The 57,671-nt window shown below is 51.1% G+C and carries 43 protein-coding genes and 1 tRNA gene (1 of these 44 running past the window's edge); 22 read left to right on the plus strand and 22 right to left on the minus strand.

The genetic code is table 11. From position 1 onward, the window contains the following. Nucleotides 1–46: 46 nt before the first annotated feature. Nucleotides 47–952, minus strand: a complete 906-nt coding sequence (locus Q0P86_RS03950) for a lysylphosphatidylglycerol synthase transmembrane domain-containing protein (RefSeq protein ID WP_295037619.1) — start codon at nucleotides 950–952, stop codon at nucleotides 47–49. A gap of 109 nt (nucleotides 953–1,061) precedes the next feature. On the opposite strand from Q0P86_RS03950, the gene Q0P86_RS03955 reads away from it, so the two are divergent. The 4 genes from Q0P86_RS03955 (at nucleotide 1,062) to Q0P86_RS03970 (ending at nucleotide 6,291) form a co-directional block, all read left to right on the plus strand. After that, the gene (locus Q0P86_RS03955) at nucleotides 1,062–2,987 is read left to right on the plus strand and encodes a LamG-like jellyroll fold domain-containing protein (protein ID WP_295037621.1); all 1,926 of its coding nucleotides are present in this window, start codon (nucleotides 1,062–1,064) and stop codon (nucleotides 2,985–2,987) included. Between the two features lie 71 nt (nucleotides 2,988–3,058). Continuing rightward, on the plus strand, nucleotides 3,059–4,036 hold the full coding sequence (locus tag Q0P86_RS03960; protein ID WP_295037623.1) for a glycosyltransferase family 2 protein: 978 nt from the start codon (nucleotides 3,059–3,061) through the stop codon (nucleotides 4,034–4,036). Nucleotides 4,037–4,091: 55 nt separating this feature from the next. Next, nucleotides 4,092–5,429 (plus strand): tRNA uridine-5-carboxymethylaminomethyl(34) synthesis GTPase MnmE, encoded by a 1,338-nt coding sequence (gene mnmE / locus Q0P86_RS03965; RefSeq protein ID WP_295037625.1) that lies wholly within the window; start codon nucleotides 4,092–4,094, stop codon nucleotides 5,427–5,429. A gap of 16 nt (nucleotides 5,430–5,445) precedes the next feature. Beyond that, on the plus strand, nucleotides 5,446–6,291 hold the full coding sequence (locus tag Q0P86_RS03970) for a GRP family sugar transporter (RefSeq protein ID WP_291023614.1): 846 nt from the start codon (nucleotides 5,446–5,448) through the stop codon (nucleotides 6,289–6,291). Nucleotides 6,292–6,357: 66 nt separating this feature from the next. Here Q0P86_RS03970 and Q0P86_RS03975 read toward each other — a convergent pair whose 3' ends face one another. Together Q0P86_RS03975 and Q0P86_RS03980 are read right to left on the minus strand one after the other, a co-directional pair. Continuing rightward, on the minus strand, nucleotides 6,358–6,999 hold the full coding sequence (locus tag Q0P86_RS03975) for a PolC-type DNA polymerase III (protein WP_254793841.1): 642 nt from the start codon (nucleotides 6,997–6,999) through the stop codon (nucleotides 6,358–6,360). A 58-nt stretch (nucleotides 7,000–7,057) separates the two neighbouring features. Beyond that, a complete protein-coding gene (locus Q0P86_RS03980; RefSeq protein WP_290994179.1) occupies nucleotides 7,058–7,573 on the minus strand; it encodes a DUF374 domain-containing protein in 516 nt (171 codons plus the stop codon). Between the two features lie 82 nt (nucleotides 7,574–7,655). Here Q0P86_RS03980 and Q0P86_RS03985 point away from each other — a divergent pair. From Q0P86_RS03985 to Q0P86_RS03995, 3 genes are all read left to right on the plus strand, one after another. Next, nucleotides 7,656–7,728: transfer RNA gene (locus Q0P86_RS03985), tRNA-Cys, on the plus strand. Nucleotides 7,729–7,781: 53 nt separating this feature from the next. Next, nucleotides 7,782–11,645, plus strand: a complete 3,864-nt coding sequence (gene dnaE / locus Q0P86_RS03990; RefSeq protein WP_290994182.1) for a DNA polymerase III subunit alpha — start codon at nucleotides 7,782–7,784, stop codon at nucleotides 11,643–11,645. A gap of 5 nt (nucleotides 11,646–11,650) precedes the next feature. Beyond that, on the plus strand, nucleotides 11,651–12,859 hold the full coding sequence (locus Q0P86_RS03995; protein WP_294113814.1) for a hypothetical protein: 1,209 nt from the start codon (nucleotides 11,651–11,653) through the stop codon (nucleotides 12,857–12,859). Here Q0P86_RS03995 and mutL read toward each other — a convergent pair. After that, the gene (mutL, locus tag Q0P86_RS04000) at nucleotides 12,812–14,752 is read right to left on the minus strand and encodes a DNA mismatch repair endonuclease MutL (RefSeq protein WP_294113812.1); all 1,941 of its coding nucleotides are present in this window, start codon (nucleotides 14,750–14,752) and stop codon (nucleotides 12,812–12,814) included. The genes Q0P86_RS03995 and mutL overlap by 48 nt on opposite strands. Before the next feature lie 110 nt (nucleotides 14,753–14,862). On the opposite strand from mutL, the gene Q0P86_RS04005 reads away from it, so the two are divergent. Together Q0P86_RS04005 and Q0P86_RS04010 are read left to right on the plus strand one after the other, a co-directional pair. Next, nucleotides 14,863–16,161, plus strand: coding sequence for a hypothetical protein (locus Q0P86_RS04005; protein ID WP_294983570.1), 1,299 nt, complete (start codon nucleotides 14,863–14,865; stop codon nucleotides 16,159–16,161). A 277-nt stretch (nucleotides 16,162–16,438) separates the two neighbouring features. Next, entirely contained in the window at nucleotides 16,439–16,819 is a 381-nt protein-coding gene (locus Q0P86_RS04010) for a hypothetical protein (RefSeq protein ID WP_294113810.1), read from the plus strand. Between the two features lie 21 nt (nucleotides 16,820–16,840). On the opposite strand, the gene thrC is transcribed toward Q0P86_RS04010, so the two are convergent. Then, nucleotides 16,841–18,181, minus strand: a complete 1,341-nt coding sequence (gene thrC, locus Q0P86_RS04015; RefSeq protein WP_294113808.1) for a threonine synthase — start codon at nucleotides 18,179–18,181, stop codon at nucleotides 16,841–16,843. A gap of 105 nt (nucleotides 18,182–18,286) precedes the next feature. Between thrC and Q0P86_RS04020 the strand changes: the two genes are divergently transcribed. The 4 genes from Q0P86_RS04020 to Q0P86_RS04035 are packed head-to-tail and all read left to right on the plus strand — an operon-like array spanning nucleotide 18,287 to nucleotide 23,768. Further along, nucleotides 18,287–19,696, plus strand: a complete 1,410-nt coding sequence (locus tag Q0P86_RS04020) for a hypothetical protein (protein WP_290994193.1) — start codon at nucleotides 18,287–18,289, stop codon at nucleotides 19,694–19,696. After that, on the plus strand, nucleotides 19,696–20,931 hold the full coding sequence (locus Q0P86_RS04025; RefSeq protein ID WP_294113807.1) for a hypothetical protein: 1,236 nt from the start codon (nucleotides 19,696–19,698) through the stop codon (nucleotides 20,929–20,931). The genes Q0P86_RS04020 and Q0P86_RS04025 overlap by 1 nt, the downstream gene beginning before the upstream one ends. Before the next feature lie 23 nt (nucleotides 20,932–20,954). Next, nucleotides 20,955–22,160: a DUF4912 domain-containing protein gene (locus Q0P86_RS04030; protein WP_294113805.1), complete on the plus strand. Its 1,206-nt coding sequence runs from the start codon at nucleotides 20,955–20,957 to the stop codon at nucleotides 22,158–22,160. 9 nt (nucleotides 22,161–22,169) lie between these two features. Then, nucleotides 22,170–23,768, plus strand: a complete 1,599-nt coding sequence (locus Q0P86_RS04035) for a 1,4-alpha-glucan branching protein domain-containing protein (RefSeq protein WP_294113840.1) — start codon at nucleotides 22,170–22,172, stop codon at nucleotides 23,766–23,768. Nucleotides 23,769–23,812: 44 nt separating this feature from the next. Here the strand turns inward: Q0P86_RS04035 and Q0P86_RS04040 are convergent, their stop codons facing one another. From Q0P86_RS04040 to Q0P86_RS04050, 3 genes are read right to left on the minus strand one after another with little or no spacing between them, the layout of a single operon-like run. Then, entirely contained in the window at nucleotides 23,813–25,471 is a 1,659-nt protein-coding gene (locus Q0P86_RS04040) for a hypothetical protein (protein WP_294113802.1), read from the minus strand. Further along, nucleotides 25,468–27,357 carry a UbiD family decarboxylase gene (locus Q0P86_RS04045; RefSeq protein WP_295037633.1) on the minus strand — a complete coding sequence of 630 codons (1,890 nt, stop codon included), beginning with the start codon at nucleotides 27,355–27,357 and terminating at the stop codon, nucleotides 25,468–25,470. Before Q0P86_RS04045 ends, Q0P86_RS04040 begins: the two co-directional genes overlap by 4 nt. Nucleotides 27,358–27,365: 8 nt before the next feature. Next, a complete protein-coding gene (locus tag Q0P86_RS04050) occupies nucleotides 27,366–27,860 on the minus strand; it encodes a hypothetical protein (protein ID WP_139257751.1) in 495 nt (164 codons plus the stop codon). 162 nt (nucleotides 27,861–28,022) lie between these two features. Between Q0P86_RS04050 and Q0P86_RS04055 the strand changes: the two genes are divergently transcribed. Genes Q0P86_RS04055 through Q0P86_RS04075 form a run of 5 tightly spaced genes read left to right on the plus strand, consistent with a single transcriptional unit; the run spans nucleotide 28,023 to nucleotide 34,448 of the window. Then, nucleotides 28,023–28,997, plus strand: coding sequence for a hypothetical protein (locus Q0P86_RS04055; protein WP_295037635.1), 975 nt, complete (start codon nucleotides 28,023–28,025; stop codon nucleotides 28,995–28,997). Then, the gene (locus tag Q0P86_RS04060) at nucleotides 28,998–29,912 is read left to right on the plus strand and encodes a hypothetical protein (RefSeq protein ID WP_294112325.1); all 915 of its coding nucleotides are present in this window, start codon (nucleotides 28,998–29,000) and stop codon (nucleotides 29,910–29,912) included. Nucleotides 29,913–29,916: 4 nt separating this feature from the next. Next, nucleotides 29,917–31,398 (plus strand): oligosaccharide flippase family protein, encoded by a 1,482-nt coding sequence (locus tag Q0P86_RS04065; RefSeq protein ID WP_295037637.1) that lies wholly within the window; start codon nucleotides 29,917–29,919, stop codon nucleotides 31,396–31,398. Beyond that, nucleotides 31,395–32,429, plus strand: coding sequence for a hypothetical protein (locus Q0P86_RS04070; protein ID WP_294112323.1), 1,035 nt, complete (start codon nucleotides 31,395–31,397; stop codon nucleotides 32,427–32,429). The genes Q0P86_RS04065 and Q0P86_RS04070 overlap by 4 nt, the downstream gene beginning before the upstream one ends. Nucleotides 32,430–32,450: 21 nt before the next feature. Next, nucleotides 32,451–34,448: a sulfatase-like hydrolase/transferase gene (locus Q0P86_RS04075; protein WP_294112322.1), complete on the plus strand. Its 1,998-nt coding sequence runs from the start codon at nucleotides 32,451–32,453 to the stop codon at nucleotides 34,446–34,448. A gap of 30 nt (nucleotides 34,449–34,478) precedes the next feature. Here Q0P86_RS04075 and Q0P86_RS04080 read toward each other — a convergent pair whose 3' ends face one another. Beyond that, nucleotides 34,479–35,363: a hypothetical protein gene (locus tag Q0P86_RS04080; RefSeq protein ID WP_295037640.1), complete on the minus strand. Its 885-nt coding sequence runs from the start codon at nucleotides 35,361–35,363 to the stop codon at nucleotides 34,479–34,481. Nucleotides 35,364–35,367: 4 nt separating this feature from the next. Then, complete coding sequence (locus tag Q0P86_RS04085) at nucleotides 35,368–37,953, minus strand: MMPL family transporter (protein ID WP_295037642.1); 2,586 nt, start codon at nucleotides 37,951–37,953, stop codon at nucleotides 35,368–35,370. A 64-nt stretch (nucleotides 37,954–38,017) separates the two neighbouring features. Here Q0P86_RS04085 and Q0P86_RS04090 point away from each other — a divergent pair, with 64 nt between their 5' ends. Next, entirely contained in the window at nucleotides 38,018–39,088 is a 1,071-nt protein-coding gene (locus tag Q0P86_RS04090; protein ID WP_291024197.1) for a glycosyltransferase family 4 protein, read from the plus strand. A gap of 12 nt (nucleotides 39,089–39,100) precedes the next feature. Here Q0P86_RS04090 and Q0P86_RS04095 read toward each other — a convergent pair whose 3' ends face one another. From Q0P86_RS04095 to Q0P86_RS04110, 4 genes are all read right to left on the minus strand, one after another. Further along, nucleotides 39,101–41,125 (minus strand): LTA synthase family protein, encoded by a 2,025-nt coding sequence (locus Q0P86_RS04095; RefSeq protein ID WP_295037644.1) that lies wholly within the window; start codon nucleotides 41,123–41,125, stop codon nucleotides 39,101–39,103. A gap of 66 nt (nucleotides 41,126–41,191) precedes the next feature. Beyond that, a complete protein-coding gene (locus Q0P86_RS04100; protein WP_290994224.1) occupies nucleotides 41,192–41,509 on the minus strand; it encodes a Dabb family protein in 318 nt (105 codons plus the stop codon). After that, complete coding sequence (locus Q0P86_RS04105; RefSeq protein WP_295037646.1) at nucleotides 41,506–42,708, minus strand: glycosyltransferase; 1,203 nt, start codon at nucleotides 42,706–42,708, stop codon at nucleotides 41,506–41,508. Before Q0P86_RS04105 ends, Q0P86_RS04100 begins: the two co-directional genes overlap by 4 nt. 2 nt (nucleotides 42,709–42,710) lie before the next feature. Next, nucleotides 42,711–44,621 (minus strand): CHC2 zinc finger domain-containing protein, encoded by a 1,911-nt coding sequence (locus Q0P86_RS04110; RefSeq protein ID WP_295037648.1) that lies wholly within the window; start codon nucleotides 44,619–44,621, stop codon nucleotides 42,711–42,713. 53 nt (nucleotides 44,622–44,674) lie between these two features. Here Q0P86_RS04110 and ruvC point away from each other — a divergent pair, with 53 nt between their 5' ends. Genes ruvC through mpaA form a run of 3 tightly spaced genes read left to right on the plus strand, consistent with a single transcriptional unit; the run spans nucleotide 44,675 to nucleotide 46,630 of the window. Continuing rightward, the gene (gene ruvC, locus Q0P86_RS04115) at nucleotides 44,675–45,271 is read left to right on the plus strand and encodes a crossover junction endodeoxyribonuclease RuvC (protein WP_295037649.1); all 597 of its coding nucleotides are present in this window, start codon (nucleotides 44,675–44,677) and stop codon (nucleotides 45,269–45,271) included. Further along, nucleotides 45,268–45,942 carry a M15 family metallopeptidase gene (locus Q0P86_RS04120; protein ID WP_295037651.1) on the plus strand — a complete coding sequence of 225 codons (675 nt, stop codon included), beginning with the start codon at nucleotides 45,268–45,270 and terminating at the stop codon, nucleotides 45,940–45,942. Before ruvC ends, Q0P86_RS04120 begins: the two co-directional genes overlap by 4 nt. Nucleotide 45,943: 1 nt before the next feature. Continuing rightward, nucleotides 45,944–46,630 (plus strand): murein tripeptide amidase MpaA, encoded by a 687-nt coding sequence (gene mpaA / locus Q0P86_RS04125; RefSeq protein ID WP_295037653.1) that lies wholly within the window; start codon nucleotides 45,944–45,946, stop codon nucleotides 46,628–46,630. Here the strand turns inward: mpaA and Q0P86_RS04130 are convergent. From Q0P86_RS04130 to Q0P86_RS04165, 8 genes are all read right to left on the minus strand, one after another. Further along, nucleotides 46,593–47,402 (minus strand): CDP-alcohol phosphatidyltransferase family protein, encoded by an 810-nt coding sequence (locus tag Q0P86_RS04130; protein WP_291024179.1) that lies wholly within the window; start codon nucleotides 47,400–47,402, stop codon nucleotides 46,593–46,595. The genes mpaA and Q0P86_RS04130 overlap by 38 nt on opposite strands. Before the next feature lie 117 nt (nucleotides 47,403–47,519). Beyond that, on the minus strand, nucleotides 47,520–49,280 hold the full coding sequence (locus Q0P86_RS04135) for an ABC transporter substrate-binding protein (RefSeq protein WP_290994239.1): 1,761 nt from the start codon (nucleotides 49,278–49,280) through the stop codon (nucleotides 47,520–47,522). Between the two features lie 134 nt (nucleotides 49,281–49,414). Beyond that, nucleotides 49,415–51,940 carry a hypothetical protein gene (locus tag Q0P86_RS04140; protein WP_294112311.1) on the minus strand — a complete coding sequence of 842 codons (2,526 nt, stop codon included), beginning with the start codon at nucleotides 51,938–51,940 and terminating at the stop codon, nucleotides 49,415–49,417. Between the two features lie 105 nt (nucleotides 51,941–52,045). Continuing rightward, complete coding sequence (locus Q0P86_RS04145) at nucleotides 52,046–52,756, minus strand: response regulator transcription factor (RefSeq protein WP_294112310.1); 711 nt, start codon at nucleotides 52,754–52,756, stop codon at nucleotides 52,046–52,048. Nucleotides 52,757–52,759: 3 nt separating this feature from the next. Continuing rightward, entirely contained in the window at nucleotides 52,760–54,823 is a 2,064-nt protein-coding gene (locus Q0P86_RS04150; RefSeq protein ID WP_294112309.1) for a HAMP domain-containing sensor histidine kinase, read from the minus strand. 15 nt (nucleotides 54,824–54,838) lie between these two features. Continuing rightward, a complete protein-coding gene (locus Q0P86_RS04155; protein ID WP_294112308.1) occupies nucleotides 54,839–56,023 on the minus strand; it encodes a LysM peptidoglycan-binding domain-containing protein in 1,185 nt (394 codons plus the stop codon). Between the two features lie 33 nt (nucleotides 56,024–56,056). Beyond that, nucleotides 56,057–57,394 (minus strand): hypothetical protein, encoded by a 1,338-nt coding sequence (locus tag Q0P86_RS04160; RefSeq protein WP_295037658.1) that lies wholly within the window; start codon nucleotides 57,392–57,394, stop codon nucleotides 56,057–56,059. A gap of 52 nt (nucleotides 57,395–57,446) precedes the next feature. Then, nucleotides 57,447–57,671: the end of an AAA family ATPase gene (locus Q0P86_RS04165; protein ID WP_290994250.1), read on the minus strand. Its footprint extends 1,539 nt past the window's final position; only the last 225 of its 1,764 coding nucleotides appear in the window; the start codon falls outside the window, past its right edge — the gene reads right to left on this strand; its stop codon occupies nucleotides 57,447–57,449.

The following is a 57,671-nucleotide window of genomic DNA, read 5'->3' on the forward strand; positions in this document are numbered from 1 at the left end:
ATCCGCATACGACATACAAAACCCTGCACTTTCAGTGCAGGGTAGTTTATTTTTTGAGCGCGGCGGCGAGAACGACCGCCCCTTGTGCTGCCTGGAACAGGAGCGGCAGGTAGCTGAGCAGGGTAGAGGCGAGGACTATATCGGCGGGAATTCCGAGGAGCCCCGTATACAGGCTCACTTGCACGTTTTCGCGGATTCCGATTCCGTTGATGGAGATGGGGAGCATGGTGAAGGTAACCATGATGGTCGTGAACACCGTAATGACCGCAATGTTCACTTCAACTCCGACAGCCCTGAAGTAGGCGTAGTGGATGATAATGGTTACCAGTTGCAACCAGATCGAGTCTAACCCCGATAGCCAGAACGCCTTGGGATGGCTCCTGTATAGGGTGAATGCCTGTTGCAGTTTTAGCAGAAAAGGAACCTTGTCCGCGAGTTTGTGCGGAATTTTTATCTTGTCCGAAAAGAGGCCCCCGATAATGATGATTACCGCGAGTACAGCGGCCAAACTAACGGTAATGGTGTATGCTTTAGGAATTTGGTATTGAACAAGTACGAAGGGGAGCGCTATGAAGAAACTCAGGAACATGGCGATAAGGCCCATGACGCGTGAAATCGCAATGGCGGCGACGGAATTGGCCGTGTTGCCGAAACGCTTGCCGAAAGCGATTGTCTTGACGGCATCTCCGCCGAAACCACTGGGAAGCAGGTTGTTGAAAAAGTAGCCAAGCGCGATATAGGCGTAAAAAGTGTGTAATTTGATTTTTTTCCCTTCGTCCAGCAGGAGCCCGCGCCAACGGTTCGCCTGGATTGCCATCAGGATGACGGTCAGGGAAAAAATGAACAGGAGCCAGGGGAGGGTTGATTCCTGCCAGTTTGAAATTGCGTCAAAAAAGGGGATTTTGTTAAAAATATAGGCGATGCCACCGACTGTAACGAATACTTTGATCACATTTATAATGAATTTCGCCATTTTTTTCCGAGTGGGCTCTTGCATAGCTACAATATAAAATATTATATTATTACAAACTAAGGTTTGTGTGATGGAAAAAGGAGAATTGATGAAAAATTTTGAGGGTTTTGCCTTGGCTGCCGCACTTGGTGTGCTGGCTGGGTGCTCGACGAGTCCGTCCGACTCTTCGTCGTGGGGTACGGTGAGCGAAGAACTGTCCACCGTGAATAATATTGCTCGTGTGAATGTCGTGGACGCGCACTCGCATCTTGCACGGTACCGGCATTTTGTGGTGGATTCTTGGCAACTTTCCGACTCAACTTCGGATACGGCATCTGTTGTTGTGGATTCACTGACGAATTACGGCTTTGCCGTTGAAGCAGATGTGCAGGTCGAAGACGATTCTGCATACACGATTGCCTCTGCCGGAGTCGATGGAGACTCCGCCGCTTGGGTTCTGCAGGTCGAAGAAGGTGCCGTTGTCTATTCATGGCGCAATACTGCAGATGAGAATTGGCTCAAGTTCAAGACCGAAAAGGCGCTGGACTTGAAAAAACTCAACACGGTCCGCGTGGAACGTGCCGGCGTTGTTGTCGCGATTATCGTGAACGGAAAGATTATCGATGCTTTCAAGGATGATGGCAAGAGCGCCGTAATCAAGGGCCTGTTCACGATTGGCTTTGACGCAAGGAATCCCGGCAAGTGCCATTGCAACAATGGACGCGTGGAACAGATTGGCGTCGAAACGGTTGACGAAATCGAAGATTCTCCGATTGACTCTGTCCAGGTAATTGATACGTTGGATATTCCGCTGGATACTTCTGCGGCTTTGAACGATTCCGAGGTGACGGAATGGATTGCCGAATGGAATTTCAACGATGCTGAAAATGTGGGACTCGATGTGACGGGGCACGGACATAACGCCACAGCTGGAGAAGGTTCGGTGAGCGCTGTTGATGGCATTGCCAGTTTTGACGGAAAGTCCGGCATGGTGGTTTCTCTGGATACGGATATCCGTATCAATGAATTTGTGGTCGAAGCCCGCGTGAAACCGACCCAGTTCGCTACGATGCAGAATATTATTGTGGCCGAGCCTCCTGGACGTGGGGTGGACGGCTGGCAGCTCCGTATCGACGAAGGGGTTCTTACAGTTCATCTTCGTGATGCCGACAGTAGCTATGTAGACTGGAGCATTTATCCGGGCAAGGAAATGATTCTCGGTGAATGGAACGAAATCCGCCTGGAACGCAATGCCGACAGTGTCAAGCTGTTCCAGAATGGCGAACTTACAGTTGCCGTGGCCTACCAGGGTGATCTGACCCAGATGTGTTACGACTGGGGTATCGGTTACGATGCGATGCAGCAAAGTTTCCATGATCGCTATTTCATTGGTGAAATGGATTATATCCGCTTCGGCGTGTTCAAGGGCTTTACCGAAGGCACCCTGGTTCCCAAGAATGAATGGCTGCTTGCTGCTTGGGAATTCAACGAGCCGGAGTTCGTGGGACTTGACCGTATGGCGAACAATTCCTCGAAGTACGTCGTCGGAAATGCGGTTGTTGCCGATACGACGCTTGTGCTCGATGGACAATCCGGTATGCCTGTGAATCTGTCGAGAGCGTTCCAGCGCAATACGTTTGCGATTGAAACTCGCGTGAAACCGGCCGCTTTCGCGGAAATGCAGAATATCATTGTGGCCGAGCCGCCTGGACGTTACGGTGACGGTTGGATTGTCCGCCTTGACGACGGTGTCTTGACGGTGCATTTCCGTGACGAAGAAACCGATGGCACGGAATGGAATGTGCTCAAGGGCAAGGAACTTGCTCTTGACGAATGGACCGAAATCCGTGTTGAACGTACCGCTGATTCCGTGATTGTTTTCCAGAACGGTGAACGTTCGGTGTGGGCCGCTGCGAAGGGCGATGTGTCCCAGCTGGGCTACAATATCGGTATCGGCTACGACGCCATGAAGCAGGCGAAGGGCAACCGCTACTTTAACGGTGAAATTGATTACATCCGTTACTACGGCTTGTAATATACCGGTAGCGAAAGCTTTAATCTATATTTGAAGGGACCTGTTTCGGTCCCTTTTTCTTTTGGGTGAATATGCAGATAGATGTCGGTATCATAAATTACAACGGTGGCTTGGAACTTTCGGAATGTGTAGGGAGCTTGCTTGCGCAGAGCGTTCCTGTTCGCGTAATTGTCTTTGATAATGCTTCGACCGACGATTCAATCCTGCGGTTACGGAAAAAAAATTTTGACTGCAAAATTATCGAAAGTCCGAAAAATCTCGGTTATGCGGGTGCCTGCAATGGACTTCTCGAAAATATGGATTCCGAGATCCAGGTGCTTTGCAACATGGACTTGGAATTTGACCCGACCTGGGCCGAAAACTTGTTGCGCTGTTTTGAACGGCATCCGGAGGCGGGGTCGGTGGCAAGCCTCGTGATGGAAAAAAGCGGAGTCGTGAATGCGGTGGGCGTGCGGTTCGGAGCGGATCTGTTTGCCAAAAACGAGGCGAGCGGGCTGGATATTTCCGCAGCGGATGTTCGCGAAAAGGAAGTCTTTGGCTGCTATGGGGCCGTGATGAGTTTCCGTAAGTCGGCTGCCGCTGCTGCGGGCAAGATGGATGCGAGTTTCTTCTTGTTCTTCGAAGAAACGGAGTGGTATTTCCGTCATAACTTGGCGGGCTTCAAGACGGTGTTCTGCCCTGATGCGAAGGTTTACCATGAACGTTCGATGACGACGGTGCGCTATTCGCCTCGCAAGCTGTTTTATTCGGAGAGAAACCGCTTGCGGACTGCCTTCCGTTTGCTCCCGTTGGCCGATGTCCTGAAACTTCCGTTTCAGGGTGTCGTGCGTTACCTGAATATGGCGAAGGGCGGGGTTCCGGGACAGTCGGGGGATGGAAAGAAACTTTCGAAGGCTTCGATCTGTGTCGCCCTGGCGAAGGCTTGGCTGCAGGCGTTGGCAATGCTTCCAGATGAACTGGTGATTCGCAAGAAGTATCGCAAGAAGTTTGGGAATGTCGGAGCCAAGGTTCGCGAGATTCTTGAGTCTTATCCGATTGAAAATAGGTGATGCAAAATAGGAAATGCTTTTGGCCGCAAATTCGGCTTTTGCTATCTTTAATGCTATGGATTCTTTGACGATTGTTGCGACGATGACGCCTGCGGGCGTCAGTGCCGTTGCCGCGCTCCGCGTGAGCGGCACCCACGTCCGTGACGTGGTTCGGCGCCTGTTCGGTTTGCGTGCAGCAGAAAAACTGGTGCCTCGAATGGCGAATCTAGGAACCGCTCGCGATCCGCAGACGGGCAAGGTGCTTGACAGCCTCTTGTACATCTATTTCGAGGCGCCGAATTCCTACACCGGCGAAGATGTCCTGGAACTTTACCCGCACGGAAATCCGCTGATTGTCCGCGATTTGCTGCAGGCGATTCGTGGCATCGAGGGGGTTCGTCTGGCTGAACCCGGTGAATACACCCGCCGAGCCTTCTTGAATGGCAAGATGGACTTGACCCAGGCTGAATCGTTGGCCGATGTCATTCACAGTGCGAACCGAGCCGAGCTGGAAAATGCCCACCGCCTGCTTTCGGGAGCCCTTTCCAAGAAAATTGCGACGCTAACGGCGCAGGTCAAGGATATCTCGGCTCGACTGGAACTCGATGTGGATTTTGCTGAAGAAGAAGCGGATCCCGATTTTAGCGGCTGGAAACAGAAGTTTGAAAATATCCGTGTTTCAATCAAGGGAATTCTAAACAGCTTTCGTGGTAAGGCGAATCTGAGCAGGCTCCCGCTCGCGGTACTTTATGGAGCCCCGAATGCGGGCAAGTCGAGCCTGGTGAACGCGCTCCTCGGCGAAGACCGTGTACTCGTGAGCAATGTTCCGGGTACGACGCGCGACTTTGTCGAAGTCCGTCTGTTTTTGGATGGCGGTGAAATCCGCCTGATCGATACCGCAGGCATTGCGGACAAGGCGACTGACGAACTTGATGCGCTCAGTATGAAAAAGTCTCGCGAGATTCTCGACGAAGCCGATATGAAAATTTTGGTGGTGGATGGAACGGTCGAAAGCCGAAAGACGGAAGACGAAACGATCAATCCTGACTTTACGGTCTATTCCAAGAGCGATTTGAAATCGAACGCCAATGCAGAAAGCGAAGGAACTCTTCGCATTTCTTCCATGACCGGCGAGGGCCTTGACGACCTCAAGAATGCCATGAATGCCGTCTTGTTCAAGAAATCTGAAACCGCAGAAGATCTCTGGATTACGAGCGAACGAGAAAAGTCTTGCCTCGAAGAAGCCCTTGCGGGTGTTGACCGCGTACTTGGCCTGCTAGAGAAAAACCCTGCAGTGGAACTGCTCGCTTTTGAAATGCAGCTGGTGCGCAAGGCGCTTCAGAGTATCACGGGCGAAATTTCGTCCGAAGACATTTTACAATCTATTTTCGCGGGGTTCTGCATTGGAAAGTAGTTACATTGGCGCGTTGATGTCCATCTTTATTTTCGGCACTTACATGACCCCCCTCAAAAAGTGGCCGAAGTTTTCGAGCTGGGCATTCCTTTCGATGATGACTTGGGGCGTACTTATCAGTGCGCTCGTGGTTGCCTTTGTCACGGGAACGTTTAACTTGAGCCCGGTCGGTTTTTTCTGTGGCTTGTGGTGGGTCATTGGCGGAACGTTCTGTTTCTGGGCGGTCAAGGCCGAGGCGGACCTGGCGGGTGCCGGCGTGCGCTCCATGGGAATGAGCATCTTGGCCTCGTTCCTTTCTGGTGTTCTGCTGTTTCACGAAAAGTCTTCGTTTGCGCTTTCGATCCCGGCGATTATCTGCTTTATGGTCGGACTCTCCCGGCTTTCGCCTTCGCATGGTGGGTCGATTTTCAAGAACTGGCGCTCGTTCCTGGGCGGTTTCGCCTTTGGTACTTACTTGATTCCTTTTAAGTTGGCGACGGCCGCGGGACTAGAATTGACCGATGTCGAATTCATGTGTCCGTTCTCGATAGGGATTTTTTTCGGAAGTCAGCTCTTAATTGGCATGCTCCAGATTCGTCGTCATAAATTCTATTGGTATCCGCTAGCTCCGAGTGTCGTGAGTGTTATCGCCGGATTCTTGTGGATGGCAGGAATGCACGGTTGCTTCTGGGCAATCGACCCGGAAGGGGCGCTCGGTTATGCCGTCGGTTACCCGCTCACGCAGCTGAACTTGCTGGTGAACCTCGGCTGGGGAGTGCTTGTTTTCGGTGAGTACAAAACCGCGAAAGAACGTGTCAAGTTACTCCTCGCGACTTTTATTATTCTCGCGGGGGCAGTGCTGCTGACCCTTTCAAAAGGTTAATTAGGTTGTAAAAAAGGAAAGAGAACTTTTAGGTTCTCTTTCTTTGTATGCATTTTTGTAAGATGCTTATTTGTTGATGAACTGCGGAATGCCCTTGTACTTTTCCATGTTCTTCATGATGTTGACCATTTCCCAGTCCTTTTCCTTGAAACGACGGCGCAACAGGGCGACAAACACTTCCATGAGCATCAGGCAGTCGTAAACAGCGCGGTGCATCTTGTCCGCTTCGATCTTCATGGCGATTTCGTCGCGGCGCTTGAACATATTGGCAAGGATGCCGAGCTTGTGTGAACTTGCTTCGGGGAGAATGGCCTTGGAAATCGCAAGGCTGTCGATGACAGGATTGCCGGGGACGACCTGGGGGTTGTTCTTGTAGGCAACACGAAGGAAACTGGCGTCGAAGTTGGCGTTGTGGGCGATGAGAATGGTGCTCTGTCCGCAGAATTCGGTGAACTTCTTGATGGCGTCACCAACGACAGGTGCGTCCTGGACATCGCTGTCGTAAATATGGTTCACGGCAGATGCTTCGGCAGGAATCATCATGTTCGGCTTTACGAACGTTTCGAGTTCGCCGAGCAGCTTAGGGACGACCTTGCCGGTTTTGTCTGTTTCCACGGTGAATTTGACTGCGCCGATTTCAATGATCTCGTCTTTCTGGTTGTTGAGGCCTGTCGTTTCAAGGTCGAAGGCGACGAACTTAGGTGGCATTAGAATCACTTTAATAAACCTCTTGAAAAAATGAATTCACCATGGTAGTGTTAATAAATCAGTTACAAAGATACTTAATTTCGATGTCAATAGATGTCAGCGGAAGAGGCAAAATGAAATTATCCCATGTTTTTAGGGTTAAATGGGCCCCGTATCGTGCTGAAACCATCCAAAGGGGGCGGTTGCTTTTTTGGGATAGCCACTGTGACCCGGGCTTGATTTTGAGCGCAGGGCCCCGTGGACCGTCGAGCGCCATCCCTGCAAAATGTCCTTGTTGGAGGGCATCAAGGGTGTACCTAATGTTGCTTGCCCCGTGGCTGCTGGAACCGCGAGTGACGACGTAACCCATACTCTGGGCAAGGGTGGCGAATATCTCACCGTCTCCGGATTCCGAAATAAAAGCGTGCACCCCCCAGTTTTTGAATGCGGCTGTGGCGGCAAGTAGGTCTCGGTGCCATATTCCGAGAATTCCCGGTGAAAAGGAATCGGGGGTCTTGAGCTTGATGCGCAAGCTTTTTATCCAAAGACTAGCCAAAAAAAGCGCCAGTCTGACCTTGAAAGGCTGTTTGGTCATGCTGTAAAGATAAAAAAATGCAAAAAAACTTTGGTTTACCCTTGAAAAGGGTGAATTTTTTACCTATATTGCGGTTCACTTTGGCGACGTACCCAAGTTGGTAAGGGGCGGCTCTGCAAAAGCCTTATTCATCAGTTCGAGTCTGATCGTTGCCTCTCAAAAGACCTTTTCTCACCCCGAGAAAAGGTCTTTTTTCTAAATTGCGGTTATGGCTTTTGTTCATCTTCAAGTTCATTCTGAATTTTCTGTTTTACAGTCTTCCGCCCGTCTCGATGATATTTTGGCCGCGGCCGCCGACGAAAACGCTCCTGCAGTGGCGCTGACTGACCATGCGGCTATGTTCGGCGTTCTTGAAATCCAGACCCGCGGAAAAGACTTGAACAAGGTCCGCAAAGAAAAGGGCCTTCCGCCGGTAAAGACGATTTACGGCTGCCATATTTATGTGGATACCTCGAGCGCGAACCAGAAGGATCCGATTACATTTGAACGCCTTACGCTTTTGGTCGAAAATGAAAAGGGGTATTATAACTTGCTCCGTATCGTGAGTTTCCGTTACGAAGACGGTGACCGCTGGGCAGAAATTCCGTCGGTGCCGCTTTCGGTTATCGAAGAACATAAAGAAGGCATTATCGCCATTGCGGGCGATTTTTTTAGCAAGTATGGTCAGAATGTCGCTGCTGGGCGCAACAGCGTTGCCCGTGAATACATGGAATCCCTCGACAAGATTTTTGACCATGACCATCTGTACATTTCGGTGTGCAACAATGGCGTTCAAGGGCAAAAGTTGTTGAACGACTACAATGTCAAGCTGGCTGGCGAGTTGGGTCGCGAAATTGTTGCCGTAGGCGATGTCCATTACATTAAGCCCGAAGATGCCGAAGCGCACAAGATTTTGCGTTGCATTGCCTTGAAAGAGACGCTCAATGGTTTCGATGACAAACATTTCCCAGATAACGGTAAATTCTATTTCCGTAGCGAAGCCGAAATGGTGGAAATGTTCGGACATATTCCGGGGGCCATCGAAAATACGGTGAAGATTGCAGAACGATGCAATTACACGGTCAAGACCGGTATCGGCGATGAATTCTGGCCCCGCTTCAAGATTCCTGAAGATTTCTTGTCCTCCGATGAATACCAGAACATCAAGGCGATTATGAAGGCGGAATACGACGCGGAATATCCGGTCGTACGTGAACGCGAAGTCAAGGGTGTCATCAAGGACAAAAAGAAAAAGGTGACGGCAACTTATTGTGCTGACAAGGGAATTGCCGAAGACGCCCTGACCGACGAAGACAAGGCCGAAATTGAACGCCTGTCGCAGCCGGAATTCTTTGACGAAGACGATCAAAAAGCTTGGGACAAGAGCGTTCGCCGATGGTGCAAGCCGGGTGGCGATGCCGATATCTACATCACGCATCTTTGTAATCAGCGCCTTAAGTGGCGTTTCCCGAAAGAGGACTTTAAGTTCCCTGCCCACGAAACCGATGTGGGCAAGCGTATGTACAAGGAACTGAACTGTATCCGCAACATGAACGTGGCGGGCTACCTCTTGATTGTGTGGGACTTTATCAATTGGTCCCGTGAACACGGAATTCCCGTGGGTCCGGGCCGTGGTTCTGCCGCAGGTTCCTTGGTCACTTACATTATCGGTATTACCGACATCGACCCGCTCACCTTCGATCTCCTTTTTGAACGATTCCTGAACCCCGAACGTGTGTCCATGCCGGATATCGATACCGACTTTGCGGACCGCGACCGCGGCCGCGTGATTCAGTACGTGACGGACAAGTACGGCAAGGAATGCGTGGGCCAGATTATTACCTACGGCATGCTCAAATCGAAGGCGGTGATTACCGATGTAGCGCGCGTCTTGGGACTTCCGCCTGCTGAAGCAAAGCAGATTACCAAGCTGTTCCCGCAGCGCACCTTGAACTTTAGCCTGAAGCAAGCTTGGACGGGAAAAGACAAGAAGGGCAACAACCTGGAAGACGGTTACAGCCCGGAACCCTTGCAGGCGATGATTGGCAGCCGCGCCAGTTACCAGAACTTGTGGGATATCGCTAAAAAGCTCGAAGATTTGCCGCGCCAGACCGGTGTGCATGCTTGCGGCGTGGTGATTACGCCGACTCCGATTTATAACCTTGCTCCTTTGTACCGAGCCGCCTCCGAAGATACTCCGGTGGTGATGTACGATAAGCACTACGCCGAAGACATCGGACTTTTGAAGATGGACTTCCTTGGCCTTATCAACTTGTCCATCATTCAGGACACGGTGAACATGGTCAAGAAGAATCGCTCGATTGAACTTGACATGGGACATATTCCGCTCGATGACAAGGAAACGTTCGACTTGCTCGGCAAGGGGATGACCACGACGGTGTTCCAGTTCGAATCTCCGGGTATGCAGAAGTACCTGCGCGAACTGAAGCCCACCCGAATCTTTGACTTGATCGCTATGAACGCCCTGTATCGTCCGGGGCCGATCGACCAGATTCCGCACTTTATTGCCCGTAAGAACGGTCAGGAAGAAATTGACTGTTACCACCCTGACTTGGAACAGGTGCTGGGTGAAACTTACGGCGTGATTGTGTACCAGGAACAGGTGATGAAGCTGGCCCAGATTTTGGGCGGCTACTCGCTGGGTGGCGCTGACAATATCCGCCGTATCATGGCCAAGAAAATGCCCGAAAAGATGGCAAAGCTCGAACCGGAGTTTTTCCAGAAATGTCTGGACAATGGCTATGACAAGGCGATGATTCAGAAGGTTTGGGATGCGGTGCTCCCGTTCTGCGGATACGCGTTCAACAAGAGTCATGCGGCAGCTTACGCTTATGTGGCTTACCAGACGGCATACCTGAAGGCGCATTACGGCCCCGAATACATGGCTGCTTCGATGACCTCGAAGATGGGCAAGACCGAAGATATTGTGACGATTATCTTGGAATGCAAGCGCCTTGATATTGATGTGGTGTCGCCGAATATTAACGCCTCGATGGGCGAGTTTGTGGCCACTCCCGACAAGAAGATTCTTTTCGGTCTCGCGGGCATTCGCAACGTGGGCATTGGCGTTGTCGAAGATATTGTGGCGGAACGCGAACGGCGTGGAAAGTTCAAGGATATCTTTGATTTCTGCAAGCGAGTAACGGAATACCAGGGCGAACAGAAGGAAAAACGTCCGCCTATGAACAAACGCCTGATTGAAAGCTTGATTATGGCGGGAGCCCTGGACGAATTGCCGGGAAGCCGCGCCGTGCTGATGGCGACGGTAGACCGTGCCATGGAAGTGGCGTCCCGATTCCAGGAAGATAAGGATCGTGGACAGATGTCGCTCTTTGATATGGGCGGTAGTGCACCTTCGATGGATAGCTCCGCCGAAGTGCTTGAGGAAGCCGAAGAATGGACCGCGATGGAAATGCTCAACAAGGAACGCGATGTCTTGGGCATGTTCCTTTCTGGGCATCCGCTCGATGAATTCCGCCCGGAACTGCAAGGCTTTACGACATGTTCCTTGGAAGAAGAGGAATTGTCTCGCCATGTGGGTGGTACAGTCATTGTCGGTGGTGTGGTGACCAAGCTTCGTTCTATCGAGACCAAGCGCGGTGATACCATTGGTGCGGGTGCCATTCAAGATTTTCACGGTGACTTGGAAATGTTCTTCAAGAAGGACTTGTGGGAAAAGTTCCGCGATACGGTGGCACTCGATGACCGCGTGCTTGTCAAGGGTAGCCTGGAACAGCAACGCATGGGCGATGGAGTCCAGATTGTTGTCGAAGAAGTGATTCAGCTGGATCGTGTACGTTCGGATATGGTCTCCCATATCCACATGGTCCTTTATTCGTCGATGGTTGATGACAATTTCACCGACAAGTTGATGACCGCTATGGAAAAGTACGAACCTTTTGAAGGCGAACGCGGTTGTGAATTGGTTTGCCATGTTGAAACAGACTCGGGAAATGTGCACGTGTTGGCCTTGAAAAATAAGAAGGTCGTTTATACTCCGGAATTGCTGCAGTTCCTGCGTAAGGAATTGGGGGTTGCGAAGGTCTGGGTTTCAAACCGTGCCAAACGGTAAAGGTGATGGCTTTTTTGCCGTACATTTTGGTTTGTGCAGGTGAAGATTCGGGGGATGTTATTGGCGAACCCTTAGTCAAGGCACTCTGTTCTCAAAATATTGTTGTTAAGGGAGCTGGTGGTCATCGAATGCAGTCGGTGGGAATGGTTCCTCTGGTTGATTTCGAGGTGTTGCCGGTTTCTGGCTTTGGCGATGTGGTGCCCAAGTATTTTAAGTTGCGCCAGTGCTTTAATGTGCTCAAGTCATCGCTAGAATCTCCGGAATGCCTCGGACTTATCGCAATCGATTATCCAGGCTTTAACATGAAACTGGTAGCGCAGGCGGGGAAGTTCCGCAAGCCCGCCTTGTATGTGGCGCCTCCGCAAGTGTGGGCCTGGAAACGCAAACGTGCGAAGGTTCTTGCGCAAAATCCGTATGTCAAGCTAGCGGTGTTTTTTGACTTTGAAGAACAGGTGTATCGCGAAGCCGGCTGCAATGTGGTTCGTGTGAAACATCCGTTTGCAAATTCGGAACTCGGAATTCGGAATTCGGAGTTGCATTTAGAGAGACATAAGACGTCGCATGGAATTGCCGAGATCGAAGCTGTTCTTAGTCAATGTTGTTTGCTGTTGCCCGGGAGTCGCAAGGCGCAGGCGCTCCGCAATTTACCTTTGATGCTAAAAGCAGTTCAGATGACTCGAAAGTCGCTAGAAATTTCTCGTATGGAAATCACTTTGTTGGCGGCTCGTTGGGAACTGGTTGAAGTATTTGAAAATGCCTTGCGTCAGTTTGGAGACGATGACCTTATACGAAAAATTCATGTGGTGGAGTCGCCTCAAGAGGCAGATGCTCGTCGTGCCATTTATCAAGATGCATCATTGGCGTTGACTGCACCGGGAACGGCGACTTTGGAATTGGCCTTGTCAGGTTGTCCGATGATAGTTTGCGTCAAGCCGGATGCATTGACCTATGGCTTTGCCCGCGTTTTTGTCAAGACGAAGTATTTCGCGTTGCCGAACATTATCTTGAACAAGTTGGTTTATCCTGAAAAGATTTGTGCTCCAGGCAAAGAACAATGTACTGTCGCAGGCATCGCTCAAGAAATTGCCTCTGAGTGCATTTCTAAGCAGAATCCAGATACGGACGTCCTGTATTCTAAACTTTCAGCAGGGATGTCGCTAGGTCAGCTAGCGGCGGAATTTTTTCGCCAGTTCGTCGAGCGTGAAGCGGAGTAGTGTCGGATGCCCGTAGGGCGACTTAAGCGGTTCCTCGGTGAGCATTAGCTGACTCACGAGGGCTGCCATCTCCTCGGACTTGAGTTTATCTCCGGCTTGGTAGGCGTTGGTGTTTGCCCAAGCTTTGGCTATGGTGTCTTGGACTTTTACCATATCGCCATCGCCCTTGCCTTCGTCTCCAATGCTGTCCAAAAAGTCCTTGACGGCCTTGATGGCGCGCGAAAGCGGAAGTGCGCTTGGAATCGCGCGGATCTGGTAGGTCTCGCCGCCAAAATGTTCAATGTAGAATCCCAGATGCTTGAATTGGTCCTCGACACTCTTGAGTGCTTCCACCTCTATTTTAGAAAGCTCCAGGAGTTCCGGGAACAGAAGTTCTTGGCTGTCAAGGGCGGCTCCGTTTTTGAGAATGTCTAGCGCTTGTTCGTAGAGTACCCGCGAATGAGCGGCGTGTTGGTCAATAACCAACAGTCCGTTGGAATCTTCGCCGGCGATATAGGTGTTTGCTATCTGGAAAAATGTCGGTGGATTCCAGGCCGGTTCAGGCACCGTGGGTTTCAGGGCTTCGTTTCCTTCAATCGAAATGACTTTGCCTGCTTCAGGAGTGCTGAACATATCCTGGGCGAGGTCTTCAAATGCATTTGTCTTGCGAGGCTTTTCGAAGCTGAAATTGCCGGGACTGTTCGACATTTCGGGAATGTCGCCGGATGATTCTTTAGTTGCAAATCCAGGTACGAAATTTGTTGGATTTGTGGGACGAATCGGTTCCGAGAATCCGTAGGGAGCTTTAGGCTCGTGTAAATCATCTGCAAAGGGTGCCGGCGAAAAAGAGGTGTTGCGAGTCCCGGTGGTTGTGTCGCGGCCCCCCGCGATTTCATCGCTCAAGTCAATGAGTGGTGAATTCGCTTCAATGTCCTTGGTGAATGTATCTCGGATGGCATGGGTGACGACGAGAAACACTAAATTCTGATTGGCGAAACGAACCTCGCGCTTGGCGGGGTGCACATTCACGTCGAATTCCATATCGGGCATGTCCAGGAACAGAACCGAGACGGGCTTGCACTGGGCTCCGTAAGGTTCGTAAGCCTGTTGGACAGCCTTGGTCACCATCTTGCTTTCGATGGGACGGTTGCGGATGAATAGAAACTGATGATTGCGTTTGCCGTTGGTTTCGGTGGAGGGGGAGATGTATCCCCATACATGAACGCCCGCTTCGGTGTAGTCGACGGGCAAGAGTGCCTTTGCTATTTTAGAACCGATGGCTTCGGCAATACGGTTGCGCAGTTCCCCCGGTACTCCCGTAAATACGGTCTTGTCGCCAACCTTGTAATCGAAACGGATTTCGGGGTGCGCAATGGCGGTGCGTAGGATAACGTCGAAAATTCTCGTTCCTTCGGCCGTTTCGCTACTTAGAAAGTTTCGGCGAACGGGGGTGTTGTAAAAAAGTTCTTCAACTAAAAAGGTGGTGCCGCGGCTAGCTTGTACGTCTTGTTTTTCGATAACGTTTCCGCCTTCTAGAAGAATGCGTCCGGAATCGCCGTCGTCAGTGGCGCTCGTTATCGTTAATTTGGATACAGCGGCAATCGAGGCGACAGCTTCACCTCTAAAACCATTGGTGTGCAGGTGAAACAGGTCCTCTGCATTAGATAGTTTGGATGTCGTGTGCCGCAAATAACACAGGTCCAAATCGGCGGAATTCATTCCTTTTCCGTTGTCCGTAACCTGGATTTTTTTCTTGCCTCCCTGTTCTATGGAAACTTGTATACGGGTGGCTCCAGCGTCAATTGCGTTTTCGATCAGCTCCTTTACTGCAGAGGCTGGGCGCTCTATGACCTCTCCTGCGGCGATTTTATTGATGATTTCATCGGATAAAATGTGTATTTCGGCTGATTTCATGACCTAAATATAGCCTTTTAGGGTAAGATTACGTATTTTTTTTACTAAATTAATTAAACAAATGGGTGAGTGGTTGTTAGGAATAACCATTCAATAGTGTGAGGTAAAACGTGCTTTCAAACCTATTCTTACAGCTGACTCATATCGAGTTACTCATTAGGTATCCCGTCAAGGATATTTTGACTCTCATCAAACGCGATCCGCGTTTTACGGTCAAGGTTCTTAATGACATCTATTTCGAAGATTTGTCTGTAGATGAAGGCATTCACCGATTGATTATGAACAATGTGGTGAACTGGCTCTATGAAAGGGGCGAGAACCCGGATACCTTTGTTCAAAATATTATAGACCGCTGTGCGTCGTTCGAGGCAGTCCCTGCTCGTAGCGTGTTGCGCTCCTACCTGCCCTATGTATCGCAGTTCTATGCGACCGGAGATGTCCGTCAGCTCTGCCTTGACATTATTCCGAAGCGCTATCCCTTGCTTACGAACTCGAAGTTCCTCCGCCGTGATCTGGTAGATGGTAACCGTAAGGAATACTTCACCTATCGTTTTGATTCTCCGGGTCTTTTGATCACGAACCCCATGCGCTGGTTCAACGGCCTGGTGCAGTTGGGTCCCATTTTCCTGAATACCCCTCGCTACGAATTGATCGAATACAAGGCCAGCCAGACCTCTTTTGCCGAAGCTCTCGAAAACCGTGCAACGGCTGAAGTACGCGATGATGGTTGTGTCTATGTGAATGGCCGTCAGGTCGGTAAGTATATGACCTTCGGCGATTGCCTTGACGAATATGGCCTTGACTGGGAGTTCGACGCCGAACGCAAGATGGCCTGCATCCGTGCCACCGAAGATGTGGTCGACGAAAAGGTGGGTGCCGTGCTGATTCATAAGGGTTGCTATTACGGCGCACCGGCTAGCGTGGTCTACTTTGATTATAAGGCAAACGTTGTCGCTCCGGAGCCGTTCAACAAGCTCATGAGCGCCGTCGTGAAGCAGGAATTCGATTCCTGGGAACCGATCCAGAAGGCTCAGGAACAGCTCCTCGAAGCGATGAACGACTCCGTGACGGTCATCTACTACAAGAGTGATGATTCTATTTCAGTGAACAGTAAGCACCTGATGCGTAACGTGCCAGCACGAATCCTGCGCAACCTGCTTCGCGAGTACAGCGCTACGGGCCGTGAAGAATTTGAAAACCGCGAATTCAAGCGCGATTCTTCCATTTGCATGGATCCGCTTCGTCCGAACTTCGAAAGCCGCTTGAACCGCGTCATTGCTCATATCAACGGCTCTGACGACCCGGAACATCCGTCCGAAGGCGTGAAGAAGTATTTCGAAATCGAACGTCACCGTCGTGGTGGATTCCGTTTTGTTCCGAAGTGCAAGATCATCTTCCACGAAGAGTAAATGTTAGTTTACTTGCGAAACGAATGTAATTGTTGCGGATCAAGAAAATAAGCAATTTGGTAGTTCTCAGTTCGAAATAAAAGGATATATTTGGAATTGTGAAACGGTAGAAGGGTAAATCCTGAAACGACACTATCATTGCTCCCCTCCTGGTAGGTTCAAGGTTCCACATGCCGATTCATATTTTCTCCTTCTTAGGAAAGGCTCCTCGTTAGAGGGGCCTTTCTTTGCTTTGTGACTTGACGTCACAAAGCAAAGCCGGTTCAGCGGCTCGGAAATGGCAATGCAAGCATTGCCGCTTCTCTCGCCTTGGGAACCGGTCTTTTTCCAAAAGACTCAAGGCCGCAAAAATAAAGCTAACTCTTCGGCTCGGCAATGTCGGCAAACTTGTTTGCCGCCGCTGCGCTCGCCTTTTTCTACGCCTGTTCTGGGGCTCGGTCATGTACAAGCCTTTGGCTTGTCCGCGACTCTTGCCTTACGAATTAGTCTTTTTCAAGAATCTAAAAAGGGACGGCTTGCGAACAAGTCTTTTTATAACGGCTCGGAAATGGCAATGCAAGCATTGCCGATTCACTCGCCTTGCGAGTTAGTTTTTTTTCCAATCAACGGACGGTTTGGCTGCATGCAAAAAAGGCTCCGCAGCGCGGAGCTTTTCTGAAATGAATTTAATGCAGTCGCATTAGCGACGTCTTTCAGCCATCTCTTTCTTCAAGATGTCCATGACGGCGCCGAGGTCTGCGGTCGCCTTGAACACGGGGTTCGCGAACTTGGAGCAGATGTTTTCGAGCTTCTTTTCGTGGTAGCCGACCTTGAATTCGGTGAACTTGAGGCCGTGTGCCGTGCTGATCACAACCACGTTCTCTTCCTTGTCAATCTTACCTGCGGCGACGAGCTTTTCGAGGGCGCCGAGGGCGACACCCGTGTGCGGGCAGCAGTAGAGACCGATGCGGTCGCCGCGGTGGGCGGCGTTCGCCAGTTCTTCTTCGGTAACGCTCACGACCATGCCGTTTGTCTTCTGGATGGCGCGCACGGCCTTCGGGTAGCTGACCGGGTTGCCGATCTGGATGGCAGAGGCGAGCGTCTTCTTCGCCTGCATGGGGACCAGCTTGTCGAAGCCGCGTTCGTAAGCCTGGTAGAACGGGTTCGCGTTCTCGGCTTGGGCGACAATGATGCGCGGGATGCGGTCGATGAGGCCCATGGCCTTGCAGTCTTCGAAACCCTTCGCAAGTGCGCTCACGTTGCCGAGGTTTCCGCCCGGGATAATCACGGTATCGGGCACCTTCCAGCCCATTTCCTGGCAGATTTCCGGAGAAATCGTCTTCTGGCCTTCTACGCGGAGGCTGTTCATGGAGTTCGCGAGGTAGATGCGGTTGTCGGCGGTGACCTGCTGCACAATCTTCATGCAACCGTCAAAGTCGGTATCGAGGGCCAAGACGATGCTGCCGTTAGAAATCGGCTGAATCAGCTGGGCGACGCTGGTCTTCCCGGCGGGCAAGAATACGATGCTCGGAATGCCGGCCTTCGCGCAGTAGGCGCTGAGGGCTGCGGAGGTGTCGCCGGTAGAGGCGCAAGCCACGGCGTCGATTTCGTGAATACCCTTCTTGATGATGTGGTTCACCTGGCTTACGAGGACCGTCATGCCGAGGTCCTTGAAGCTGCCCGTGTGGGAGTTGCCGCAAAGCTTCACCTTCAGGCTCTTGATGCCCATTTCCTTGGCCAGCGGGGCCGCGTCAAAGAGCGGGCTCCAGCCTTCGCGCATGGTCACGATGTCTTCGAGGGGCATGTCGGGGAGCACCATTTCGCGCTTGCTCCAGATACCGCTCATGTCGGCGGGTTCAAAGCTCATGCGGCGTTCGGCAAAGAGCTTCTTCCATTCTTCGGGGCTCTTCTCGGCAAGGGCTGCACGGTCATGTTCGACTTCGAGCAGGCTTCCGTCCACTTTGCTGCGGTAAATGATGTCGGTCAGCGGGTAGGTATCGTCCCCATTGATGTTCCTAAAATGGGCATTGAATTGAGCCATAATATCCTCTAGTTTTTACGGCACAAATATAGGAAAATTCATATTTTGAAAGATGTAGTTTTCTATATTATCCACGGAATTAGAAGAATATACTCGGAGTAATGAGTGAAAAATAAAAAGATTGTTTTATTGGGCCTGGTTGCGTTTATGGCGTTTGCCTTGACGGCCTGTATTTTTGAATCAGACGAAGATGGTTTGTCGAACTGGCTTTCGGATCAGGGGATGCCAAGTAGCTATAAGGTGCAGACTCTGAACATCCCGGATTTGTCGATTGCCTCGGCTGAGGTATTCCTGGATACGTTCCCGACCTCGGCAGATTACCAGGCTGTGCTCGGACACACGGCGAGCTTGAGCCATGATTTGGTGCTGGATATCGCCTTTATGCCGGATTCCGGCTTTATGAAGAGCCTTTCCGAATCGGATACGGCCGGGGCATACCTTTCGTTGTTCTGGTTGCGCCCTCTTTATACTTCCGAAAATTATCCGTCTGATTCCCTGCCGGTCGAAGAAGACCTGAAGCTGAATCTTAGCTGGAAATTGGATATGGGATCTGGAAAGAAGTTCCTGGACAGCATATCCAAGGTGGCGGATACGACCTGGTACCGGAGCCTTGAAACGTGGACTGCGGATGGTTCCGCAGATACGGTGTACGCCGTGAATCATGCGGCGGGGGACACCTCGATCCGTATGGACCTGCCTGCCGCCTTGCTTGAAGATCTGAAGAAGGCTCGCGGGGCAATCCACTTGCAGCTCCGTCTGTCCGCTCCCGAAGCTAAGCACCTGTATCGTTTCTACGGTGATGCCAGCAATTATCCGCCTATTTTCGCTCCTTATGCGGATTCGCTGAATTTCCTGAATCCGGCCCCGACCCCGTTCCGTATGGCGAATGTCGTGAAGAACGAGGAAGAATGCAAGGAATGCCTGGTGTTGCATGGCGGTGTGTTCGATTCCCTGGTGGTGGAACTCCCGTCGGAACCGATCTTGAAGGCCCTCTCCGAATTCTATGGAGATGAATTCCCTTACAGCGATGGCGACAAGAACGATGTGCGTCAGACGGTCATCCTTGCGCAGTTGACGATGTCGCGCGACGATTCTCAGGGCGAAAGTGAATTGGGACTGCCAATTCAGGTTGTCGCTGGTTCCTATGTCGATAGCGCCGACAAGAAAATCAGAAGAATGGAAAGCTACCTGCTCAATAACGAGGTCATTCTGGAATCGGGACACCCGAACCTGATTTTCCATGAGGGCGACTCCCTGACACTGCAGTTGACTGAAGGTGCCCGAGACTTTATCAACAAGGCGAGCGATGGACGTTCCATGAAGTTCATTATGCGTATGGGGTACCCCTTCTTGCAGGAGAAGGATACGACTTATGCGACCTATAGGACTGCAGATGGAGATACGAGCTATCTTCGCCTGAGTTATTTCGATTATGCCCGCTACGACTTTTCGAAGGCGATGGAAAATCCTGTGACGCTCAAGCTTTGGTTGGCGTCCAAGCGGGGGGATAAGTAATGAAAAAGTTTTTAGTTGCTTTGTGTGCTTTGGCGGGTTTCTCTTTCGGTTCCATGATTGGAATGGAAGCCTTGGGCGAAGAACAGGTGCAGGGCGGAACGGCTTCGGCTGCCGGTCGCGGTTTTTCGGGTAATGCGAAGACGGGCGATGCGGAAGGTCTTTCTTTAGTCAACCCGGCTCGATTTGCCTTTGATACAAAGGTTGTTTTCAATTTGAATTTCGCCATGGAAATGACCGAGGCGAGAAAAGACGGTTCTCACTATACGCTGAACAGCCTGTCTTTGCCCTCGTTCAATTTGTCCTTCCCGATGTCGGATTGGGGAACGATGGGTGTCTCCCTGTGGCAGCATTATGCCTCGTCTTTGAAGGAAGACTATACCGCTAATAGTTCGAAGGTCGAAATCGAATACAAGGGAAGTGTGTATGAACTGGTCCCGACTTATGCGGTTCGCCTTCCGATTTTGCGTTCGTTCTCGCTGGGTGCTTCCGCCCACGTGGTCATGGGAAATACCTCCCGTTCTATGACTCTAGGTGCAGACAAGTCCGGCCTAGATGAAGACGATGCCTGGGCGGGTGGTAATTACAGAATTTCGGATTATGTCGACGGAACTTGGGAAATCAAGGATCATCCGGCATACTACACGGGAGCTCTCCAGTACCGCGGCAAGCTCGCTTCGTTCTTCTTCTCTTATACGACGGGGTATACTCTCGAAAATACCTTGGATTACAACTTAAGGTTTAGCGAATTGGATACGCTGACCTCGACTCGTTATACTCGTGAAATCGATGTGCCTGCTCTTCTCGCAACCGGTATCAATTACCGCTTGGCGAAACGTCATAACGTGATGCTTGATTTGACCTGGCGCGTTTGGGATGACGATGTCAAGAACATCGCCGGCGGATGGAATATTCCCGAGGCGACTGAAACCCAGAAGGATGTGTTGGTCTCTGTGGGTTATCAGTGCGATGGCAGTCCGCTTTTCTACGATTCGTACTTGACCAGGATTAATTACCGCGTGGGAGCCTGGTTCCATAGTTGGTATATCAAGGATGTCTACGAGGTGGGTGGTTCTTTGGGTGGCGGTTTTCCGCTTGGACGAAAGGGAACGTCTCTTGATGTTGCTGTCCAGGGTGGAAAACGTTTTGCGGATACCGATCATCAGTGGGAAGAAATGTTCATTGGGCTCAGAATCGGCCTGACTGGAATCGCCACATGGGGAATGGAACGCCGGTAGTTTTTTAACGAAGGAGGCCTAGTATGGCTATAAAAAAAGAAACGGACGCAAAGTCCAAGATCAAAGTGGCTGTAAAGGAAATTGCTGAAAAAGCCGCGGATAAGGTCAAGAAGGTGACGAAGGCCGCCGAAAAGAAGACCGCATCGAAGTCCGCGACGCTCAAGTCGATGAAGGAAGCAGAAGAAAAGGCCGTGAAGGCTGTCTCTAAGGTGAAGAAGGCTGCGGTTGCCAAGGCTTCCGCCACGGCCGAAAAGGCTGTGTCTGCCAAGAAGCGTGTCGTGGAAGAGGTTAAGGCCGTTGCCGCAAAGAAGACCGCGACGAAGGCTGCTACTAAGGCTTCTGCTACGAAAACTGCAACGAAGGCGACAAAGACTGCCTCGACCGCTCCGGTAACCAAGGCGTCTGCCGCTAAAAAGGCTTCCGAAAAGGAAGTCGCCAAGATGGCGCAGTCCTTTGATGCCGAATACCTGGTGCTCATGCAGAAGGACCCGAACTGGATGCATGCCTTCTGGGAAGTATCTGAAAACCGCATTAACGAAGCGAAGAAGGGTAGGGGGAAAATCGTTCTTCGTCTGTTCGACATTGCTGATGACCTTACGGTGCAGCGCGGGAAGAAGCGCAAGTTCCGCGATATCGAAGTGCCTGCCAATGCCCGTAGCTGGTATGTCGAAAATACGGCTGGTAAGTCCTGCGTAGCCGTTCTTGGCGCCGTGTCCGGCAAGAATTTCATGCCCATCGTTGAATCTACTCCGGTGATGACTTTTGACAAGTCCGCTGCCGCACCTGCTGAGAATGACGCCTTTGCAAAGGCGTCTCTCGGCGGCAATACGCTCGGTAACTTCATGAGTTCCGGATTCTCGAGCCAGACCGCAGAATCTTGGCTCAAGAGCCTCGGTGGAAACTTCGGCAGTTCTTCTGAATCCATGTTCTCCGGTGCATTGTCCAGCGCTGCCTTGCAGTCCAACAACATCGAAGTTTCCAAGGATTCTGTGAACTACGGCAAGGATTTCTTCCTGTGGGTGAAGACTCGCTTGATCGTTTATGGCGGAACCCGTCCGGACGCACACCTCCAGGTGCGTGGTGAACCGTTCCCGCTGAACCCGGATGGAACCTTCAGCTTTGAAGAAGACTTGCCGGATTCTACGAAGATTATTCCCGTGTTCGCTACCGACAAGGATGGCGATTTCCCGACGACGATCGTGCCGATCGTGGTGAAGCGCACGGAGTAATTGAACTCAATGGGAGCTCCCGGAAAAATACTGTTCCTGATGCATGCACACCTGCCTTTTGTGCGGCATCCGGAATTTGAGCGCTTTTTCGAAGAGAACTGGCTGTTTGAAGCTATTGCCGAAACATACCTGCCTCTGGTGCAGGCGATGCGGCGTCTTTTGGAAAAGGGTGTTCCCGGGACGCTCAATCTGAGTGTCTCTCCTCCTTTGATTGAGATGCTTTCAGATGGGAGCCTGATCGAAAAGTTCTCGGAGCACCTGAAAAAGCAACTCGAACTGATTGAAAAGGAAGTGGCTCGCAATGCCGGAACGGAGCTGGAGCAGCTTTCTCGATTTTATCTTTCTCGCCAGCAAACGTTGATCGATTTGTGGGAAAATCGCCTGCATCGTAATTTGCTCGCGGAATTTCTGGAACTTGAAAAGGCGGGCAAGCTGAATTTGCTCACGTGCGTGGGAACGCACCCGTTCCTGCCGGCTTACCAAAGCGATCCGGCATCGATCCGGATGCAGCTAGATGTGACGGTGCGTTGCTTTGAACGGGCCTTTGGACGTAAGCCCCAGGGCGTGTGGCTTCCCGAATGTGGGTATTTTCCGGGACTCGACAAGTTCCTCGCCGAATTCGGCCTGCATTATTTCTTCCTCGAAACGCACGGGGTTCTCCTGGCGACACCTACGCCCAAGTACGGTGTTTTCACACCGTTGCGTACCACGCAGGGGCTTTATTGCATGGGGCGTGAACAGAAAAGTTCCATGGAAGTGTGGAGTCGCCGCACGGGTTATCCGGGCCACCCCGAGTACCGCGAATTTTTCACCGATATCGCGAAAGATCGCCCGCGCGATTACCTGGGCGAATACTTCTTCGCGGGCGATACGCCGATTGATTCGGGCTTTAAGTATAACCGCATTACCGGTGGCGAACATAAGGAAATTTATCGCCCCTGGAATGCGATGCGCCTGGCCGAAGACCATGCGCGCCTCTTCGTGGTGAACCGCGAAACGACCATCTCGGAGCTGCTCGTGAACATGGAGGGCAACAGGGCGGCAATGCTTTGCCCCTACGATGCTGAACTTTTTGGACACTGGTGGTTTGAAGGTCCCCTTTTCCTTGAGGCAATGCTGGAACGCGCGGCATCTTCGTCGGTCATTGAATTTGCCGGTGCCGACGAAATCATGACTTCGTCGGCAGATCCCGAATCGCATGAACCGGCTTTTTCCAGCTGGGGCGAAGGCGGTTTCGGCTCCGTGTGGATTAACGGTGAAACCGATAAGTATTATCCGCAGTCCTATCGTCTGCGAGCGATGATTGACCACTTGATTTCTATCCGTCAAAAGATGGGCGAAAGTTCGCTGCGCGGAAAGCTTTTGACTCGCTACATCAAGCAGATGAAACGCGAACTGATGTTGTTCCAGTCTTCGGACTGGGCTTTCATGATTCACAACCATTCGGCGGATGGCTATGCTCGCCGTCGCCTGGACGACCATTACAATAATGGCCATACGTTATTCGCGGAAGCCTGCAAGGCTATTCTCAAGAACACGGACAAACCGGCGGCACATTCTGTTTTGCCGAAACTAGAGAAGACGAATAGTATCTTCAGCTGGTTGTAACAATCTTGCCTACTTTCGGCCTTATGGCACCGATGGGTTTGCGCCTAGTAAATGACGATAAAATCTTTCAGTTTGCCGCTATTGCCGGCCCTGAATCGATAGACTCCTGGAACCATAAGCGATTTTACCTTATTCTCGTCAAGGCAAAGCGTGTAGTTGTCGTACTTGATTTTTTCAACGAGGTTTCCACGGCGGTTGCGGATTTCGATGTATTCTTTGTCTTGCGGAAGCGGCGTAAAGCACAGGTGGCCGTGACGCCATGGCGTAGGGAAAGCGCGAAGTGTGGAATCCTTGAAAACAGTAGGAATCGGATCTACTTCGGTAAACCTGCTCAGAATCCAAATGATGGAATCGGCGGAGGAACTTGTAGATTCTATGTAGACGGAATCAACGCTGTTTGTATTGGGCAGAAATCGGAGGGAATATCGGTTGTCGCTGATGGAAACCGCCGAGGATTTTCCTGTAAATTTGGAAAGATCGGGCTTTCCGTTGGAATAGAATCGGTATGAGAGTTCGTTTAGCGAATACGGCTCGAAATCACCAGCTTGTTCAACGGTCTTGAATTCGGGCCATCGCGGCTGGTCGTTATTTATCCAGAAGTTGGAATCTACGAGGGGAGCGCGACTCCCGGTAAATGAAAGTTTCACGGCGAAGCTGTGGAAAAGGGAGTCCGCGGAGAGCTTATGTTTTTTCGTGTATTTTGCGAGGTGGTGCTGGAACGGTTTGCTGGGTTCGCTAGAAAAACTTTCCCAGATTGATTTGTCGAAGCCTTTGTCGACAAATTTGTAGAGATACATGAAAAAAAGTCCGGGACCGTAGTCTTCGCTCAGGTTGTCGAAAGAGATTCCGATGGAGTTGGAAAATTTCGAAAGGTAGTTGAAGTAGTCATCGACATCGGGAGCTACGACTTCTTCGATTCCCATTGCGGATGCTTCAAACCAGAAAGGTATTTTATAAAGTTTCTGAAAATCGAGGAAACGGAGCTGGATGGCGTGATAGAGTTCGTGTGCCGCCGTAACGCGAAGTCCCTGGTTCCATTCGGTGGAGTAGGAGTAGCCGTGAGCTGAATTCGTCAAGTCCTGTGTAGCTTCTTCGTAAAAACATTCCTTGCCGTTGTAGTGGACTGAGGCCTTGGTGGCATTGCTTCGAGGTGTACAGCGAAAATCGTTGTCGATGATAAGGGTGCTTTGGGTGGAATCGAAAGGAATCGTCAAGCCGTAGCAACCGTGGCATGCACCGTTTGCTCCGAATAAAGATTTGGAGTCGCGAATGAGATCGATATCTAAGACTTCAACGGGATAGAGACCGGGAAAGACATCCTGTTGGTAATGGAAACTCTTGCTTATTCCTAGGGGTGGAAGCATTCCCGTTTTCTTGACGTGAAAATTCCATGCGTACTCGAGGTGCTTGGAGAGCGAATCAATGTATTCCTGGGTGGCCTTATGCGGTCCGTCGAGGGTGTAGAAAATCTGGAAGTGTTCCGATGTTTGCGTCAGGATTTCGTCGTAGTAGTCTTCAATCGTGCAGGCGTCGCTGGAGGTTAATGCCAGGGTGGGCTTTGAAACAAGCTCCTTGATGGGCGAACCATTTCTTTGTTCCAGAAGGTTGCGGAGAACTTGCGCCGTACCGCAGGCATGCTGCGCAATGGCGGTCGTAGTGGAACAGAGCAGAAATAGAAGAATGGCGAGGACGCTCTTTTTCATCGATACTCCGGAAAGATATTTTCTTCTATAAGAATTTGCCTTGCTCGGTTGCGGATGTCATCGGGGAGTGTCAATGCTTTTTGGTGGTGCGGCTTGATGCGGGCGTCAATTATTATCGGGGCGTCGCATTTCCAGTGTTTTTCGCATGTGCGCTCATTGTAGCCGAATACATCCTTGGCAGGGTCCGAGCGCGTGAAGGTGAACCACAGGAAATCACGTAGGGTACTTTGGGTGGCTCCGCTTGGGAATGTGTCTGTTGCTGAATCGACCAGGGTAATCCACGGGTAGTTTTCGCGGAAAGGCCAGCGGCCGAGTGCTTCGGTGATTTGATGGAAGAGGATGTCGCGGCTAGTGGCGTCGTAGGCGGGCCCTTGCAGCATGATGACGCCTGGCATGGGGCTCGCCGCACCGGCGATTCCCACCGGTGAAAGTGCTTCGCGGAGGGCTTGAATGTCCTGCGGGTCGTGTCGCAGGTTTCTGCGTACAGGGCCCGCCGCGGCGATCGTGAGCTTGGAACCGTGATTGAGCCTGCCGCCGGTGTAGTCGAGCGTGTCGATGCTGGTGCAGGTCTCAAAATGCAGGTCGCGGGAAAAGTTGACCCGCTCCAGCACATGCTTGAAGAACCCTTCCACATCGCGTACGATCTCCGTCGGGGAGGGCTTGCCCTCGCTGTCGGCGAAATCTTCGGCGGCTGCAATCAGCAAGTACTTGCTGAGACTTGCCTGGTTGAATCCCAGAATGGCGTTCGCCGTTTTAAGCAATTCGAGCGGCTCGCGTTCTTCGGGTTTTATGTAGGGCAGGAATCGCTCATGAGCCAGGGCGAGACATAAAGGATGCACGCCAGCTTCGTCAACGGCGTGGAGTGCCGCGAGGCCGGGAATCGAGGCGGGCACCATCGGCTTGGTCACCTGGTGGATGAAATTTCCGAACAGGGTGTCTTCCTGCGGGGGGCGCCCGACAACCGTGAAGGGGTAGATCGCGTTCTTCTTGCAGAGAACTTTTTCCACCTTTAAGTAAGGGAAAAGATGCTTGTCCGAATAGTAGCCGATGTGGTCGCCGAAAGGTCCTTCCGGTTTCAAGTCGGGCTGGACTTCGCCGAGAATGCAAAAGTCCGCGTCGCTGGAAACGAGGTGACCGTTGTGGATAAAGTATCGGAATCGGTGCCCGCCGAGCATTCCCGCGAAAAGGAGCTCACTCAAGTTTTCGGGCATGGGCATGACCGCGGCAACCGTATGGGCCGGGGGGCCTCCGATAAAGATGCTCACCTTGAGGGGGCGCCCTTCTTCTATAGCCTTCTGGTGGTGCCTGGCGATGTCCCGCTTGATTTGGTAATGTAGACCGCATTCGTTTGAGGCGTAGTCGTTTCCGGATATCTGTACGCGGTACATTCCCAGATTTGTGGTCATGACGCTTGCATCTTCTGCCGGACGCGTTGCCACCTGCGGGAGCGTAAGGAAGGCGCCTCCGTCGTGGGGCCAGCAGACTATCTGCGGTAAATCCGAAAGTTTGCACTCTCTAAAGTTCCCGATGCTTCCGCTTTTATGGGGAAGCGAATGGAGCCCCGTTAGGGCTGCCCGACAAAGGGCTATCGGACGGGCATGTTTAAAGAATTCGACAGGATTTGACTTGAAAAGAACCGCTGTCTGTGTCCCGGCAAGGGTCTTGCGGAACAAAAAATCAAGCCGTTCCTGCGTTCCGAAGATGTTGCATGCGGCACGGAAGGGGCTCCCCTTGACATGTTCAAAAAGGAGTGCAGGACCGTGATTTTCGAATGCCTGTCGGGCCATTTCGGCCATTTCCAGGAACGGGTCCACCTCTTGGTAGACACGCTTGAGCATGCCTGCTTTTTCCAAGTCGAGCAGTGCCTGTTCCAGGTCTTTGTACATGGACAACCTTATCCGGCGGTTGCGGATTGATGGATAGCGGAAAATCCTTGAGTCTGCTTCTTGCTTTCGATCGCAAGAAGTGCATCACGCGTATCCTTGCGGCTTGCGACGGCGTAAACAATGGAGGCGCTTGCCATTACCTTGGCAAACGTTTCTTCGGGGAAATCGCTAAAACCCTGGAAAGAGAATTCATCGTAGCAACCGGTCAGGTTGCCTTCGTCGGTGAATTCGTGGCTGGCGTTAAATCCGCGGAAGGGGCCCTTGTCAAGCCTCACCAAGATCTTTCCGTTGTTGATGGAGCTGATCTTTCCGGTCCAGCTGATTTTCCTGAATCCGACAACGACCGCGTAACGGACGATTTCGCCCGCTTCGAGTGCCTTGGGCAGCGTGTAATGGATGACGGGATTCTTTTCGATAGTCACGTTCATGGGTGCATATCGCATCGTCTCGAGCATGTTCGCTAGAGTGTATTCCTGCCATGAAGTCTGACTAAATTGAACCATATGCCGATAATTTAGAAAAAAAAGTATGGAATGGACAATGCGGATGATTTTTTTGTGATTTTTTGTTGCGGGATACTTCGACTCGACCTCTAGGGGAGGTTGTGTTTTTCGAAGCAAGAATTTCTAAATTTTAAACAAGTTTTGTAAAAGAAGGAAAGTCTTATGGTGAAGTTCTTGTATATTCTGGTGAGTAACGAGAAAGATATCTATTGTGAACAAACTCTTGTTTCCGTGATATCCCTTCGCCATTACAATCCCGACGCTTTTGTATCGCTATTGGTCGATGACAAGACCGACAAAAGCCTGGTCGGGTTCCGTGCCGGAATCAAGGACCTGGTAAACGAATACAAGGTCATCATGTTTGACGAAAAAATCGGAGGCTTGGCCCGGTCGCGCTTGCTAAAGACGAACATGAGAAATCTGCTCGAAGGCGATTTTCTTTATCTTGACGGAGACACGGCTTTCGTTGACAAGTTGGAAGTTGAAGTCGATGACTCTTGCGATGTCGGCGGCATTCCTGATTTGCATTCCCATAAAAACGACCCTTACCATATCAAGCATAAAGGCGACAACAGGAACAAGCGCATTCTTGGATTTTCGCTTTCGCTGGCGGAAGTGTTTTTCAATGGAGGGGTTATCTTTGCCCGCGATACGGCCAAGGCCAGGGAATTCTTCAACAAATGGCACGAGTTGTACCAATATTGCAACACGAAGGGCGTTTACACGGATCAGATTTCCCTTAACGAGACAAACCAGTTGCTCGGTTTTCCGATGAAGGAACTGCCGGGAGAATGGAATTGCCAAGTTCGCGAGGCCTATAATCACTTGCATCGCGTCAAGGATATTTACCCGATACTCTGTTCGGCCAAGATTGTTCATTTTTTCGGTTCGGGAATTGATGGGAAAAGGGAACCGCACCCGCTGATGAGAAAGGATTTCTTCATGCAGATCAAGGAAGAACAGAAGGTGAACGAAGAAAAACTCCAGATTGTCTATAACGCAAGGACGGCGTTTGTTGGGGCTCCGGAAAAGCTCGATGTATCTGCAAAATTCCCGCTGTTCTTTATTTATCGCCAGTTTCCGCGCCTTTTCAAGATTCTGCATTGCCTAAAAAACGGATTTGCCCGGGAAAAATAGATGCCTAAGTTGTCTATTCTTTACAGACGGAAATTCCGGGCGGCCGCGTTTGTGGTTGATGGCGTGAATTTGCGTGACGCGCAGGTGATTGCGCTTGAACTCAAAAAAGATCGCCTGAGTTACGCCTTGTACGGAATCTTTCTCGCTTTGCGCCTTTATGGGCTGGCGTACTATTTCCGTTATACGGATCAAACCCGTGAAGCTCTGAAAAAATCCGCTGACAAGGTGCTGTTTTGGGACTGTTGCTATTTTGAAGAATACCGCATGCTAAACCGTATGCTGGGAAAGGATAAATCAAGGAATGTCTTTTTCTGGAATCCGCTTTCCCGTTGGAGTGATGACTGTGATTATTTAAAGCGGCAGCTGGATTATTTGAAGTCCAGGGGCTTCGCTTTTTTTACGTTTGATCCGGCCGATGCGCAAAAATACGGGTTGTCGCGAATCCGAAATGTGAACCGCAGGTTGCCTGTCCAGCAAAAGGTAAAGTGGGACTTCTATTTTATAGGGGCTCCGAAGGATCGCCGTTCGTTTATAGAGAGCCTAGAAAAATGCCTGCAGGCGAGAGGTTATTCCACTCATTTTAAGCTTGTGGAAAGCAAGGCAGATTATGTATCGAATTACGAGAATATAAATTTGTCTGCGCAATCGAAATGCATCGTAGATGTGATGTCGCCGGAACAGCAGGGGTTGACGCTGAGACCGTTTGACGCCTTGTTCCTGGAGAAAAAGCTGATTACGAATTGTCCTACAGTCAAGAATTTTGATTTTTACGACCCTGCGAATATCTACGTGATCGAGGATGATGATTTGAGCGGGTTGGACGAATTTATGGCGCTCCCTTATAAAAAGATTGATGAATCGCTTGTTTGCCGGTACGAAGTAAACCAATGGCTTCGTGAAAATTTTTTAAATTAGTATAATGCCTTCTAGTTCAATTCAAAATGACCAGAAATTTCTCGTAAAAAGCACGGTGTTTACTATTGTCGGCACGCTTCTTAAGGTTGCCGGCCCTGTGCTGATGATTGTTGTCGCGCGTGTTTTTGGAAAGGAAATTTTTGGAACTTACGTCTCTACACAACTTTTTGTACTGACTTTGTGTCGTGTTGCCGTTCTGGGACTTGACAAGGGGCTGCACCGGTATCTGCCCCAAAACAATGTCTGCGGGCGCCCCCTGCACGAGGGATTGGTGGAGTCGTTTTGGGTGGCGGTCTTTATTGCGAGCCTGTTCTCGGTTGTACTCTGGGTCGGTTCCTTTTTCAATCTTCAGACGATTTCCTCGGGGCTTGCGATGCTGTCGTCTGCCGAAATATCCTTGTATGCGCTTTCGGTGATTCCCTATACCATGCTCAATATGTTCGCCGGAGCGTCCGAAGGCAATCGTCATCCGCAGTATAAAATTTTTATAAACGATTTTGCCATTATGGCCTTGGCGCCGTTTATTGCGGTTGTCCTGTACTTTGCAGGCTTTCAAGATAAATTTGCCCTGCCCGTTGGTTTCTTTGTGGCCAATTTGTTGGGGGTGATCATTTATTTCGTCTTGATTAATCGGCAGTTCCCTCAAATCAAATGGTTTATCAAGAAACGGGTTCCTCGGGAGTTGCTCTCCTTTTCGCTCCCGTTGGGCTTTTCGGAAGCGGTGTCCACATTCCTGCTTCGCGTGGACTTGTGGATGGTACTTGCCTTGCTGGGACCCGAAACTGCGGGTATTTATGCTGTCATGGTGACGATTTCGAATGGACTAAAGACTATCAGGCAGAGCTACAATCCCATTCTGCAGCCTGTTGTGGCGGGAATGTCGGGGGAACGTTTAAAAACGGACTTGAAACCAGTCTTTAGCTACTGCGTTTCGATGGTTACTTTGATCCAGCTGACCATCGGCTTTTTCATCGTACTGTTCCCCGAGCAGACCATGATGATTGCCGGTAAGGCTTTCGTGACGAAAGAAAATCCCGTGGCGACCCTTGGAATTTTGATTACCGGAAACCTGATTAACGGATTCTTTGGCCTTTCGGGCTCCATTATCAATGGACTGGGGAAAAGCAAGTTTATGTTGCTGATGAACGTGTTCGCGTTGGCGATGGCGGTTGTAATGAACCGGATTTGTATTCCTATTTTCGGTATTGCGGGTGCGGCGTTATCTTCGATGTCGTATCAGATTATGCAGTGCATCTGGATGAACCTGTATTTGAAAAAAATGGGATATTGGCCTTATCAGAGAAACCTTTGCGTGCAGGGCGTTTGGATTCTGTTGCTGGTTGCCGTTAATTATGTAATTAATTTTGTTTATTTCCCGTCGTTACTTGTAAAAAGTATCTTTTATGTTGTTGTCTTGATGGGGCTCCTTTTGACTTTTTGGATGCAGGGGCTTATCGGGAAAAAAGAATCATGGAAGAAAAAATGACCAAATACCTTTTTGTTCTGACCAGTTCCCCGAAGGATTTTTTCTGCGAACAGACGCTGGTGGCAATCGCCTCGCTGCGTGTGCATAACCCTGGCGCGTTCGTGACTCTCCTGACCGACGACAAGACGGCGGAAACCTTGGTTGGCCCGCGCGCAGTTTTGAAGGACGCTGTGGATGAACTCAAGGTGTTGACTCTTGATGAAAAATTCACACCGATGTTGCGGTCGCGCTACTTGAAGACGGTGATGCGCAACGTGGTTGACGGTGATTTCCTGTATATGGATTCCGACATCGCGATTGTGGGAGACCTTTCGATTCCCGAAGACTGGAAGGGCGGCATTTACGCGGTGCTCGATTTCCACACTAACCTTTCGAAGGCCATCAACCGCAAGAAAATCTTGAATAACGCGAAGATGATGGGCTTCTCGCCGATTCTGAACGACGAAATCTTTAACGGGGGCGTGATGTTTGCGGCAGACACTCCCGAAGCCCGCAAGTTCTTCGAAACCTGGCACGAACTTTGGCTCTATTGCGTGTCCAAGAATTTCCCCTACGATATGGCGAGCCTCGCCGAGACGAACTTCAAGTTTAATTACATCACCAAGAAAATGCCTGGCGGCTGGAACTGCCAGCTGGCTTACGGCAACAGGTTCCTGCCGACGGCGAAGGTGTTACATTTCTTCGGTTCGCGAATCATCGATACCCGCGGCCACAAGGTGCCTGCCAGCATGGATCTGTTCTTGCCGAAAATTTTGCGCAAGGATTTCTACACGAATCTTAAGAACATTCCGGTGAAGGTCAATGCCGACAAGAGCATTACCATCAACGAATACTATGACGATGTGATTGCCCACGCCAAGGAAGAATTTGAATTCCAGACCCGCAAGGTGGGAGCCGCAGGCGCCTACATTATCCGCAGCTACGCCTTCGCCAAGTCGCTTGCGTGGATTTACAAGAAGATGCCGTTCCTCGTGTTCCCGCTGAGAATTTTGGGAACGTTGCTGGGAAAGGACAATCGAGTCGTTCGCTAGTTTTATATTCAAGGAGTCTTTGTGCGTTTGCTGAAAAATCCTTACCTTGCTTTGGCGCTTGTCGCCCTGTTGGTGCAGAGCGTTCTGTTGGAATTTTTCTACACCTTGCCCGACCCGCTCGGACTTTCGATGTCCGAAATGTTCGAAGGCAAAACCCTTTGGCAGATTTTTATGGCGTTTGGAGCCATCCTTGCCATGGCGGGCCTCTTTGGATTTGCCCGAGCGCCCCGCGGACTAGCTGTTTTCTATGCGCTGTATTTCTTCGTAGCGATTGTGGATTACGATGTATTTCGCTTTTCGCACCAGCGTCTTTCCTATTCATTCCTGCGTACGTATTTCCATATTTCGAACATTACCGATGCCACCACGATTTCGACTCTGGGCGGTGATTTACTCGGAACGGTTCTTTGGTTGTCGATGGTCGGACTCTGTTTTGCCGGGGGAATTGCCTTTGTTGTTGCGTACACGCTTCGTCTGCGTGCGCGCCGTCGTACGCAAGTCCTCGACAATAGCAAGGGCCCCTGGAAACCGGAATCCAGAAAAATCCCCTTGATGATGTTCGCGGTCGGTATGGCGTTGTCGCTGACGCCCCTGGTGCTGTTCCTTACGGGTGCTCGTGGGTGGATTGAAATTCCGGTGATTCACACGAAGGTGGAAATGCGTTTCACCTTAGGCAAGCATACGCTTACGGCTCCGATACTCCATATTGCGGCGGTGGAAACTTTTGAGTTTTTCCACGACAATACTAAAATCACCGATGAGCTGGTTGGTGACCTGGATGCGTTTTTGTCAGAGGATTTTGTTGCGGGGCGCAAGAATGCCCTGGATTTCCCCATGTACCGTAACGCTCCGACTCACGGATATAAGGCGAAAAAGCCGTACAATATCGTGTTCATCATGGGCGAGTCTCTCAAGGGACGCGTCTTTAACAAGATGCTTGATGGCGATACTGCCATAGCGCCCAATATCCTTAAATTGGCCAATGGAGGTTATTTCGCTAAGGATTCTACGGGAAAGAGTCTTGGAGGTGGACTCTGGTTCAAGAATGCCTATAGTGGTGGATACCCCACGGTGCGTGGTACGATGGCGACCTATATGGGTTTCCCCTCGCATCCGAACCGCGACGTGCCCAGTTTCTATGCCGCAAATAAGTTTAAGGGCTGGCCGGAATACCTGACGAATTACCAGAAGAAATACATGACGGTCTCGAACCCGATTTTTGACCACACGTTGCCCTTTATCGAAAAGTTTTTCGGCAAGAACTGGTTCTTGCCTCAAGAGGTGACTGTTGCAGGCACTGTTGATAGTTTAGGTGCGGATAGGGCTATGGAACTGCTGAAAAGCCTGTCGACGGATAGCCCCTGGTTGCTTGTTTTCAATACGATTTCCTCCCATATTCCGTTCCACAACTATCCGGAAGCCTTTGCGGAAAAGCCTGACGATGCCATGGTGCGTTATCGTAATGCGGTTCGTTATACCGACAAGCAACTTGGGCGATTCTTTGAAGCTCTTTCGACCCGTCCCGATTTTGAAAACACGGTGGTGTTTATTTTGGGAGACCACGATACCCCTGTAGATTCGGTGGATTACCTAGTACCGCAACCGCTAGGCCTTTCGGCTTCCCAGATTTTTATCGGAATTTTCTCGGCGGATTCAGCTCTCTTTAACGGGCTTACGGTGCGTGAAGATGTGGCCTCGCAACTGGATTTGGGACCCACGATTTTTGACCTTGCGCAGGTACGCGAACCGAACCATTTTTGGGGGTATGACTTGTTGACTCAGGAACGCCCCGCAGGACAGCCTTCGGTATTCTTTTCCCAGAACTCCTACTACTTGGGATTCCGGGACCATGTGCTTGTCGGTGGCCTTGAAAACGAGGATGTTTACCGTGCCGCAGCTGGTGGCGAAAGCCCTTATGCGCTAACGACAGAAACTGCTGACCTCGAATGGAAAAAGAGGGCTGTCGGGGCGGCAAAAGCCGTACGTTCCGTCCTCCGCAACGATATTATGATGCCGTAGAGTGGCGGCCTTGGGCGTTGTTTTTCTGATTTATTCTTTTACGAACAGGCGCCTAAAGAAGTTGATTATGCCGGCAGCTACCTTGTAGCGGTAGCCACGGCAATCGACGACCATGACTCCCTTGTACATGTTGAATGTATGGAACGCGACCTTCATCGTCGGGTGCGGAGATGACTTTCTCCACAATTCCTTGAATACGAGGCCGTCTGGCGTTTCCTCGATTTGCTGGAAGGATATGCCGTGACCATATTCAGTATTGCTTTCCTGGGCGGGGCGGTATTTTTTTCCTTTGTACTCGAACCAGTCTCCGGCATTTCTGGCAATCTTTTCGGGAAAGTGATATTCCTTCACTTTGACATACTTTCCGGCGCCGTCTGTTTCGTACACGCCTAAAGTGGAACCGTTGGGATTAGGAATTTCCGTAGAATAAATCTGCTTCTTGCTGAATAGTTCCGTATAGATTGCATCTGTCAGGAGCGCATCGCTGATAGGCCTTGCGTTTACCAAGGCGGGTTTTTCTAGATCCAAGTCGTATAGTTTCAGGCCACCACCCTTGAAATTTTCAGGGTAGACGAGAATCTTGCCGTCCCTGCGGATAATTGCTGGAAAGCTGAGATGCGAATCCAGTTCCAGGATTGTATCCACTTTAAGGAGCTTGTTGCTTGCTTTGTCGACCGTGAGCATCGCAAGGCGTCCCCGTTTATGGGGGTAGTAGTATTCTTCTACCAAGACGTATATCTTGTCGTCCGTAACATCGAGAATGAAGGGGTCGGCAAACCAGCGGTCCCTGCATTCATGTTCCAGCCACCTGATTTTCAAGGGTTCGCCGTCGATGACTCCATCCAAGGTGTTTTCGACAAAGCCGATGTTCCAGACACCTTGCATAATGCTACGGTATAGCTCGATGAACTTCACGCGACTACTCCTTCTTAAGGATCTTGCCGCATAGGAACATCGAGAATGTAACGCTTGTAATCAGGAAAATGAAAATGCTCATGCAGGCGAGATCTCCGATTCCCTTCAATCCCTTGTGGGTGGTAAAGAGGAATCCAACGAAACCGGCAATAGTCGTCAAGGAACTGGCCATCACGTTTCGAGCCGTTGTATCCATTAAACGGCGAAGTGTCATGGTCTTGTCGGAATTCCAGGCGGTCACCAGGTGAATCGTGGCGTCTATGCCGATTCCCAGAGCCATGGGAATCACGATGACGTTGTAAATGCTGATCTTGCCGTATTCAAATGTTCCGTTGAGGAACCCGAGCAGTCCTAAGGTAAGAAGGACTCCCATGCCGAAGGGAATGCAACCTACAAGGAAAATCTTCGGCTTTCTGAACGAGATGAGAAGTGTGCCGAAAATGACGAGAATGATTACGATTGCCAAGTTGAAGCTGTCTTCTTTCACGGAAGAAATGACGTCGGAAAGAATGAACTGCGACGAGAAGGTGCGGAGTTTTTCGCCGTCAAAATTCCAGTGCCCGTAACGTTCCTGGAAACGGTGGAGCGCCTTTGCGTCCCAGCTGGGGAAGTCTCCGTAGATAAAGCCAATCTTGCCGTAGGATCCGTCCTTTTCGCGAACGATATCTAGAATCCAGCTGGGAAGATCTTCTGGCGCAAAGGTCCTTTCGACCATGGCCAGTTTTCTTAAATTGGCAATGTTGACGGAATCTTCTCCTTCGGCTCGGTCAAATACGCGAGCCTCCACCAGGTCGCGGATTTCCTCGATGATTTCAAGACGCGCTTCCTGCGAATCCTTGGGAGGAATGAAACTCTTGAGTGTTATAAAGCTGCCCAACATGGAATCCTTTTCCACGTTGAGGCGATACATCAGCGTGTCGTAGAGGCGGTCAAGCTGCGAAATCTTGGAGCCCATGACTGCGGCCGGCGTAGAGGTCTTGGCCTTGTAGCTTGCACGGGTCACTTTAGTAGAAATCTTGTTGTGCTGAACCGTCTTGACCGTAGAGGCGCGGCGAAGGTTCTTAAGGTCGTGCTCGAAATCCACTTGCGGGGCAAAATAGAGGGAAATGGCGCCAAGAACAAAGCCGATAATGGCGGCGACCTTGAAGAACTTGAAAATTTTGGCTTCTGTCCAGGCTTTGGGGAAGAAACTGTTGTCCGGAGCCTTGGGAATGCCTCCCAGGCACTTGATGAAAACAGGGAGCACCAGGATGGATGTGAGCATACTGAAGAAAACACCTGCCGATGCTACAACGCCAAATTCGTAGAATCCCTTGAAATGAGCTGCGAGCAAAGTGAGGAATGCTGCGATAGTGGTGAAGCTTGCCAAGATAAACGGCTTGAGCATACGCTTTTGGGCTTCTTCAAGGACTTCTTCCAGAGAGGCCTTCTCGCGCAGCAGTTTCTGGGCGGTTCCTAACATGTGGATGGAATAGTCGATACCAATTCCCAGGATGATGGAGGCCACAAAGACCGTAAACGGATTCAGCTTGCCGTAGAACACGGCTGTGAAAGCGAATGTCGGAATGCAGGCGTACAGCACGGAGGCGGTTACAAGAATCGGCCCCTTGATTCCTCTAAAGAAATAGGATGTCAGAAGGATAATTAGAACCAAACTGATGCCAAAGGAGAATATACTGTCGTTGGCGACTTCGTCAACTTCCTTAAGTCCTTCGTATGTACCGTCTACGGTGAAACGGGTGGGAACGGCGAAAGTTTTTCCGTTGAAATGCTGGAGTAGGGAATCCGTGCGTGCAAGAATGTGGGTGACAAATTCGTAATCCGTAGACGGCTTGATGAGTTTTGCGTTCACAACGCCGTTGAACAGGATTTTTCCCGTGCTGTCTGGGTGCGGGCAACCGATGAGACGTGATTTCAGGTGGGCCGGTACAGGGTCTTTCGGATGCCATTCATCTTTCTGGTCCTGTGCGGAACCAAGCTTGGCTTTTTTAATGAAAGAGGCGAAAGCTCCAATGGCTTCGTCTGGAAGGCCGAGCTCCTGCGGCAGGTTTTCGTCGAACCAGATGCGTTCTTTCTTTTCGGTAGTTTCCGCAGGAGCGTCCCCTAACAAGTCTACAACGAGTGGGCCGTTCTTTCGGCCGATTTCCAACTGAAGATCTTCCAGGTTGTTACGGATGCGCTCCAAATGGAATACGGGCAAATAAAGAAGGGCGTTGTCCTTGAAGAATTGGTTGTCTTCGTCTTTTTGCGTCGAGACGAAGTCGCCTTGCCAACGGGAATGAATATAGTTCTCGATGGAATCCTGCATTGCCGCCACGATTTCAGGGTCTTCGCTCTGAATGGCGATTGTAAAACGGTCTGTGCTACCAAAACGCTGGTAGGATTCTTGTAGGGCGATGACGCTCGGTGTTTCGTCGGGCAGCAAGTGAGAAAGGTCTGCGTCCAATCGAAGGCCGGGTTTAACGAAGATGGGGAATGCACATAGTGCCGCAAGCAGGAAATAGAATGCCAGAGCTTTGAATTGATGCTTACAGATCAGCGGAATGTACCATGCTGAAAATTTTTCTTGCAAGGATTTCTTTGTAGTCATAGACAAAATATATAAAATATTGGCGTGGACACTCGTTTTTACTAGATTTACTTTTATGAAAATAATGATTGTTCTTAACCGAATCGCCCGCGGTGGCGGGGAAAATGTGGCGGTACAACTCGCTAATCAGTTTTCCCGAATGGGACACGCAATTTTTTTCGTCAGTAACAAGGGACGAAACGACATATCCGATTTTTATCCTATCGAAGAGAGCGTTCAAATTCTCCCTTGTTTCCGTCATTATTTTCCCTTGAAGATTTTTAGCCTTCGTCGAGCCATAAAAAAGGAAAATCCCGATATCATCATCGGAATAATGCCGGATTCTACATTTTACACCTATCTGGCCGCCTTGGGACTCCATAAAATCATCATTTCGTCAGACCACAGTTCCTTTGAAAAGAATCCTTATTCCCAAAGGCATCTTTTCCCGTATCTTCTCAAGTTCTACTTCAACGCCGTTTACGATTGCGTTACTGTTTTGACAAAAACGGACTACGATATCGTCGTCAAGAAGTTCCGGAGAACGGAGGTGATGCCGAACCCCCTTTCGATGCAGCCTGCTGAATCGATCCGCGTCAACAGAAAAAAGCGAATTCTTGCTGCCGGGCGTCTGAATATCTGGCACTGCAAGGGTTTTGACATTCTCATCAAGGCATGGGCGAAAGTCCAGGAAAAATATCCTGACTGGGTTGTAGAAATTGCCGGCGAAGGTGAAACCGGGCGCCAGTATTTGGAAGGTCTTATTGCCGAAAAACACTTAGAAAATAGAGTCGTCCTTTCCGGATTCCATCTGGATATCAAGGATTTCTTCAGTGATTCCGAGATATTCGTTCTCAGTAGCCGCTACGAAGGTTTCGGTATGGTTCTCATCGAAGCCATGTCGCAGGGGGCAGCCTGTATCGCCTGCGATTATAAGGGCCGTCAGAGGGAAATCATCCAGGACGATTCTCAAGGCTTATGTGTGGAGTGCGAGAACGAAGAGGCTCTGGCGAGCGCCCTTTCGAGAATGATCGAGGACGAAGGTTACCGCAGGCAGGTCCAAGAAAACGGGTGGAAGCGTTCCCATGATTTCACCCCGGGTAAAATCGGGGAAAACTGGATGCGTCTTCTTGGAGAATTGCAGAAGCGCCGGTAACGCACTTAAGATTTAAAGCCCGTGTTCGAGCGAGTAATCTGAAATTTTGAGCAAAGTGTCAAGAAATCCCGACAGGCGACTTTCAACTTCTGAAAGTTTTCCCGTGAGTTCGTTTTCTTGACGCAAGTCATCGTCTGCGAAAAGATGAGTTTCTTGCTTGGCGGGGAACTTTGCGATAAGGCGATAGCCGTTAAGCCCGATGGCCGCATATCCGCCCGAGTAAGCCCCGAGGGAAAGCCCGGCGCTATCCCCTCTTAACAAGTTATGTCCCATAAAAATGTTCGGTACTGCAAGTCCGGCAAGTTCAAGTATGGTGGGCGCAATGTCAATTTGTGCTGCAGTTGTCGTGTCGCGAACGGCGTCCAGCCCTTTTCCGTGAATAAAGAACGGGATCCAGCTGATATTCGAAAAACCGCCTCCGCTCATCGTCGAAACTCCGTTTTCGCCCAGGGGGAATCCGTGGTCCGCCATGATGATGACATAGGTGTTCTTGTACCATTCCTCGTTTTCGACGGCGCGGATAAAGCGGGCGAGTTGTCTGTCGGCGTAACCCATGGTCACATTGATGCGTTCCTGCAGCGGTCGGTTCTTTTCTTCGTCGGTCATACCTGCCGCAAAGTTGAACGGGTAATGGTTGGAGCGGGTCATGAGGGTCGCGAGGAAGGGCTTGCCTTCTTTGGCGAGGGTGTCGCGCACATATTCGATGGCATTGTCCATGAAGGTGGAGTCATCCTCGCGATTGCGGTTGTAGTGCTGTGCGGTGTACCACTTTGCCATCCACACGCCCAAGTTATCCCAGGCGGGGTCCGCTGCCGACATGTAATGCGTGCTGTAGCCGTTTTCGGTGAGGACCGAGACAAAACTCGGTAGGGTCACATGGGCCAGGTCGGTGGCTTGCTGAAGGCGGGAATGGTGGGGGATGCCGATATGTGTTGAAAGGACTCCGCCTGTTGTGGGGACTCCGCTCGTATGCATGCGCATCCACACGTGAGAATGGGCGGCGAGTGAATCCATGAAGGGCGTTGGGCTAGGTTGAATTTGTGGATTCATGTAGCCCGTGTTGAGCCCCCGCTCGGATTCCATGAGGACCAGGATGAAGTTCGGCTTCATCTCGCGCTGGGCGGCAAGTTTGTCGCTGTTCACAAGTTCTGCGCTAGGGACACGGTAGAGCGGGAGAGCATTTCCTTCCTTGGCATCGGAGAAAGTCCAGTTGGAATCACCTTCGACTTGTTGCCACAGGTTTTGATAGGCGGTTTTGTAGGCGCTCAAGTCTGCTTCGGAAAGTCCGGGGGCTCTTTTTGTTGCGAACAGGTCGTTGTAAATCAGCGATACAACCGGACGGAGTTTATCCATACGGGAACTGCCTGTCCATATAAAGTAAACATACGAGTAGGAGGCGATGTAGAATACGAGCATCGCAATGACGGATTTCTTGATGTAGAAACCTTCGGTAGGGCGATACCATCTGCAAAGTAGCTTGTAGATTCCGTAAGTCAGCGGAAGCATCAGCGCAAGCACGACGAACTGCAAGTAGGGTACGGACAGGTCGTTCGCCACATAGTCGTAGAACACGATGATAGAAGAGGTGTCCTTGTAGGTGTCCACGAGACCGAATGTCAGGTGCCCGCCCAGGAACCGCTGCGTTTCGTTGTCGAGTAGTGTCAATAAAAGAATGACGGTGTGGAAGACCGCATAGAAAACGGTGGTGAATTTTGCGACCGTTTTTCCCTTTGTCCCGACAGTTCCATTGCTATCGATTCCCTTGGAACCGCCCGCGATGCGCAGGGCGATTCCGCCAAGAATCAGGAATGCGACGAGCGCATTCGCAATCCACATTAAGTCGATGCATACCGCATGGAAAATGAACCAGTCCGGCTTCGATACGAACGGGAATCCGTAGGGATTGCTTCGGAACAGGAGCATTACGCGGAGCAGGATGTGCGTAAACCACGCCGCAAGCGAAATAAGTACAAGATTTTGCAATGGGGCAAGACCTTTCCCAACGGCCTTCAGTAAGTATGCAATCGATTTCATCATAAGTTTTCTGTGGATGAATCCTGTCGGCACCCAAGGCGCCGTCCTAAGTAGCTTGTATCTTCTTGCTTAAAATTCAAAGTCGACGGCGCGGCGTTCGGTCACGACCTTCTTGACGAAGGATACGATGGCCAGGTGCTCGGGGTGATTTTGGTAGATGTCGAGAGCAGCCTTGGTGTGGAACGTGGTGTCGAGGGCTACGTCGTATTCGATATCACCGTTGCCGGTTTCGGCCTTGTTGAAATTCAGGCCCGATTCAATGCTCAACAGGCCAGGGATTTTTCCGGCGAGCGCATGGAAGGCGTCGACCATTTTCTGTCCGTTTTCCTTGGCGGTGGCGCCTTCGGCTTCGGCTTTCAATTTCCAGAATACGATATGACGAATCATTTTTTCCTCTTTTGGTTGTAAATGAGCTTGTAAAGTTCTAGCTGGCGCTTGAAACAGTCTGCCCAGCTGAATTTTTCGGCATAGGCGCGAGCGTTCTGTTTCATCGTGGCCATGTCGGAATGGTATAGTTCGACGATGGCGTCGGCGAGCGCCTGTGGAGTGCGTTCCTTCAAGACAACTCCCGCTCCAGATTCGCGGATATGTTCGGCAGCGGCTCCCGTCGAGGCCCCGATCTGCGCATTGCCGCAGGCCATACTTTCGAGAATCGAAAGTCCGAAGGTTTCCCAGCCTGAAAGGGCGAGTCCCAGGTCAACACTCGCGTAATGCCTCGCCATTTCGTCGATGGACGAAATGAATCCCGCGTACTTGATGTGCGGATATTTTTCAACGGCTTCCTGCACTTGAGGCAAGTACGGCCCCGTGCCTGCAAAGACGAGTGCCGGTTCGCATCCGAGCTTTTCGCAGAGAATGGGGTAGGCGCCGAGTAAAAGCTCAATTCCTTTTTCTTCGCAGAACCGGTGCGGGAAGAAGATGGTAAGCCTGTCGGGCTTGCCGTCTTTCAGTTCTTGAACCAAAGTTTCGTCACGCTTGGCGGGCGAGAACATCTGGATGTCGCAACCGAGCGGAATCCAGTGGCTTGTCGGAAGTTTGTGCCTGTCGAGCCGCTTCAAGACTTCGTTGCAGGAAACCTGGATGCCGTCGAAATGCCTGAATTCCTGACGAGCGTACCAGAAAGCGACGTTCTTGCTCAGATTGCCGAGTGCCTTGCCGAACTTATTCGTGACAGGGCGCTGCACGTAGGTAATCGGGAAATCCGCATGCCAAAAACTCAGCAAGACGGCTTCGGGGGCAATCTTTTTGGCGGCCCTGCGAACCACGGTCGGGAGCAGGTAGGGCGAACCGACTTCGATGACTTGAGGCTTGTATTTGGCAAGGATCGGTTCGATTTGTGACGGTTTCCAGATAAAGCGGTATTCCCATTTACCCGGAAAACGAAATGCCTCGACGTGTTCGATAATCAGGCTTTCGCTTCTTTTTTCGGTATAGGTCTTGGAATCCGGCATCACGAACACGGAAAGAACTTGGTCTGTTGTTTCCGAAGATAGGTTCTCGTAAAACGCCATCTTTTGTAGGTGGTACCGTCGGACGCCTCCGCCGGAGGGGCTCCAGAAATTGTTGAAATCGACGATGGTAAACATTACTAGCCGTTATTCTCGATGTTCCAGGGCTCTTCCTGCATCCTGTTCGAAAGCGGGTCAATGGAGAGTGTTCCCTGGTACAGCTGGTTGTTGCCAAGACGCTTGGAATCTACGGTGAGGAACAGGTTGCCGCCCTTGGATTCAAGCCAGTATATGGCATCGGAATCGCGGAGGTATGCTCTGGGTCCGACAAGTCCCTGTTCCGAGTCGACGAGCTCGCCGCCGACAAAGATGGGTATGTCGAGCGCCTTGTAAAGATCCAGGACAACAGAGGAACGGCGTTCGTGAATGTCCGAAAGGTCCACATGGTCCGAAACTTTCAAATGGTCAATTCCATCGATGATGACGACTAGGTTCGGGTGTTCCCTGACTTCTTCTTTTAGGGTGTTCAGCAGTTCCTGGTTGTCGAACGCGGGCTGGTCTTCCCAGATTTCCAGCCGGTTGTTGCGCACGAATGCCATCAGGTCGCGGGTCGCTTCCAGAATCTTCTGGTTCACAGCTTCGTCTTCGCTTTGCTTGCGAACGGTCAATACCGATTCACCGATAAGCATGGCGACGAGCCTGTCGAAAATCTGGCGGCGCGGAGTTTCAAGTGCAATGTAGATCAGTTTCAGTTTCGGGTTGCTCTGGAGCAGGTCGAGAGCGAAACTGGAGAGTAGCGTAGTCTTGAGACCGAACGGTTTGGACGAAACGTAGAAACAGCCTGACTGGATACCGTCGATTTCCTGCGTGAGTTTCGGGAAAGTGTTGAGTGCGTATCCGACGCTGATGTCCGGAGGACATCCCATGGCTGTATCAAAGTTTTCTTTGATGTCCTGCAACAGCATCGAACGACGGTGGGTATGCACCGTGTCCTCTTCGGTCTGGGCAACGAGTGAAATCAACTGGTCGGCACCGTTCTTGCGCACGACTTCGTCGACGGTTTCGCCCTTCGGAAGCACAATCGATTTGAAACGCAAATCCAGCTGTTCCGCCATTTTCAGGTACTTCTGGATACGGAATTCCTGTTCTCTGCGGTCGAGTTCTCGACGGAGAATGACCGTGACCGATTCTGCACCGCAAGCCTTGAGCTTGTAAAGGTGGCTCAGCGAAAGTTCCTGGTACATGGTCGAGACCACTCCCGGAATACCGGCGAGGTCGGCGGTGAGTGCGTCGAAGAATCCTTCGACAATCACGGGTTTGCTAATGTCGGGCTGGATGTTGAACGGAATGTCGCTCGGGCCCGATGCGTAGGAAATGTAACGGTGCGGACTGTCGGTGTCATCGAGGACGCGTCCGTAAACGGAGTGGATCAGCCCCTTGGAATTGCGTGCGGGAATGGTGATGCGCGGCTCGTGGTAAGCTTCGAGGTTATCCAGGTAGAAACTGATCTGGTGTCGTTCGATACCCGACATCATGCAGTAGCTGATAAACGGTTCGGGATCGCCGCTATAATAGCCGAGACCGTAGAGCTGCGCCTGTCCGATGTTCCATCCGCGTGCGGCAAGGAACTCTGCCGAAGAAGGGCTCCTGCAAGCGGCCCAGTGACAGTAACGGACGAAGTTCTCGAGGACCTTGGATTTTTCGCCACCGATTTCCTTGATCCAGGGATGTTCTTCCTGCGTTTGCGTGCCCTGGTCGGATTCGAGAGTTCCCAAAAAGTCTACCGCTTCAGCTCGGGCGGCGGGTTCTTCCATGCCGTTGAAACGGCTGCGCATCACGAATTCAACAAGGTCGCCCTCGCTTCCGCATTGCAGGCAGCGGTAACGCCAGTAACCCAGGGCGTCGTAAAAGAACAGGGATGTTTCTTCCGGGGAATGGAAGGGGCAGCATGCAATCAGGTTTCTGCCCCAACGGCTGAGAGGAATTCCCAGCTGACGGGGGTGGGTCTTTGCACGCATGATGATTCCGGCATGTTCTTGATCGATAAGCATAAGAGACCTCTTTTTTCAATTAGATAATCTAGTTTTTTTTTAATTTTAAGACCATGATTATTCTCGGGATAGACCCCGGTTCTATTACTACCGGCTATGCTTTTTTAGATACAGGATCGAAAAATTCCCGTGTGCTGGAATACGGCGTTCTTCACGCTCCTGCGGGGCATGCCCTCGAAGACCGTCTGCTGCAGATTGTGTCGGAGCTGGAAACGCTCCTGGACAAGTACCATCCCGAGGCGTTGAGCATGGAAGGGGTGTTCTTTGCGAAGAATGCAAAGAGCGCCCTGGTGCTGGGGCATATCCGTGGGGCTGTTCTCGTGGCTTGCCGCCGCCGTGGAATGTCCTTTAACGAATACAGCCCCCGTGCGGTCAAGCTGGCAGTCACGGGCGATGGAGGGGCCGCCAAGGAACAGGTGGCGAATATGATTTTTGCACGTCTCGGGATCGAGGTGGGGGAACTTCCGCTGGATGCCTCCGATGCTCTCGCAATTGCTTGGACTCATGCAAATCCTGCTCCGCTTCTTTCGAACCTTTCGGCCGCACTTCCTGCAGACTGCACCAAGAAGCAAATATCAAGCCGCAAGAAAAAGCCGACCGTCAAACAGTGGGAAAACTTAATCCAGAAAATGGGAGGAAAACTTCCGTGAGCACTCAAGTTTGTTTTGGACTCCGCGATGCAAAGTCTTCGGATTTCATCGAAATCGAAGGGTATCCGCTGGATAAAGAAATTCTTCCGTTTTGTAACAAATTAAAAGAAATTCTGGCACGCGACGGTTTCAGGCTCCGTCTGGAATCTGCGTTCCGCCCCTTTGAACGCCAGCTGTCCATCTGGAATCGCAAAGCGGCGGGAGAACTCTCGCTCCTCGATGCAACGGGTTCTCCTATGGAACGCCCCCGCGACGAGGAATCGCTGATGTATGCGATTCTCACCTGGTCGGCGCTTCCGGGCGCAAGTCGTCACCACTTGGGAACCGACCTTGATGTGGTCGACGGAAATGCCTGCCCTGAAGGTTACGAAGTGCAACTGACTCCCGCCGAGTGCGACGGGATGTTCGCTCCTTTCCATCGGCGGCTTACGGAGCTGATGGAGTCCGGGGAATCTTTTGGATTTGAACGGGTTTTTGTTCCTGGTCGCGGCAAGATCCAGCCCGAAAAATGGCATATCGCGCACTTGCCGACATCGCGAAAATACCTAGAGGATTTCTCTCTTGCTGAGCTCCGCAAACTCTACGAAAAGACGGATATTGCCTGCAAGTCGGCTCTTCTCGATAACCTGGAAACTCTCGCCAAAGATTACATCTATCCGTACTTTGTCTAAGATGCGTTCCTCTCTTCTTCTTCCTTTCTCTGAATATGGTCGTTCGGTCCTCGGAACGGCGCTTCGCTATATTCCTTGTGCAGGGGCTTGTCGGTTGCTTGTCGTTGCAGGAATCCACGGGGAGGAACCCGAGACGACGTTCCTTTTGAGTCGTGTACTCCGTGACTTTGAACGCCCCTTTGAAGACGTGGCGTTCGTGCTTTGCGCCAATCCCGACGGCATGACTCTTGGGACCCGCTGTAATGCGAACGGGGTCGACTTGAACCGCAACTTTCCGACCTCCAATTGGAGTGCCGATGCGGTCTATTGCCGGTCGGTTCTGGAAGCTTCTCGCGATACGGAGCTTTCTCCTGGGACCGCACCCGGTAGCGAAAGCGAAACAAGGGCCCTTGTAGCCTTGGTCGAAAAGCTCTCTCCTGAATCGGTTCTTTCGATGCATGCTCCCTTTGCTTGCGTCGATGCTCCCGCGAAGTCGCCCTTGGTCGAGCGCCTCTGTGCGGCTTTCAACTTGCCGTGGCAACCCGATATCGGTTATCCGACTCCGGGAAGTTTCGGAACCTGGTGCAAAGAAAGAAAAAGTCCAGAGTGTGTCACCCTGGAACTTCCTCGAATGTCTTTAGAGGCCTTGTACGACCGCTATGGCGAAAGCTTTAGCGCCTTTCTTCGATCTTATTCTTCTCGGCGTTAGCGATAATCTTCTTGCGCTGGACAAGGCCGATGCCGAAGCCGATGACGAGATAGCTGGTGCAGAGAACCAGCAGGTATTCGGTGATAAAGGGGATCTTGTCCGAAATGAACACGAAACCGCAGATGTAGGTAATCACGATCAGGATTGCCTGGAAAATGTTGAAGATGGGGTTCTTGCGCGGCTGGAGCTTGGGCAGGAACAGCGGACAGACCATCAGTAGGCCCGTAACCAGCATCACGAACACGGGCAGGAACATGTGGATTCCGCTCTGATCTGCGAAAAATCCATGCGACTGAAGGTGTACAATCAAGATAGCGTTGATTGCACCTGCAAAAGTGGAGGGGAGACCCGAGAAATGGTGGTGGTAGGTGTCACTGTCGCAGGCGTTGTACTTTGCAAGACGCATGGCGGCGCAGAGCACGTAGATGGAGAACGTGACTACCAGCAGGACTCCATTAGCCTGGAACCATTCAGGAGCGATGGTCTTGTAGGCGAAGAAAATCGTAAAGGCAGGCGCGAGACCGAAGGCAATCAGGTCGGCGAGACTGTCAAACTGCGCTCCGAACTCGGAACTGGCGTTTACGAGTCGAGCGGCAAAACCATCCAGCTTATCCAGAAGGACGCTTAAAAGAATGAAATAGGCTCCCGTGCGGATGGGGTCGGCGCTAGTGAAAGAAGAAAAAGCCCCGGTCACCCAACAGATCGCAAAGACGCCCAGCAAAAAGTTCATGCTGGTAAAAGCATTAGGCAAAATAAAACGAGATTTACCCATAAAAAACTCCACTAAAAAGTGTCGCGAGAAATATAGTTTAATTCGGAATTACGAACTCGAATTTCGGAATTAAATTCTAGAGAATCTACTCCGAATTCTGAATTCCGAAATTTAAATTTACTTCGCGGGCTTGATGTACCAGAGCGCTTTTACGCCGGCGGCGACAACCAGGCTCTGCGGAGGTGCGTAGGGGTTTTCTTCGGTGGGGAAGTTTTCCCAATGTCTGGTAGAGAACTGGTAATACTGCGTGGGGCGGTACATGACCGGGAGAACCGGAATCGTTTCCATAAAGATGCGGTTCAGCGCGCGGTAGGCTTCAGTCAGTTCTTTCTCGTCGGTGAGTGCAGGGATTTTATGGATTAATTTGTCTGCATCGTCATTCTTGTAGCGGCCCTGGTTGGCGAAAGATTCTTCACCGACGGGCTTGTAGGCGGCCGATCCCATCACCTGCTCGAAACGGTTCCACGGCGATGCCGCAGAAAGTTCGGCGGTTTGCGTCTTCATAGCGAGGTCGAAGGTGCCCAGACGCAGGTTCTTGTCCCAGACGCTGTAGTCGACGAACTTCTCTTCGGCGGCGAGTCCGATGTCATTCAGGGAACCTACGACAACCTTAATGGCGTCTTCCCAGTCGGTCCATCCTTGCGGACACTCGATGGTAAAACTGCGGACGGGTTTGCCCTTCTTGTCGAGCAGGTGACCGCTTTCATCCCAGCTGTAACCTGCATCGGACAAAATGGACTTCGCTTTCTCGATGTCATAGACATAGCCGTATTTCTCGGCATCTTCCTTGTTGAAATACTTGGACTCGGTTCCAAAGGGGAGAATGAACCCCGGCTGGATCACGGGGGTGTAGTTGGATACGGCGCGTGCCTTGATCTTTTCGAAGTTGATGGCGTGCATCATGGCGCGGCGTAGGGCTACGTCGTTAAAGGGGGCTTGCTGCTGGGCAATCAGCAAGGTCGTAATGGACCCCGGCTGGTGGTAGGGCTCGTTGCGGCTCCAGGCGCGGATGCTATCGCGGGCCTTCTCCCAGATGCGCGGCAGGAATACGGACGAGATGTCGAGGTTACCCTTGGTCATGGCACTGTTGAAGTGGTTGTTGCCATTGTAAAGGGAATGGATGATATATTTCGGCGACGGTTTTTGCCCGTTGTATTTGACGTTGCCCCAGTAGTTATCGTTGCGTTCCAGGACAATCTGGTCGGGAGAATAAGTCTTCAGCGTGTACGGACCAGAGAACACCGGCATGGAATCGTTCTTGAACTCGGTAATCTTGTTCATGTTGTAACCCTTGCCGGACTTGGCCCCCTGGATGAGCGGCTCAAATACGGCCTTAGGCAAGATGGAGGTTTCGGCGAGGGCGTTCAGGATGATGAGCGGGTTCTTGTTCTTGCCGAAGTGGAAGGTGATGTTGTTGTTGCCGTCGTCGGTGACCTGGCTCAAGAAGTTCCAGTTGCCGTGACGCGGAGTCGGCAGCAGGGAATCGATCTTGAAGGTGTAGAGGACGTCGTCAACGGTGACGGGATTGCCATTGTTCCACTTGGCGCGCGGGTCCAGATGAACCGTGATGCTGTTCTCGGAACTGGTGTAGCTGTCGGCGAGCATCGGTTCGAGTTCACCGTTCAACTGGTTGTAGGCCAAGAGCGCTTCGTAAGCGATTCTGCAATTTCCGTCAATAGGAAAGTTCGGATCGTAGTCCAAGGGGTTGAATGTCGATGGGGGAGCCCAGTCGAAGCCTCCGATATACAGCGTTTCGCTGCGGTCGTAGTCCGTGGCGGTCTTGCCCTCGGTAGCCTTGTTTTCTTCGTTGCAGGCGGCGAGTGTGAGTACACCTGCCGCAGCGAAACAGGCTGCTGCGATTCTTAAAAAACGATTCATGTTTGTTAGCAAATTCATCCTTGTCCTTCCTTTGGGGTACAACATCTAAATTTAGTGTGTTTTTAATAAAAAAAACACCAATAATTATTTACAAGAGAGAAAAATGTACCGAAAAAGGGCGTTTTATTGTGAATTTATAATGAAAATCCGTACAAAAGACGCTTGGGCGAGGCACTATATAGAATTTTGTTCATGATGAACGGGGGCCCCGCTCCGCCAGGAGTGCTGAACTTGCGCTCTACTTTTCCATTTTTAAGGGAAATGGCGACAATCTCGTTTCCCTGGTCAAGCCAGACCAAATCGTCTTTGACGAAGGGCTTCATGAATACGGAATTTGCTCCGTGGAATTTCCAGAGGGGAGCACCGGATTCTGTATAAAGTAACACGGACTGGTTCGCAAGTCCAATCAGGAATTTCCTGTCGCCCTGATCGTTAATGAGCTGTAGCGATGATATGGCATCGTCCAACAAAATCTGGAGCGGGGGGGTGTCCCTGTTGTTTTGGTTGATGAGGTAGAGACGGTTCCCGCTGGAGGCAACGGCTGTAATGGAATCGCTGCTGAGTATGTGCGTAATCTGTCCGGGAATCTTTCGTGTTGAACCTTCTTTAGTTTGTCCTGAATCGTCGTTTAGCGACACGATTTCCCCTTCCAGATTGCAGGCGTAAAGTTCCCTGGAATTAGTGGAGAGTAGGAATGGAACTGAAAAAATCTTGCGGGACCAGGTGAGCTTGTAGTCGGATTTCAGAATCTTAAGCAGGAATCCGTTCCAAGTCGATACGTAAATCGCCTTGTCGGTCACCTTCGTTTCGAAAGCCTTGCCCGGAAGTTGAATCGAGAGAACCGTGTTTTCGTGAACTAGGTCGTAGATGGACATGTTGTAGCCCGAAGCGATTGCGAGCGTATTTTCGTCGTTGTCGATGGCGTGACTGTTATTGAGATTTCCGATACTCTTGGACCAACGGAGATTTCCGTTTTCGGCGTTGAAACAAAATAGCTTCTCGGCGGCGGGATCGATGGTGTAGAGGTTTTTCTTGTTACTGAAGAATTGGGGGTAAAGCGTCTTGGGCGAAATGGGTAGCTGGCTGACGAACTTAGCCCCGATGGCTTTACTGTAGCGGCTCAGGATCAGGCGGGTGACTTGAGGGTTGCTTGCAGAGAGACGGACCGCTTCGGACCAGGCCTTTTGTTTGTCGCGAGTGTTGCCGTTTTGGTTCTCGAGGTACAGGGCCTTGAAAAACCAACCTTCGGCATTACCCGGTTCCTGCTTGAATAGGGTGGTCAGGAGAGTTTGCAGCTCTTCCCAGTTTTCTTCTTCAACGAGTTTGCCGGCCTGTCTTGCCGTGAGTTCCGATTGAAGGATTTTCTTGCCGTAATAGTGGGGCGAAAGGGCGGTCAGCTTATGTTCACCGAAGTCCAGGTAAATATTGCCATTGGTATGAATGGGGGCGTGCTCGATAGGCTTGGTGAAATTGAAATGCCACAGTGGTACAAGCATCGTGTCAACCGCGATAATTGTTCCTTCGCTGGAAAATAGGCCGAGGGTTCCCTTGGCGAGGGGGTAAATGGCCGTGGCGTCGCTCTGTGCAGAAACTAGTGGGTAACCGTTCTTCTTGCTTATGAAGGTAATCTTGCCCGAAGCTTCGAGAATCGCAATGTTCTTTTCGAAGGGTTCTATGCTTTCGACATTGTTGATGGAAACCTTCCACAGGGGGGAAGTCCTTTGTTTGGGATTATATCCATAGAGGTAGTTCCCCGAAACTAGGTATATCAGCGACTTGTCGACAAGGACCTTCTTGATGACATCGAACTGGGCGATGGTCTTGCGGTCAGAACCGTCTTCGGGAGAAATGAAATGGAGCGCATTGTCGGTACAGTTGAGAACGAACTCGGATGTAGGCGCGTAGAACCCTTCGGCGATGCAACCGCTGTATTTGTCCGAAATTTGCGCCTTGATCCCCTTGCTGTTCAGGAGCGTGAGTTGGTTGTTTCCTTGGGCGAGTGCCTTGTCCTCGTGGACAAGGAATTGGATAATCCCACCCAGGAGGTATTTGCGGTCAGGTCTGTTCGCGTAGAAGGATTTGAAAACGAGGCTGTCATTTTCGGGGGACTGGTACCAGACTCCCTGCGGCGTTACTGTCAGAACCTGAGCGTTTGCGGGGAGCTCCTGAGAAACCTTGACTAATCGATCGTCTTCGATTTTGTGGATGCTTCCGTCGCGAAGTTGGATGAACGTCGGGGATTCGCCGAAAGTTCTGCTGATGGAAGTCTTTAGCGAAATCGGGGAACGGAGCAGGTTCTCGGCTTGGCTGCTGGTAGCGCTCTCGCGTTCCGATAGCCAGTAGGCCTTGCCTGTTTCGGTGGTGCGGTTCAGGCTCTGGTTGTAGTAAAAATTGGCCGAGGCTTTGTTGCCTGAGAGTTCCTGGATTTTCCCGAGATAGAAATAGGCTTTTTCCTTGTCGTCTTCGTCACCGTTGTTGGCTGCGTCTTCAAGCAATTTGATGGCAGTCGAGGATTCCCCCTTCATCTCAAAGATGTAGATGGCTTCCTGGATGGACGTCTCCATCTTCTCGCCGCTCGCGGTGGATACAAGGCAGCATAACCACACGATTGCAAGCACCATGTGTAGGTTATGAAACTTATGGAAAACGTTAAGGCTCATTTTCTTTCAATTAAGTCATTCTCGACCGAAGGGAGGGAATCCAGTGCTGGATCCCGTCCCCTCTTTGAGAGTCCAGGATGACTCTCCTATCTACTTCCTATTAAATTATGCGTCGAACTTGTATCCTGCACCCCGGACTGAAATGATTATTTTCGGGTCGGCGAGATCGTCTTCGATTTTGCGACGCAAGTTCGCGATGTGGTTGTCTACGGTGCGGGTCGAGGGCATGTTCTCGTCGGTGTATCCCCAGATTTCCTTGAGGATGTCTTCGCGCAAGACGACTTCCCCGCGGTGCGCCCAGAAGTACTTGAGAATCAGGTATTCGCGGGTCGTGAGGTCGAGAGGGACTCCGCCCTTGGTCGCCTCGAACTTCTTTACATCGACCTTTATGTTTGCAAATTCCAGGATGTCGGGAACCGCGGCGGTGTTTGCGCTGGCTTGCGGCTCTATTCGGCGCTTGAAAGCCTTTACGCGGGCGAGCAATTCCAGGATGGAGAACGGCTTGGTCACGTAGTCGTCGGCCCCCATTTCAAGCCCTGCCACCTTGCTTGTTTCTTCGGTTTTTGCCGTGAGCATAATGATATAGGTTTCGGGATGCTTGTTCCTGATGTAGCGGCAGACTTCGAATCCGCTCTTTTTCGGAATCATCAAATCCAGAAGTACCAGGTGCGGCTGGTAGGAGTCGGATTTCGCAATGGCTTCCTCGCCGTCGCAGGCTGTTTCCACTTCGTAGCCTTCCATTTCGAAGTTGTCTTGGAGGCCGAGGCGGATGATTTCTTCATCCTCTACGATCAGTATTTTGAAGTTTTGTGCCATGAGTTATTCTGCCCTTTTAAACTTGACGGTGAATGTTGATCCTTTTCCTGGCTTGCTGACAAGTGAAATCGTCGCCTTGTGCGTCTCTGCGACTCTCTTGACGGTGGCAAGTCCGAGCCCGGATCCCTTGGTGCTTCGGGTCATTTCGTCACCGACTCTATAAAAATCATTAAATATATTTTTTTGTTCCGAAGAGGCGATGCCGATACCCGTGTCGGCAACGGAGAAAACGATCCAATCGTCTTCGCTCTTGACATCGACGGTGATATCGCCCGGAGCTTCGGTGTATTTGATGGCGTTATCGATCAGGTTCTGGACAAGGCTGTAAAGAGCTGTGTAGTCGCCCATCACGAAAACGTTCGGCTCGAAGTGCGTATAGAAGGTGAGTCCCTTTTCGACACCGATGTCTTCGACCGCATCAAAAACTTTCTTGGCGCAAATGGAGAAATCCAGTCGTTCCCACTTGAAGGCTCCCGTTCCGTGTTCCATACGCGTGTAGTTGAGAATGGCGCCGATCAGGTTTTCAAGTCTCGACGCTTCCTTGCCGATGAGGGTTGAGTATTCTTGTACCTTTTCCGCTTTCTGGAGCCTTCCGCGGGCCATCATCTCGGCGAACATCTTGATGGAAGTCAGGGGGGTCTTCAGCTCGTGCGACACGCTCGACAAGAAGTTCGCCTTCATGGCGAGCAATTTGCGTTCCTGCGTGATGAATCGGAACATGAAGAAGGAACCGAAAATGACGGTGATGAGTGCGAACAGCATCAGTCCGTACATCAGGAACATCCGGTGGCGCGTTTCCTTGCGAATATCCTGCATGTCCTTTTCGTACAAGGTAAATTCCCAGTCAAGGGCTTCTGAAATTTCGCGCTGACCGATAATGGGGGCGTCCTTCGGAATGCTTCCTAGAATGAGACTGTCGTTTTTCTCGGTGATGGAGAAGGGAATGTTCTTGAAACTTTGGGTGACTGTCTTGAGACGGTTCAGGAGTCGAGTCCTGTAGGCATTGCGGTCCAGTTTCGCAATGACGACCTGGTCGCCGGACAGGTAGGGGTAGGACATTTTGAATAGGGTCGCGTCATCGGTGTTGCGGTAGAGAATGCCTTCCTTGGAAGATACAACATCATTCAGAATTTCTTGGAACTGGTCCTTGTGGTGGTGCAGAATGTCCATATAGCCCAGTTGTCGGTTGAAGTTCTCTCGCAGGTTCCAGAAGGCTTCACGTTTGTCTTGGGCCAATTTTTCGAAGGAGAGGATTTGTGTAAAGGCTGTTTCGAAGAAGAACTTGGATGAGGATATGTCGTCAATGTCCTGTTTCTCTAGGAACTGGACCAGTACAGAAAGACAGTAGTCTTGCGCTTCCTGGTGCTTGCGCTGCTTTACGAGAATTTCGAAATGGAGCAGGTTGACCGCTCTGGTCAGGTCGGCGTGCAGGTAGCCTTGCTGGTGGGGCGAATTTTCTAGAATCGATAGCAGTTTTAGGGCTTCGTCATAGTTCTTCTGCTTGTAGTAGAACCGGATGAGTCCTAGCAAATTCTGTATCTGGTCGTCGTGGGATTCGAAAAAGAAACTGGTGGGCTTCAGACTCTTGGATCGCTTGGCAAGGTAAATCCTCTGCGAAAGGCTATCCTTGAAACCGGCAGATTCTTCCTGGTAGAGATTGATGGATTGCGGGGTCGCTACGCTGCTCGAAAAATCGGGGGATTTGAAGAAGTTCCTCGACGACAGGTCGGGGTAGATGAGAGTCCCCTTGTTAAATAGGAAAATGGCTTCGATGCCTTCGACGGACTTGAATTCGGTAGCGTGCCCAAAGTCAAGGAGGCCCTGCGGTTGTTCATATAGGAAAAGCGACGCCGCTTTTGTTTCCTGGTAAATCTTGGCATGCTCTTTTTCTATAGCGTCTTCGACTTCGTTTTGAAACGCGGAGAGGGTCTCGTCGAAGTTCTTCTGGGCCAGGTAAACTTCGTTTTGGATGTTCCTGAAACTCAGGTAAGACAAAATAGCGGTGGGTAGAATGATACCCCCCGCAAATAATAGGACGAACAGCAGATTATTTCGTGAAACCTGCATTGCCGATCCGTTTGCCTACTTTACGATTTGGGCTCGGTGGGTAACCGACACCTTGTGACCGATTTCGATATGGCGGCTATTGGAGTAAAGCTCGCGGATCAAGACGGACGACTCGTTTTTGGTCGCCCTGACGATCAGGCCGCGTCCGAGGAGGCGGGGCGGAAGGGTCGCATCGGAGTGGTCTTCTGCCCAAATGGCAACGCCGTCACCGGTGTTGTACGCCTGGGCGGAACCTTTATCGATCAGGACATAGGAGTAAGCTCCGATCAGCAACATGGGATCCATGGCGTAACGGATCCTGGCAAGGGAATCCATCCTGGCCACGCTGTCGGGGGTGTAGCCCGAAACGTTGATGGCCTGCAGAGGCTGTTTCATTCTGGCCTTGGACTGGTTAATCTTGATTTCGCGGAAGGCCGTCACGACCTTGGCTCGGGAAAGCGTATCGCCGATGGCGGTAATCTTGGCAATGCCGCTCAGGCGGAGCAGGGCGTACTTGGTAAAATCGGTTCCTTTTGTTGCAGGAACGTTAATGGGTTTTGCGTCGATGATTTCGACGAGGTCACCTCTCTTGAGCTTGCTGTTGGTCTTTTTACCCACGCCGACAACGACTTCGTTTTCGGGCATGTGGATAATGGGTTCCTTCTTTTCGCCGGAGCGGATCGAAATGAAGCGCTCGTCATTCTTGAGGGAATCTAGCGTGTAGATTTCGGGGGCGTGCAACTGATAGTAACCGTTGAAAATCTTCGGAGTCGGACGCTGCTGGTAATAATAGGTGTCTTCCGGCTTGCGTTTCTTTTGGCTCTTCTTGTCCTTGTCGCGAAGGTTGCCGAGGAGGTTCTCGAATTCGGCGTTGCGTTCGTCGTTCTCGTCGCAACCGGCGTTCTTTACATAATAGCCTTTGCCCTTGGGGAGTGCTGAATCCGAAATGGCTGCGTTACAGGGATACTTGGTCTTTTCGACCTCCATAACGTTCCCGTTCCCTTCTTGAATGCTATCTCCCAGATAGATAGAATCGCCCGGATAAATCCAATGCGGGTCCTGGATGTGGCGGTTGTTTTCCCAAAGGTCCGGCCAGGCAAAGGGGTCCTTAAGGAATTCGTCACTCAGGTCCCAGAGGGTATCTCCTTCCTTGACGATGTAGGCGGATGCCAACAAGGCGGAAAGTCCAAGACAGATGGATGCACATTTTAAAAATCGCATAATAATCCTTTACAGGCTGATTACGTCAATAATTTAACCTTTTCTTTGCCTGAAAGTCGGGCTACTCTGGCTAAAATGCGGAATTTCGCTTGTTTTTTGCCTAGAGATGCGCTCCTGGGGGCGCTGGACATTACGGGAACGGGACTTCTGCACCGGATTCTGGCCTAAAATACCAGCGCGGTCTGGCACGAATAGGAACAGCACTTCGAACTTGCCGCTACCGGGTTCCAGGTAAAGCGGGATGCTCTTGCGGAGCATGTAGTTCTCGTTGCGGAACTGTTTGATGGTTCGTGCGGCAACCTCGAGGTTGGAGGTCTGCAGCAAAATTCTTTCGGGTCTCGAAAGCGCAGCAGCCTGGGCGACTCCCTGGGCGAGTGGTTCATCGCCGGGCAGGTTGAAATAGAATGTCCACCGGCCTTCGTTTTCGTCTTTGGCGAAGAACTTGCCGAAGAATTCCTGGTCCACGTGGCTGCGGATGAATTTCATGTTTTCGTCGATGGCGCTGCGGGCGTTCAGTCGCGAAGACTGCATAGCGTATTCGCGACAGTCCATCGATACGACTTTTTTGAATAAATTAGCGAGCGAGGCGCTGACGAAGGAACTGCCGGAGTAGAATTCAAAGAAACAGTCTTCGCGGTTGGGGTGGATAGCTTTTTCGATACGTCCGGGAAGTCCAAGCCAGGAATCGCGCATGCGGGGGGCCCAGTCCAAGACGTGCATGCTGATACCGGAATCTCCAATCGGCATGAAGTCGCTACCGAAGGCGCATTTTGCCTCGACCTTCATGGGCGTTGTTCCGGCGGGGTCAAACGGCTGGTCCGGCAGGCATTGGATGTGATGGCAGCTGATGACTTCGGGGAAATTCCTCTGGATAAACTCGACGAAGGTCTTGTAGCTGTGAGCGGAAATTTTTCCCTTGAGGTTGACCTGGACGAGCAGGGCGTAGTTGCCGTTGCCTACGGCACGGAACCAGATTTCGCGGAGCGCCTTGCTAAAGATATGCAGGTGTTCTTTCTTGAGTTGTTCAAAGACACGAGTGACAAGTTCCGGAGCCTTCATGTCGCGGGCGGGAGAATCTATCGTAAGCGATTCCTGCTTGCCGCGGTAGGTCTTGATAATGCGCCAGTCTGAGTGTTCGGGAAGGGTTTCGGCCGTGTACCAGGCTTGGATCTTTCCGGGAATGCGGTTCGTTTCTGCCCAGGCCTCAAGTTGTTTCTTGATGTCGTCGAAAGTCGGAATCGTGCGTACGACCGGCTTCACCGGCTTTTCGGCTTTCGGTGCTTCCGTTTGTTCCTTGCCGCGACGTACGGAATTTCCGCGTGCGCGATTGTTTGTACTTCTGAAATCTTTTTTCATTCTTTCGTTTTTCATTACACATTACTCAATACTAATTCACTAACCACTGTCTACTTCCTACTTCCATCTACACCAGGAATCTCGGGTAAATCCACGAACATTCGCGTGCAAGAGTTTTCGGGAACTCGCGGAAGTTTCCGTTAATCTGGTACAGGTTCAGGCTACCTTCGACGGGCAACAGCTTAATGACGGAGTCCGCTCTTGATTCCAGGTAAGGATATTCATCGAGGTTACAGGACGACACGACTGCGCAGCCTGTTAAGGCGATAATGGTATCGATCATCTGCATCAG

Origin of the sequence: uncultured Fibrobacter sp. (genome assembly GCF_946062555.1) — a bacterium.
Taxonomy (GTDB): domain Bacteria; phylum Fibrobacterota; class Fibrobacteria; order Fibrobacterales; family Fibrobacteraceae; genus Fibrobacter.

Coding starts and splice junctions, on each gene's coding strand:
- Q0P86_RS03955 (WP_295037621.1), top strand. CDS start 1,062: ATGAAAAATTTTGAGGGTTTTGCCTTGGCTGCCGCACTTGGTGTGCTG.
- Q0P86_RS03960 (WP_295037623.1), top strand. CDS start 3,059: ATGCAGATAGATGTCGGTATCATAAATTACAACGGTGGCTTGGAACTT.
- mnmE (WP_295037625.1), top strand. CDS start 4,092: ATGGATTCTTTGACGATTGTTGCGACGATGACGCCTGCGGGCGTCAGT.
- Q0P86_RS03970 (WP_291023614.1), top strand. CDS start 5,446: ATGTCCATCTTTATTTTCGGCACTTACATGACCCCCCTCAAAAAGTGG.
- Q0P86_RS03975 (WP_254793841.1), bottom strand. CDS start 6,999: ATGCCACCTAAGTTCGTCGCCTTCGACCTTGAAACGACAGGCCTCAAC.
- Q0P86_RS03980 (WP_290994179.1), bottom strand. CDS start 7,573: ATGACCAAACAGCCTTTCAAGGTCAGACTGGCGCTTTTTTTGGCTAGT.
- dnaE (WP_290994182.1), top strand. CDS start 7,782: ATGGCTTTTGTTCATCTTCAAGTTCATTCTGAATTTTCTGTTTTACAG.
- Q0P86_RS03995 (WP_294113814.1), top strand. CDS start 11,651: ATGGCTTTTTTGCCGTACATTTTGGTTTGTGCAGGTGAAGATTCGGGG.
- mutL (WP_294113812.1), bottom strand. CDS start 14,752: ATGAAATCAGCCGAAATACACATTTTATCCGATGAAATCATCAATAAA.
- Q0P86_RS04010 (WP_294113810.1), top strand. CDS start 16,439: ATGGCAATGCAAGCATTGCCGCTTCTCTCGCCTTGGGAACCGGTCTTT.
- thrC (WP_294113808.1), bottom strand. CDS start 18,181: ATGGCTCAATTCAATGCCCATTTTAGGAACATCAATGGGGACGATACC.
- Q0P86_RS04025 (WP_294113807.1), top strand. CDS start 19,696: ATGAAAAAGTTTTTAGTTGCTTTGTGTGCTTTGGCGGGTTTCTCTTTC.
- Q0P86_RS04030 (WP_294113805.1), top strand. CDS start 20,955: ATGGCTATAAAAAAAGAAACGGACGCAAAGTCCAAGATCAAAGTGGCT.
- Q0P86_RS04035 (WP_294113840.1), top strand. CDS start 22,170: ATGGGAGCTCCCGGAAAAATACTGTTCCTGATGCATGCACACCTGCCT.
- Q0P86_RS04040 (WP_294113802.1), bottom strand. CDS start 25,471: ATGAAAAAGAGCGTCCTCGCCATTCTTCTATTTCTGCTCTGTTCCACT.
- Q0P86_RS04045 (WP_295037633.1), bottom strand. CDS start 27,357: ATGTACAAAGACCTGGAACAGGCACTGCTCGACTTGGAAAAAGCAGGC.
- Q0P86_RS04050 (WP_139257751.1), bottom strand. CDS start 27,860: ATGGTTCAATTTAGTCAGACTTCATGGCAGGAATACACTCTAGCGAAC.
- Q0P86_RS04055 (WP_295037635.1), top strand. CDS start 28,023: ATGGTGAAGTTCTTGTATATTCTGGTGAGTAACGAGAAAGATATCTAT.
- Q0P86_RS04060 (WP_294112325.1), top strand. CDS start 28,998: ATGCCTAAGTTGTCTATTCTTTACAGACGGAAATTCCGGGCGGCCGCG.
- Q0P86_RS04065 (WP_295037637.1), top strand. CDS start 29,917: ATGCCTTCTAGTTCAATTCAAAATGACCAGAAATTTCTCGTAAAAAGC.
- Q0P86_RS04070 (WP_294112323.1), top strand. CDS start 31,395: ATGACCAAATACCTTTTTGTTCTGACCAGTTCCCCGAAGGATTTTTTC.
- Q0P86_RS04085 (WP_295037642.1), bottom strand. CDS start 37,953: ATGACTACAAAGAAATCCTTGCAAGAAAAATTTTCAGCATGGTACATT.
- Q0P86_RS04090 (WP_291024197.1), top strand. CDS start 38,018: ATGATTGTTCTTAACCGAATCGCCCGCGGTGGCGGGGAAAATGTGGCG.
- Q0P86_RS04095 (WP_295037644.1), bottom strand. CDS start 41,125: ATGATGAAATCGATTGCATACTTACTGAAGGCCGTTGGGAAAGGTCTT.
- Q0P86_RS04100 (WP_290994224.1), bottom strand. CDS start 41,509: ATGATTCGTCATATCGTATTCTGGAAATTGAAAGCCGAAGCCGAAGGC.
- Q0P86_RS04105 (WP_295037646.1), bottom strand. CDS start 42,708: ATGTTTACCATCGTCGATTTCAACAATTTCTGGAGCCCCTCCGGCGGA.
- Q0P86_RS04110 (WP_295037648.1), bottom strand. CDS start 44,621: ATGCTTATCGATCAAGAACATGCCGGAATCATCATGCGTGCAAAGACC.
- ruvC (WP_295037649.1), top strand. CDS start 44,675: ATGATTATTCTCGGGATAGACCCCGGTTCTATTACTACCGGCTATGCT.
- mpaA (WP_295037653.1), top strand. CDS start 45,944: ATGCGTTCCTCTCTTCTTCTTCCTTTCTCTGAATATGGTCGTTCGGTC.
- Q0P86_RS04130 (WP_291024179.1), bottom strand. CDS start 47,402: ATGGGTAAATCTCGTTTTATTTTGCCTAATGCTTTTACCAGCATGAAC.
- Q0P86_RS04135 (WP_290994239.1), bottom strand. CDS start 49,280: ATGAATCGTTTTTTAAGAATCGCAGCAGCCTGTTTCGCTGCGGCAGGT.
- Q0P86_RS04140 (WP_294112311.1), bottom strand. CDS start 51,940: ATGAGCCTTAACGTTTTCCATAAGTTTCATAACCTACACATGGTGCTT.
- Q0P86_RS04145 (WP_294112310.1), bottom strand. CDS start 52,756: ATGGCACAAAACTTCAAAATACTGATCGTAGAGGATGAAGAAATCATC.
- Q0P86_RS04150 (WP_294112309.1), bottom strand. CDS start 54,823: ATGCAGGTTTCACGAAATAATCTGCTGTTCGTCCTATTATTTGCGGGG.
- Q0P86_RS04155 (WP_294112308.1), bottom strand. CDS start 56,023: ATGCGATTTTTAAAATGTGCATCCATCTGTCTTGGACTTTCCGCCTTG.
- Q0P86_RS04160 (WP_295037658.1), bottom strand. CDS start 57,394: ATGAAAAACGAAAGAATGAAAAAAGATTTCAGAAGTACAAACAATCGC.